This window comes from Microbacterium phoenicis (assembly GCF_047302325.1).
GTDB lineage: Bacteria > Actinomycetota > Actinomycetes > Actinomycetales > Microbacteriaceae > Microbacterium.
The window spans coordinates 395,325-450,470 of the sequence record NZ_CP154849.1 but is presented as its reverse complement, the minus strand read 5'-3'; the positions used below and the strand labels follow the sequence as shown (position 1 = coordinate 450,470).

Below are 55,146 nucleotides of genomic sequence, written 5' to 3'. Positions count from 1 at the left end.
GAGACCAGCCCGGCGCCCTCAGGCCGCGACCGGCAGGCGGACCGTGAATCGTGCGCCGCCCAGCGGCGAATCGCCGACCGAGACGGTGCCGCCCGACGCCCGCACCACGCCCGCGACGATCGCGAGCCCCAGGCCGCTGCCCCCGGCATCCCTCGCCCGTCCTTCGTCGAGACGAACGAAGCGTTCGAACACCCGCTCGCGCTCCGAGGCCGGGATGCCGCTGCCGTCGTCGTCGACCGTCAGCACCGCGTCAGCGCCGTCGCGGGCGACTCCCACGGCGATCCGGGATGCCGCGTGCCGGGCCGCGTTGTCGGCCAGGTTCCGGGCGATGCGGCCGAGCAGGCGTTCGTCACCCGTGACCTGCACCGCCGTGATCGCGGAGCCGTCGACCGTGACTCCGGCGGCGCGCAGACGCGCCACCTCGGCGAGGGCGAGGTCATCGAGGTCGACGGTCCCTCGGCGGTGCGGCGCCTGCTCGTCGAGCCGCGTGAGGACCAGCAGGCCCTCCACGAGGTCCTGCATCCGCGCGCCCTCCTCGGTCACCACCTCGGCGAGGTCGTCGAGGGTCGTCGCCTCGGGGTGGGCACGGGCGAGCTCGGCATGCTGGCGCATGGTCGCGAGCGGGGAGCGCAGCTCGTGCGAGGCATCCGACACGAACCGCCGCTGCGCCGTCGCGGACGCGTCGAGTCGGTCGAGCATGCGGTTCATGGTGACGGCCAGCGCCGCGATCTCGTCGCCCGAGGACGGTTCGGGGACGCGGCGATCGAGTCGATCGGCGGTGATGTCGTCGACCTCGCGACGGATGCGGCCGACCGGACGCAGGGCGCGCCCGACGACCCACCAGGTGACGGCCGCGACGACGAGGACGACGAGAAGAGTGGATGCGGCCAGCAGCCACCCCGCCGTGGCGAGCGTCGCCTCGTCGCCGTCGACGGGGACGGCGAGGACGACGCGGGCATCATCGTCCGCCTCCTCGACCACGATGAGGACGGGGTCGCCGTCGTAGGTCACGACCTCGCCGTCGCGATCCGCGGGCAGGGTGCCGTCCTCCGCGTCCTCGGATGCCGCGACCACACGACCCGACTCGTCGACCACCTGCACGATGTCGTCGTCGAGGTCGGCTATGCCGGCCGTGCCCGACTCTTCGATGCGGGTCGCGAGCTCGGTGGCGCGCGTCTCGGCCGCGCGCGTGGACGCGTCCCGTACCTCCGAGCTCAGCACGGCGCTGAAGCCGATCGACGCCAGCACCATGACGATCGCGACGATGATCGTCGCGGCGGCGGTGATGCGCGCCCGCAGCGTGCGGAGCACCGGCATCCGTCCCTTCGTGGAGCCCCGCTCAGCCACCGTCGGCCGCCAGTCGGTAGCCGGCACCGCGCACCGTCTCGATCGCGTTCCGGTCGAACGGGCGGTCCACCTTGCGGCGCAGGTGCCCGACGTACACCTCGACGATGTTCGGGTCGCCGTCGAAGTCGTCGTCCCAGACGCCGGCGATGAGGTCGCGCTTGGAGACGACCTGCCCCTTGTGGCGGATGAGGTGCAGGAGCACGGCGAACTCGCGCGAGGTCAGGTCGATCGCGGTGGTGCCGCGGCGGACGCGCCGCGCGGCCGGGTCGACGTGCAGGTCGCCGGCCTCGAGGGCGACGGGGCGCTCGACGCCGCCGCGGCGGATGAGTGCCCGCAGCCGCGCGACCAGCACGGGGTACGAGAAGGGCTTCGTGACGTAGTCGTCGGCGCCCGCGTCGAGCGCGTCGACTTGATCCCACTCGCCGTCCTTGGCGGTGAGCATCAGGACCGGGGTCCAGTTCTCCTCGGCCCGCAGCGCTTCGCAGACCTTCCATCCGCTCATGCCCGGCATCATGAGGTCGAGCACGATCGCGTCGTACCGCGTTTCGCGGGCGCGCCACAGGCCGTCGATGCCGTTGTGCGCGACGTCGACGGCGAACCCCTCGGCCTCGAGCCCGCGCCGCACGCCGTCGGCCAGGCGCACCTCGTCGTCGACCACCAGAACACGCATGCGCCCAGTGTGGCGTGCGAACGCTGAAGCAGGGCTGAAGCGGGCCGATCAGCCGCGTCCGGGAGGGCCTGCCGAGCCGCGCCAGACGACACGGCTGACGGGGCGAGAGTCGACCTCCGCGTGCTCGCCGCGGATGGTCGCGATCAGCCCGGTCATCGCGTTCCGGCCGATCCGCTCGAGGTCGACCTCCACCGACGTGAGCGGGGGGACGAGGAAGGGGGCGAGGGCGGTGTCGTCCCAGCCGGTGACGCTGATGTCTTCGGGGATACGCCATCCGCGGCGGCTGGCGGCGCTGATGACGCCGGCCGCCACCAGGTCGTTGGCGGCGATGACGGCGAGCGGCGGCGCGTCGTCGGGAAGAGCCTCGACGGCCGCGACCCCGGACTCACCGGACCAATCGCCGTCGTGGACGCCGACGGAGTCCAGTCCCAGACGCTCGATCGTCTCGAGGTAGGCCTCTCGCCGCGACCGGGCGGACGCGAAGTTCTGCGCGCCGGCAACGTGCAGGAATCGGCGGTGACCGAGCTCGGCGAGCCGTTCGATGATCGTGACGATGGCCGAGCCGTCGGCGAGTTCGCCGATGCCGCGCATCTGGTCGTCGAGCTCGGCGGCGACGGTGACGGCGGTGCCGGGAGGAAGTCTCCCGACCACGTCGGCGTCGACGGGCGCGAACGACAGCACACCCTCGACCTGCCCCCACTCGACCAGGTCCAGCAGTCGGTCGGCCCGCGACGCGGCCCCGCCGTCGTAGCTCATGACGTCGACCGAGAAGCCCGCGTCGTGCGCGACCTCCGTCGCGCCCGACAGCATGCGGGCCGGATTGAACGCGACGGTGGGCAGGAGGACGGCGAGGCGCCCGGTCCGCCGCGTCCGCATCGACCGGGCGACGAGGTTGGGGCGGTACCCGAGCTCGTCGATCGCGGCGCTGACGCGCTCGCGGGTGGCGGGCTTCAGTCCCTCGCCGTGGAACCGCAGGAACCGAGACACCGTCTGATGCGACACCCCGGCGACCCGCGCGACCTCGAGGATCGTGGGGCGCTTCGTGCCGCTCGCGGCGTCGTCGGTCATGGGTCGATGTTGACAGAGAAGATGAACGTTCACTAACTTCGAGGACGAAAGGTGAACGTTCACCTTCATCTCGAGGAGGAGAGCGGATGTCTCAGCACGACACCCGATCGCGGGTCGCCATCATCGGCACCGGCGCCATCGCGCACGCGCATGCCGAGGCTCTCGGCCAGCTCGCCGACTCCGTGGAGATCGTCGCCGTCGCCGACGTCGACGCGCAGAAGGCGCGCGAGTTCGCCGCGAGGTTCGGCGCGACCCGGTTCTATACGGATGCCGCCGAGCTCCTCGACACCGAGACCCTGGACCTCGTCCACATCTGCACGCCGCCCCAGTCGCACGTCCCGCTCGCCCTCCTCGCGCAGCGAGCCGGAGTGCCATCCCTGGTCGAGAAGCCGATCGCGCTCAGCCTGGAGGAGGTCGATCGCCTCGTGGCCTCCGAAGAGGCCACCGGCGTGCCGGTCCTCACGGTGTTCCAGCATCGCTATGGAGCGGCCGCGCAGCGGCTGCGGCGCCTCGCCGACTCGGGCGCCCTGGGCCGCCCGCAGGTGGCGACCTGCGAGACCCTCTGGTACCGGCCGGACGAGTACTTCGATGTGCCGTGGCGAGGGCGGTGGGAGGTGGAAGGCGGCGGCCCGACGATGGGCCACGGCATCCATCAGTTCGACCTGCTCCTGTCCGTGCTCGGGCCCTGGTCCCGCGTGAGCGCCTTCGCGGCACGCCAGTCCCGTCCCACCGACACCGAGGACGTCTCGATCGCGGTCGCCGAGTTCGAGGGCGGCGCGCTGGCGACGATCGTCAACTCGGTCGTCTCGCCGCGCGAAACCTCCCGGCTCCGGTTCGACTACGAGTTCGCGACCGTCGAGGTCGAGCACCTCTACGGCTACACCGACCGCGATTGGACCTTCACCCCGGCGGCGGGTCACGAGGAGCTCGCGGAACTGTGGAACGCCGACTCCGACGTCGTCAGCGGGCATCGCCTGCAGATCGAGGCCGTTCTGGCGGCTCTCGCGGCCGGAGAGCGACCGGGCGTCGGCATCCATGACTCGCGACGCACCCTCGAATTCGCCGCGGCCGTCTACGCATCCGCCTTCCGGGGCGTGCCCGTCCGGTCCGGCGAGATCGATTCCGACGATGCGTTCGCCCGCAGCATGGACGGCGGCCTGGTGCCGTGGGCCCGAGTGAAGGAGGCCATCCGATGACCGAGTCCGCCCTGACCCTCGTCGAAGAGGACGGCGTCGTCAGCATCCTCGACGGCGACGTCGAGCTGCTGCGGTACACCTTCGTGCCCACCACGCCGCAGCTCGAGTCGCCGAAGCCCTTCGTCAGCCCGCTGCGCACCCGCGCCGGCCGCGTCGTCAGTCTGTTCCGCCCTCACGACCACGTCTGGCACAAGGGCATCGCGTGGTCGCTGCCCGTGGTCGACGACGAGAACTTCTGGGGCGGTCCGACGTTCGTCCCCGGCCGCTTCTACGTCCAGCTGCCGAACGACGGGTCGCAGGAGCACCGCGAGAACGTGGCCGCCGAGGTCGAGGACGGCGCAGCGGTCTTCGCCCACCGACTCGACTGGATCACCGAGGGCGGCACGCGCATGTTCGACGAGCGCCGCGAGCTGACGGCCCGCGTCGTGACCGACGACGCCTGGGTGCTGACCTTCGAGACCGCGATGACCAACGTCACCGAGGCGACGATCTCGATCGGCTCGCCGACGACCCGGGGCCGGGAGAACGCGGGGTACGGCGGCCTGTTCTGGCGCGGTCCCCGGTCGTTCACCGGCGGCGTGGCCATCAGCCCCGAGGGTTCCGGCTCGGGAGGCGACATGCGCGGTCAGCGTCATGAGTGGATGGCCTACGCCGGTGCGCACGACGAGATCGACGCGTCGTCGGTGCTCGCCTTCGTCGACGATCGCGACAACCCCCGGCACCCGCCCCAGTGGTTCGTCCGCACCGAGGAGTTCGCCTGCATCAACCCCGCCCCGTTCTTCAGCGAGGAGCTGGCGGTCGAACCGGGCGCGACGGTACGTTTCCGCTACGCGGTCACGATCGCGGATGCCGGGGCCCCCGACGCGGCGCACCTCGCCGACCTCGCACGTGAGGTCCTGACCGCATCTCGAGCAACGAGGTCGGCGTGACCGCGACGACCTTCCCCGGCGGGACGTCGGTCACGTTCCTCGACGTGTACGACGATGCGGCTCCCGACGGCATCCCCGGCGGGAGTCCGCACCTGCACCTCGCGTCGACGGAGTGCTACGTCGTGCTCGACGGGTCGGGCGAGCTGCACACGCTCGGTCTCGCCGGCCCGCGCGAGATCCCGCTGCAGGCCGGGTCCGTCGTCTGGTTCACCCCGGGGACGATCCACCGCGCCGTCAACCGCGGCGGCCTCCGTGTCCTCGTGATCATGAGCAACGCGGGGCTCCCCGAGGCGGGCGATGCCGTGATGACCTTCCCCGCCGACGTCGTCGCCGATCCGGCGCGGTACCGCGCGGCCGCCGCGCTCCCGGACGGGTCGGCCGCGGAGCGCGCCGACGCCGCTGCTCACCGGCGCGATCTCGCGGTCACCGGCTACCTGGAACTGCGCCGCGCTTTCGAGCAGGGGGATGCCGGGCCGCTGCGTGCGTTCCACGCCGCCGCCGCCGCGATCGTCCGCCCGCACGCATCGTCGTGGCACGACATCGTGGCCGCCGGCCCCGCCGCGCTGGCGGACCTCTCCCTTGTGCACGTCGCCGCGCTCGCGGGCGGGGCCGCGGATCATCTCGCCGACGCGACGGTGCGGCAGGTGACGCTCGACGACGAGCGCGGGTTCGGCATGTGCGGCCGGCTCCGCGCGCTCGACCCGCGCTCCTGAGCCCGGCCTTGTCTCGAACGCACGGCGAATCGCGGCATCCGTTGTCGACCTCATGCAGAACCGGCCATGCGTCGGGGGTTAGCGTGGGAGGGTGACCCCCTCGTTCGAGGCTCCGGCCGAAGCATCCGACGTCGTCCGCGTCCTCGCCGCCGACGGTTCGTACGCGCCCAGTGAGGCGGCCGAGCGCTACCTCCCCCTCATCGACGCGCTGACCGACGCAGAGCTCGAGACGTTCTACCGCGACATGGTCGTGGTGCGCGCCTTCGACCGGCAGGCGACGAACCTGCAGCGCCAGGGGCAGCTCGCCCTGTGGCCGCCGTCCTTCGGGCAGGAGGCTGCGCAGGTCGGCTCGGTGCGCGCGGCCCGCGCGCACGACCACGTCTTCCCGTCGTACCGCGAGCATGTCGTCGTCACGACGCGCGGCGTCGATCCGATCGACATCATCCGACTGATGCGCGGCCTCACGCACGGCGGCTGGAATCCGGCCGAGCACCAGAACACTCACATCTACACGCTCGTCCTCGGAGCGCAGACCCTGCACGCGACGGGCCTCGGCATGGGCCTCGTCTTCGACGGCCGCACCGGCACGGGCGACCCGGAGAAGGACGAGGCGGTCATCGTCTACTACGGCGACGGCGCTTCCAGCCAGGGCGACGTCCACGAGGCGATGGTCTTCGCCGCCAGCTATCAGACCCCGCAGGTCTTCTTCCTGCAGAACAACCACTGGGCGATCTCCGTGCCCGTGTCGACTCAGTCGCGCGTGCCCCTCGCTCGCCGCGGCGAGGGCTACGGCATCCCATCGGTGCGGGTCGACGGCAACGACGTCCTCGCCAGCTACGCCGTCAGCAAGCTCGCCCTCGACGAGGCGCGCGCCGGCGGCGGCCCCCGCGCGATCGAGGCGCTCACGTACCGGATGGGCGCGCACACGACGAGCGACGACCCGACCAAGTACCGCACGAGCGACGAAGAGCAGTCGTGGGCGCAGCGCGACCCGATCGCGCGCATGCAGGCCTTCCTGCAGAACCGGGGCGCCTCGGCATCCTTCTTCGACGAGGTGGATGCCGCAGCATCCGCCTACGCCGACGACGTGCGCGTGCGCACCAACGCCCTCGGCGACATCCCCACGGGCGTCATGTTCGACCACGTCTACGGCGACGTCCACCCGCTCGTGCAGGAGCAGCAGCGCTGGCTCGCCGAGTACGAGGCATCCTTCGAGGAGGGGAACGCGTGAGCGACATCCAGACCCTGCCCTTCGCGAAGGCGCTGAACGCGGGCCTTCGTGCGGCGATGACCGCGGACGACCACGTTCTGCTGATGGGCGAGGACATCGGACCGCTCGGCGGCGTGTTCCGCGTGACCGAGGGCCTGCACGCCGAGTTCGGCTCGCAGCGCGTCCTCGACACCCCGCTGGCGGAATCGGGCATCGTCGGCACCGCGATCGGCTTGACGATGGCCGGGTTCCGGCCCGTGATCGAGATCCAGTTCGACGGGTTCGTCTTCCCCGCGTTCGACCAGATCACGACGCAGCTCGCCAAGCTCACGAACCGGCACGAGGGGAACGCGAACTTCCCCGTCGTCATCCGCATCCCCTACGGCGGGCACATCGGCGCCGTCGAGCACCACCAGGAGAGCCCCGAGGCGTACTTCGCGCACACCCCTGGCCTGCGGGTGGTCTCGCCGTCGACGCCGAACGACGCGTACTGGATGATCCAGGACGCGATCGCCTCGCCCGACCCGGTGATCTTCCTCGAGCCCAAGGCGAAGTACTGGATGAAGGGCGAGGTCGATGTCGCCGAGCGGGCCCTGCCGCTGCACGCGTCGCGGGTCGTCCGCAAGGGCACCGATGTGACCCTCGTCGGTCACGGCGCCATGGTCACGACCCTGCTGCAGGCGGCCGCGCTCGCGGAGGGTGAGGGAACCTCGTGCGAGGTCATCGACATCCGCTCGCTCGCGCCGATCGACTACGAGCCGATCCTCGAGTCCGTCCGCCGCACCGGCCGCATGGTCTACGCGCAGGAGGCGCCCGGCAACGTGTCGGTCGGTTCCGAGGTCGCCGCGACCGTCATGGAGCGCGCGTTCTACGCCCTCGAGGCGCCGGTCCTTCGTGTGTCGGGCTTCGACGTCCCGTTCCCGCCCGCGAAGCTCGAGGGCCAGTACCTCCCCGACGCGGACCGCATCCTCGAGGCCGTCGACCGCGCCCTCGCCTACTGACCGCCGCTATGGCCCCCTACCCGCGACCCCCGCACGTCCGCGAGACTGCACGTGTGCGACGAGACTGCGGCGTCAGCCGGCTGTCTCGGCGCGCGGCTGCAGTCTCGCGGGGATGGAGATGACATGAGCACGCAGACCTTCCACCTGCCGGACGTCGGCGAAGGACTGACCGAGGCCGAGATCGTGCAGTGGCGTGTGGCGCCCGGCGACACCGTCGACGTCAACGACGTCCTCGTCGAGATCGAGACGGCCAAGTCGCTCGTCGAGCTGCCGTCGCCGTTCAGCGGCACGGTCGGCGACATCCTCGCCACCGAGGGCACGACCGTCGAGGTCGGCGCGGCCATCATCACGATCGCGGGTGGTGAGGGGCAGCCGGATGCCGACATCGGCCGCTCCGAGCACGGTGAGAAGCCCGCCGAGGAGCCCGGTGGCTCGGTGCTCGTCGGCTACGGCACCGGCGGCGAGGTCACGTCGCGTCGCCGTAAGCCGGCCGAGAAGCCCGTGACCCGTGCCGTGGGTGTCGTCGCGAAGCCCCCGATCCGCAAGCTCGCCCGCGACCTCGGCGTCGATCTGGCCGACGTGTCGCCGAGCGGCACCGCCGGCGAGGTGACCCGCGAGGACGTCGTCCGTCACGCCGACCAGGCGTCGGTCTTCCGCAACATCGCGACCCCGGCGATCCCCGAGGAGCGCGAGCTCTCGATCCCGGTCGCGGCACCGGCGGCATCCGTGCCCGCTCCGGCCGTGCCGTCGGCGGACGCGCGCGAAGAGGCGATCACCGTCAAGGGCGTCCGCAAGGCGACCGCCAACGCGATGACCTCGAGCGCGTACACCGCGCCGCACGTGTCGGTCTGGACCGACGTCGACGCGACCCGCACAATGGAGCTGGTCAAGCGGCTGAAGGCCTCGCCGGACTTCGCCGACGTCAAGATCTCGCCGCTGCTGATCTTCTCGCGGGCCGTCATCTGGGCGCTCCGCCGCACGCCGATGATCAACGCCGCGTGGGTCGAGACCGAGAACGGCGCCGAGATCCGCGTGCGCCACTACGTGAACCTCGGCATCGCTGCAGCGACCCCCCGCGGCCTGCTCGTCCCGAACATCAAGGACGCGCAGGACCTCAACATGCGCGGCCTCGCGCGTGCGCTCGAGAAGCTGACCACCACGGCGCGCGACGGCAAGACGACTCCGGCCGATCAGCAGGGCGGCACGTTCACGATCACGAACATCGGCGTCTTCGGGATGGATGCCGGGACCCCGATCATCAATCCGGGTGAGTCCGGCATCATCGCGATGGGCACGATCCGGCAGAAGCCGTGGGTCGTCGACGGCGAGGTGCGCCCGCGCTTCGTGACGACCGTGTCGGGGTCGTTCGACCACCGCGTCATCGACGGCGACGGCATCAGCCGGTTCATCGCCGACGTCGCGTCGGTGCTCGAGGAGCCGGCGCTCCTGCTCGACTGAGGGTTCAGGCGCGGTCGGTGCCGGCCTTCTCGTGGAACCAGTCGCCGAGCGCGTCAGCCGATTCGCGCGTCGACTCGTCGTCGCTCGCCGTCTGGATCGCAGCCACGGCCTCGCCGGATCCGTCTCCGGGAGTCGTCGGCTCGTAGCCCATGGACCACGTCGAGTACTTGCGTTCGGACGCCTGCTCGTCGAGCAGGACGCGGACGTCCGTGTGACGGGGATCGCGGCCGATGCGCTCCAGGAGCGCTCGGACGGCGGCATCCGGTCCTTCGAGGATCTGGATGAATTCGGGGTCGGTGTAGACGAGCATCCCCGTGATGCCGTCCCGCGAATTGTTCGCCCGGCTCTCGGTGAGGAGCTCGACCAGTCGCGCGTGGTCGAAGGGCTCGGTCGCGCGGCTCGCGTAGGCGATGAAGGTCAACTGCTCGGTCATCCTCGTAATCCCCTCGGGCGTGCCGGGAGGAGGTGCCGCCCGGTTTCGATGACAGTAACACCGGGTGAGAAGCCCATCCGCCTCTTGCGCAACCCCTTGGAAGATGTCGGCGAGGCCGGGCACATTCGGCAAATGGATGCCGACGAGCAGCAGCAGGTCACGAAGGACTTCGACGGTGCGGTCAACATGACGGCCGCTCAGATCGAGAAATGGCTCGACACGGACGAGTCGAAGGCGGTGGGCCAGAAGTCCGGGGGAGGAGAGTCCACCGGGCATGCCTCCGGGCGCCGGATCGTGAAGATCCTCCGCAAGAAGAAGGACGAGCTGACGGACGCGGACTACGCGCACATGAAGAAGGTCCACGGTTACGTCGCCCGGCACTCGACGCAGCGTCCGAAAGGCGATGTGACGGACACGGATTGGCGCTACTCGCTGATGAACTGGGGCCACGACCCGAAGAAGTGATGGTGATGAGTCCGCTGAGGATTCCACGCTTGAGTTTGAGAACCGTTATCAACAGCACGTAGACTCGCGGTCATGACCTCTCGTGTGCCCGCACTCGTCGCTCTCGCGGCCGGATCCGTCCTCGTTCTCGCCGGCTGCGCCACCGCGACCCCCGGCGCCTCTGCCAGCGACAGCGCGACCCTGAAGATCGTCGCGTCCACGAACGTCTACGGGTCACTCGCGGCGGCGATCGGCGGCGACGACGTCGAGGTCACGTCGATCATCGACTCCCTCTCGCAGGACCCGCACTCGTACGAGGCGTCCGCGCGAGACCAGCTCACGGTCTCGCAAGCCGACCTCGTGATCGAGAACGGCGCCGGGTACGACGCGTTCCTCGACGGACTCATCGAGGCGAGCGGTACGAAAGCTCCGGTCATCACGGCCGTCGAGTACTCGCACGACTACCCCGGCAATGAGGGACACTCCGACGGCGAGCACGCCGAGGGCGACGGACACGACCATGCCGAAGAGGGTGATCACGCGGGTCATGATCACATCGAGGGGTTCAACGAGCACGTCTGGTACGACCCGCACACCGTTGAGCACGTCGTCGAGGACATCGCCCACGAACTCGGTGAACTGGATGCCGCCAAGGCCGACACCTTCGAGGCCAACGCCAAGAAGCTCATCGACGGCATCGCAGGGCTCGAGACCTCCCTCGAGAAGATCTCGGCCGCTCACGCGGGCGAGAAGATCTTCGTGACCGAGCCCGTACCGCTGTACCTCACGGCTGCGGCCGGGCTCGAGAACGCAACGCCCGAGGCGTTCAGCGAAGCGGTGGAAGAGGGTCAGGACGTGCCGCCCGCCACTCTGCTCGAAGCGACGAAGATCCTCGACTCCGGCGAGGTCCGAACCGTCATCGTCAATGCCCAGACCGGCGGCGCCGAGACCACCGAGGTGACGAAGCTGGCCGAGAAGAACGACATCCCCGTGCTGAAGTTCACCGAGATCCTCCCGGAGGGTCTGACCTACGTCGAATGGATGCAGAAGAACATCGACGACCTGGCGGGTACGCTGACCCGGTGACCCCGGACGCACCAGCCCCCCTCGAGATCCGGGGTGCCGCACTGCGGCGCGGCGGTCGCGAACTGTGGAGCGGTCTCGATCTGACGGTCGAGCCGGGCGAGCTCATCGCGGTCCTCGGACCCAGCGGTTCCGGCAAGACCACGCTGCTGCGTGCGATCCTCGGACTCGAGGACCTCAGCGAAGGGTCCGTCGAGGTCGACGGAAAGCGCGTCCGCCGCGCGGGCAACCGGGGGATCGGCTACCTGCCGCAGACCCGCCCGCTCCCACGGGACACCGCTCTTCGGGGGCGCGATCTCGTCGCGCTCGGGGTCAACGGCCACCGGTTCGGGCCCCCGATCCCTCGCCGGAAGGACCGTCAGCGGGTCGACGAGCTCATCACCCAGATCGGCGCCACGGAGTTCGCCGATCGCCCCGTCGGCATCCTCTCCGGTGGCGAGCAGCAGCGACTGCGCGTGGGGCAGGCCCTCGCCGACGACCCGCGACTGCTGCTGTGCGACGAGCCGCTGACGAGCCTCGACCTCGCCAACCAGCAGGCGGTCGTCGGACTCATCGATAAGCATCGGCGCAGCGGAGCCGCGGTCCTGCTCGTCACCCACGACATCAACCCGCTGCTCGGCAAGGTCGACCGGATCCTCTACATCGCGAACGGCCGCTTCACCCTCGGCAAGCCGAAGGACGTGCTGACCTCTCCCGTCCTCACCGACCTCTACGGCGCTCCGGTCTTCGTGCTGCGAGCCGGCGACCGATTGGTCGTGGTCGGGGCGCCCGACGCCGAGGCATCCCACCACCATCACGAGGACCACGCATGAACTGGGACGACATCGCGAACGCCATGTTCGGCGGTGTGCCGGTCTACGGTCAGATCCTCGCGCTTGTGCAGAACTCGGTGTGGGCAGGGGCGATCCTCGGCCTCGTCGGCGGGCTCATCGGGGTGTTCGTGCTGCAGCGCGACATGGCGTTCGCGGTGCACGGCATCAGCGAGCTGTCGTTCGCCGGCGCCGCCGCGGCGCTGCTGATCGGGGCCGACGTCGTCACCGGATCGATCGTCGGGTCGATGATCGCCGCGGCGCTCATCGGATGGTTCGGCTCGCGGGCGCGGGACCGCAACTCGATCATCGGCGTGCTCATGCCCTTCGGGCTGGGCCTCGGCATCCTCTTCCTCGCCCTCTACGACGGACGGAGCGCCAACCGCTTCAGCCTGCTGACGGGGCAGATCGTGTCGGTGCAGTCGGACCAGCTCACATGGCTCATCGCCATCTCCGCCGTCGTACTGGTGGCGCTGCTGCTCATCTGGCGTCCCCTGCGATTCGACTCGCTCGATCCGCAGTCCGCGGCGGCGCGCGGCGTCCCGACCGGGCTGATCTCGCTCGCCTTCATGCTGCTGCTGGGGCTGGCGGTCGCCGTGGCCGTGCACATCATCGGCGCACTTCTCGTCCTCGCCCTTCTCGTGACTCCGGCCGCCGCCGCGGCGCGTATCGCGCACGGGCCCGTCGCGGTCCCGCTGCTCGCGGCCCTCTTCGGCGTCGTCTCCGCAGTCGGCGGCATCCTGCTCGCCGTCGCCGGCACCCTGCCGGTGAGCCCCTACATCACGACGATCTCGTTCGTCATCTACCTCGTCTGCCGCGTCGTCGGCGACCGCCGGGGGCGGGTGCAACGGACGGATGCCTCCCGAGGCACCCAGCCCGTCGCTAGGGCGCGAGCGTAGAATCCGCGCATGGCCCAGCGCAACACCTGGCAGCGCGAGCGCGTCCGCTCGGCGCTGTCCGACGCCCCGGGATTCGTGAGCGCCCAGGATCTGCATGCCGCACTCCGCGACGAGAACACGGGGATCGGCCTCGCGACCGTCTACCGTGCTCTCGCGACCCTCGCCGCCAGCGGTGAGGCGGACCAGCTGCAGTCTCCCGAGGGCGAGGCGATCTACCGCGCGTGCGCCAGTACCGGACATCACCATCACCTGATCTGCCGGGTGTGCGGCAAGGCCGTCGAGATCGAGGCCACCGAGGTCGAGACCTGGGCGAAGCGCACGGCGGCGGCGAACGGCTTCACCGACGCCGAGCACGTCGTCGACATCTTCGGTACGTGCGCCGAGTGCAGCGCACGGATCGCGCGGGGCGACGACCGGCCCGAGGCTCGTGCGGACTGAGGTCCGCCCCGCGGCATCCCGAACGTCGTCGACCCCCGCACCGGGGTCGGCTGCGCGCGGAGCGCTCTGGCTGGGGCTCGGGTTCATCGGCGTCCTGGCGCTCATCGGCGTGGCGCTGTGGAGCCCATCACCCGAGCTCCCCACTCGCGCGCAGGACGGCCTGACGCTCGCCCTCAGCGTGCTCATCGAGTCGCTGCCGTTCGTGATGCTCGGCGTGATCCTCTCGATCGTCGTGCAGGTGTGGGTGCCGCCGGGGGTCATCGAACGCTGGATGCCGCGGAACCCCTGGGGGCGGCGGGCCGTCCTGTCGCTGCTGGGCATGCTGATCCCGGTGTGCGAGTGCGGCAACGTCCCCTTCGCCCGCGGGCTCATGATGCGGGGGTTCTCGGTCGCCGAGACGCTGACCTTCCTGGTCGCGGCGCCCATCGTGAACCCGATCGTCATCATCACGACCCACCAGGCCTTCGGGTTCGACGACGGCATCCTCGTCGCCCGCCTGCTCGGCGGGTACCTCATCGCCAACGTCATCGGGTGGCTGTACAGCCGGCATCCCGATCAGGACTCCCTCATCACCGATCGCTTCCGCGACGCGTGCCTTGCGGAGCAGGGTGTCACGGGCGATCGCGGCCGCCGCAGCCTCGCCCAGTTCGTCGTCGAGCTGCGTGCGGTCATGCCCGCCCTCATCATCGGCTCCGCCGTCGCGGGTGCGGTGCAGGTCATCGTGCCGCGCGATGTGCTGCTGTCGATCGGGTCGAACCCTGCCCTCTCGATCGCCGCGATGATGATGCTCGCGATGATCGTGTCGATCTGCTCCAACGTCGACTCGTTCTTCGCGCTCTCGTTCGCCTCGACGTTCACCCCGGGCGCCATCGTCGCATTCCTCCTCGTGGGTCCCCTCGTCGACGTGAAGATGCTCGCGCTCCTGCGCACCACCTTCCGCACCCGGGTCCTCGGCGTCCTGGTCGCCGCGGTCGTCCTCGCGGCGGCCGCGATCGGAGGGGCGGTGAACCTCCTTGCGTGACACCGTGTGGTTCCGGATGCTGGGTGTCGGCGCGGTCGCATTGATCTCCGCCCTGACGATCGCCCTCGCGGTGACCGGCCGTCTCGGGCTCTACATCAACCCCGAGTCGTCGTGGTTCGCGGTCTCGATGGCTGCCCTCGCGCTCGTCGGGTGCGCGATCAGCTTCGTGCTGCCGCTCGGCGCGGCGGAGGACCACGGGCACGACCACGGCGACGCGCCCGCCGCCGACCACGACCCCCACGATCACCACGATCACGCGCCGCGAACGCCCCGCCAGGTCGTCGGCACCGCGGTGACGGTTGCGGGAGGGGCGCTCGCGCTCGGCCTCGCGGGAACGATGCTGGTCGTCCCGCCGGCCACGCTGTCGGCGGAGCTCGCGGCATCCCGCACCACCGGCTCGGCACCGCTGTTCCAAGGCGCCGACACGGTCGCACTCGCCATCACGGGCGACACCGCCTCGTTCGGCATCGGCGACTGGGCGAGCGTGTTCGCGACGGCGACCGACCCCGAGGTGTTCGACGGCACCGAGATCTCGCTGACCGGCTTCGTCGCTCCCGGCCAGCAGGGCTTCGCCCTGACCCGGCTCATCATCACCCACTGCGTCATCGACGCGCAGCCGGCGAGCCTGCCGGTCGCCACCGACGACATCCCCCGCAAGGGCCAGTGGGTGACCGTGACGGGGACCATCCGCGACGTCGACGGTCAGCTGCAGGTGACGGCGGCCTCCGTCGAGCAGATCGACGAGCCCAAGGACCCGTATGAGTTCTGACAGCCGGCGCGCTCAGCGCCAGCGTCGGCAGGCCCGCGGGTTCTCGGTGCGTGTGATCGCGGTCGTCGCGGTCCTCGCGCTCGTGGCGCTCGCCGCGGGTGTCATCACGACCCTGCAGGGTCCTCGGGTGACCTCGGTCCAGGCCGACGCGACCGCCGCAGTGGGTTCCCCCGGTTCCCGCGTGATCTTCGAGACGACGCAGTCGCTGCAGAAGGTGGATGCCGCACAGGTCACCATCACGCCGACGGCGCCGTTCAGCGTCGACACCTCGGGGCGGAGCGTCGGCATCCGCTTCACGGATCCGCTCTGGGACGAGACGACGTACACGATCCGCATCGACCGGCTGGCGGGTCTCGGGGGCGGCCCGGCCTCGACCGTCGAGGAGTCGTTCGCCACGCCGAAGCTGCACTCGTACGTCCTGCAGCGCAGCGAGGGCGGCGACAAGATCTACCGCGTAGACCTCGACGGCAACACGGAGCCCGTGTTCGAGCACGAGCACATCGAGGACTTCCGCGCGACGGCCGCGCACCTCGTCGTATCCACCCTCGAAGACGGGGTGTCGCACCTCATCGTCACGCGCACCGACGGCTCCCACCCGCAGGAGCTCGCCCTGCCTGGCGAGGGCGTCGTGACGAACCTGCAGAGCGCAGAACGCGGCAACACGATCGGTTACACCTTCACGGATGCCGACATCTCGGCATCCGGGGGACGCGAGAGCCTGCTCTTCACGGGCTCGACCGCGGACCCGGGCGCGGGGCCCGCCGAGATCTCGGTGACCGGGGCCGACAAGCGGGTCGAGGATTGGCGGTTCGTCCCCGGGACCGACACGATCCTCATGCTCACCTTCGACGGTGCGCTCAGCCTCGTGTCGTCGGCGGGGGCGCCTCCCGTGGAGCTCGGCAATGCGATCGGGATCGACGACATCGCCGGGACGACGGCCTACATCGAGCGCGTCGACGGACCGGCAATCGTCGACCTCGCCTCGGCGAAGGAGAACCCGCTCCCCCCGACGGCGGGTGAGCTCGGTCAGACCGGCTCCGTCCTGGCGATGTCCGACGGGTCGACCCTCCGCGCCCTCACCCCGTTCGACGGGCTGAACCCGCTCGGCACGAACATCATGCGGGTGGATGCCGACGGCAAGACGAGCGTGGTCGCGAAGGTCGATCCCGCCGACGGGCTCCTCCAGACGTGCGTGTCGCCGAGCGGCCGTTACGCCGCCCTCGTCATCGCACCGAACGTGGTCGACAACCCGTACGACGGCTACACGCTGCCGCTGCCGACCACGCTCGAGACGCGCATCTACGCCCTCGACGGGACGCAGGTCACCGTCATGGAGGGGTTCGACGTCGCCTGGTGCCGGAAGGCCCCCTCGCTGTGACCGCTCTCGTCGCCGCGACGCGCGAAGCCCTGGCGGGACTCCCGGCCGACGTCGCGCCGACCCTGCTCGACGGTGAGCTGCACGTGACGACCGCGACCGGCTTCGTCGCTCTGCGGATCACGGAGGTGGAGGCGTACCACGGCCGCGGGACCGGACCGCAGGCCGACCCCGGTTCGCACGCCCGAATGGGGCCGACCGCCCGCAACGCGACGATGTGGGGCGAACCCGGCCATCTGTACGTGTACCTGAGTCACGGCATCCATTCGTGCGTCAATGTCGTGTGCGGGCCCGAGGGGGTCGCGGGCGGAATCCTGCTGCGCGGCGGAGAGGTCGTCGACGGAGCGGATGCCGCGCACGCCCGCCGGCCCGCGGCGCGCACCGCGCGCGACCTGGCCCGCGGACCCGGGCGACTCGGCGATGCGGTGGGGCTGCGGCATCCCGTGCACGACGGCATCGACGCGGTCACGGGGGAGGAGCAGGCCGGCGCGAGCGCGCGGCTGTTCCTGCGCGCCGAGCCGCTGGCCGAGATCGCGACGGGACCGCGCGTCGGTGTCGCAGGGATCGCCGGGACCGACGCGTTCCCGTGGCGCTTCTGGATCCCGGGTGACCCGACGGTGTCGGCGTTCCGCTGGGGTCGCGGTGCGAGCGAGGCCGCGGTGCGGCTTCGCGAGGAGATGCCGCCTGTCGAGGAGTGATCGGCGCCGAATGCTCCTCGCGACGCGTCATCTCCTCGGGAACCGACGCCCGGGAACACCTGCCCACCTCGGCGTGTTCCAGTGAGGGTGGGATGCCGCATCCCCCTCGACCCCGTGAGGTGACCCATGACCGAGACCACCGCTGCAGACCGGCTCGAGGCCGCCCTCGCGTCGCTCGACCCGTCCGCGCGCGTGCAGGCCGCGATGACGGCGGGCACCCACCCGCGCTCGGAGTACATCCCGGTGCTCGTGGCGCAGTGCCGCATCGAGCCGCAGTTCCTCGTGCGCGAGATGCTGACCTGGGCGTTGACCCGACACGACGCCGATGAGGTCATCGACCGGCTCCTCGTCGAACTCGGCTCGCGCGGGGCGCAGATCCGGGCGCAGGCGCTGCACACGATGTCGAAGATCGGCGGTCCGCGCGTGTGGCCGGCGATCACCGCAGACCTGTTGAAGGATGCCGACGACGCGGTCGCTCGCGTGGCCTGGCGCACGGCAGCACGGCACGTGCCGGCAGCCGAGGCATCCGCTCTCGCGACGACCCTGGCGACGCAGTTCGCCCGCGGCGAGGACGACACCCGGCGCAGTCTGAGCGAGGCCTTCGCGACGCTGGGCGAGCCGGCGCGTCCGCAGGTCGACTGGGCACTCGCGACGGGTGGCCCGTACACGCGCGCCCACGCCGCCGTGACCGCGCGACTGATGGACGACCCGGAGGCGACGTACGACGAGGCCGTGGCTGCGGCATCCGCCTGAGTCAAGTCGACACGCCCGGCCGTGCTAGACTGACTCCTCGTCTGCGCGCACTCCAGCACGCAGTTCGCATCCCACCCTCAGAAGACGGCCCTACAGCCGTGTCCGGGAGCGGGGTGCAGACAAGGGATCTTGGGTGGCACCGTCCGGTGTCACGGTACTAAGGAGAATCACTATGGCAGCAGTGTGCCAGGTGACTGGAGCTGTTCCCGGCTTCGGTCACAACATCTCGCACTCGCACCGCCGGACGAAGCGCCGCTTCGACCCGAACGTGCAGAAGAAGACCTATTTCGTTCCTTCGCTTGGTCGCAAGATCACGCTGAACGTCTCGGCTAAGGGCATCAAGGTCATCGACGCCCGCGGCATCGAGTCGGTCGTGAAGGACCTCCTCGCGAAGGGTGTGAAGCTCTAATGGCGAAGAAGGCTCAGGACGTCCGTCCGATCATCAAGCTGCGTTCGACCGCCGGCACGGGGTACACCTACGTGACGCGCAAGAACCGCCGCAACAACCCCGACCGCATCGTGCTCAAGAAGTACGACCCGGTGATCCGCAAGCACGTCGAATTCCGAGAGGAGCGCTGATCGCATGGCGAAGAAGAGCAAGATCGCGCGCAACAACCAGCGCGAGGTCATCGTCGCCCGCTACGCCGAGAAGCGTGCCGAGCTGAAAAAGACCCTCGTGGACCCGAACGCGACCGACGAGGCCCGCGAGGCCGCCCGCGTCGGCCTGCAGAAGCTTCCCCGCAACGCGTCGCCGGTCCGCTTGCGCAACCGCGACGCCATCGACGGACGCCCCCGCGGCCACCTGTCGAAGTTCGGCATCTCGCGTGTCCGCTTCCGTGAGATGGCGCACCGTGGCGAGCTGCCCGGCGTGACCAAGTCGAGCTGGTAAGCACCACTTCCGCACGAAGCCCCCGTCTCCGGACGGGGGCTTCGTCGTTTCCGGGGGCGTTCCGGCCACGGACGCGGTCAGTATCGCAGGAGCCAGTGTCGCGCTCGCGGTGATTCTCCCGGAGTCGGCTCCGTTGCCTACACGGAGCCTGCCCAGATCGTCGATCAAGGCTATTTGTGGCTCGGAGCGAAGCTGGGGGAGGGCGCTGAGAACTTGTCGTTGTACCTCGTCGCGGACGGCGACGAGTTCGCCGGGGCCGATGAATCCCTCTCCGCCAGAGCTCGAGTCTTCATTGCCCCTGCACCCGAAGAGGCCCGCACCGACGCCGACGAACCCTGAGCCTCGGCCGCGGATGGTCGTCGATGCATGTAACAACCCCTCAGTGGCACACGGCTCGCGAGTAGGGTCACCGCATGCGCCGACCGTTCATGAATACTCCTGAACAGCTCGAGTCTCCCGACGGAGGGCAGTACCTCGTGCTCCGCCCAGCTTCCGGTGTGGCGGACCGATTCGTGTCGGAGCAGAACGCCGCCCTGGCTCTGGTGGGGCTGCCGCATCCGTACACCGGCCACGTGACGCTCCGAGGCTTCTACGAGCCGACACGTCGCGAGGAGCTGACCGCCCTGATACGCAGCTGGGCTTCAGCGCAACGGCCGATCGAGATCATCGGCGAGGCAGTCGATGCGTTCCCAGAGATTTGGGCGGTCGATCAGTCGGCGCGGCAGGCAACGATTCGACGACGTCATCCGACCACCGGGGAATGGAGCGGTATCGTCGCGCCATGCGGACCGTTCGACCCTGGTTCACCGGGATATGCACCATCGGAGTCGTCGCGTTCACGGGGTGCCAGGCAGTGCACCCGTCTGCCATCCGCGTGAACTTCGACGGGTCGATCGACTACGTCACATGCGTAGCCGAGGCGAACGACTGGGTGGCCGTTTCGACGGGCGAGGACAACGAAGACAGTGACCTCAGACCCCTCGATGAGCTCGAGGCCGCGTCCGCGGGTTCCGTTGTGAACTTTCATCGCCCGGAAGGAGCGTGGTCGTCGATCCATATCGGAGCATCGTTCCACTCGAGCATCCAGGTCGAGTCGGATGACGTCTCACTTGGCGTGTGGCGATGGAACACGGACGGGGATTGGTCGATCGACGACGACACGGCTCGCTGCTCGATAGATGAGTGATGAGGTTTCCTCTGCCCGCCACCCTCAACGTTCTCGCGACCTGACCCATCTGTCCAGGCGGACCAGGAACTGGCGAGGGACGTCGAGCGTTGAGGCTGGCAGTAAGTAGCTGGTTCCCACCGCAACCGCGCTTATGGTCGCGGTTCTCGTTCTTCTACCTGGAATCGACCACTCGAGCCTCGCCGTGCGCGGATCCTGGTCGACCTCCGTTATCTGTTCCCGGGGGATCCGCAACGCACGGAAGAGATTGCGCAACTGGACTTCAGCGTCGTCGACGATCACGCGGACGCGAAAGACACGCACCAACCACACGAAGCCGAGGACGATGACCCCCGAAGCGAGGGCGGCGACCGGCACGTCTCCCTCTGCCACAGACCATGCCAGTGCGCTGCCGCCGAAGAACAGAAATGTCGATGCGCCGGCAGAGTTGGCGAAACGCCAGGCGAGCGTGGGGCGATAGACGAACACGCTCCGACCCTAAGCTCAGCACGTCGTCCGCCTGATCACCCACTTCGTCGAATGCGACCGTTTCGGCGGGCATCCTCGATCGTTCTCAGGGAGCGGCCTTCCTCATCGAGGCGACCGCACCAGAACGCGTGCCAGAGCCGAGATCCCGTAGGCGACTTTGAGGCGGAGCGCATCTGCATCGGCGGTCGTTCACGCGCGGGTGGGGCTGCGGGTGGGCCCGCTCAAGCGTCGTCCGCTTCTCGGTAGCCCGTCTCGCCCCTCCTGCAACAGACGTCCTTAACTATACAAACATGATAGTATAGTTACGAACGGAAGGTTTCGCATGGGAAAGATGAGCCCGACGCGTCGATGGACGCTTCTGGTGACGGTTGGCGCAGGCCTGCTGCTGATCACACTGGACAACTCGATTCTGTACACGGCTCTGCCGACGCTGACGGAGGAGCTCGGCGCAACCGGATCGGCGTCGTTGTGGATCATCAACGCGTACCCAGTGGTGATGGCGGGTCTGCTCCTCGGTGCGGGGACGCTCGGCGATCGCGTCGGGCATCGTCGGATGTTCCTCATCGGCCTCGCGATCTTCGGTGGCGCTTCGGTGTGGGCGGCGTTCTCGCCCACACCGGAATCGTTGATCGCTGCACGTGCAGTGCTTGCGGTGGGTGCGGCTTCGATGATGCCCGCCACGCTGGCCCTCATCCGCTTGTCGTTCGACGACGCTCGTGAGCGCAACCTCGCCATCGCGATCTGGGGCAGCCTGTCGGTTGTCGGCGCAGCGCTCGGGCCGATCGTCGGTGGCAGCTTGCTCGAGCGATTCTGGTGGGGATCGGTGTTCCTCATCAACGTGCCTGTCGTGATCGCAGCATTCATCGCGACGCTCATCATCAGCCCGCACAACGATCCCGACCGCAGCAAGAAGTGGGACCTCTTGTCCTCGCTGCTGGCGATGATCGGGCTGGTCGGTACAGTCCTGTTCATCAAAGAGCTCGCGCATGTCCCCCAGAACTGGGTCCTCATCGCGGTCGCTGCCCTCGCTGCCGTGGTCGGGTTCACGCTCTTCGTGCGTCGACAGCACCGCTTGGACGAGCCCCTGCTGGAGTTCTCGATCTTCCGCAACAAGGCCTTCACCGGGGGAGTGCTCGCTGCAGCGTTCGCGATGTTCACCATCGCCGGCGCGCAATTGATCACAACGCAACGCTTCCAGCTGATCGAGGGCTTCACCCCGTTGCAGGCCGGATTGCTCGTCGCAGCGATCGCGGTCGGTTCCCTCCCGTCCGCGCTCCTCGGTGGTGCGTTCCTGCACGTGCTCGGGCTTCGAGGGCTCATCTCCGGTGGCCTGGCGCTCGGTGCCGTCGGGGTGGGGGTGTCGATCGCCGCGATCACCGCGGACACGTTCCTGCTTCTCGTGGTCGGATTCATCGTCACCGGTCTGGGTCTCGGGGCCGCGTTCTCCGTCGCGTCGGCAGCGATCATGGGCAACGCGGAACCCCGGAAGGCGGGAATGGCCGCCTCGGTCGAGGAAGTGTCGTACGAGTTCGGTTCTCTCTCAGCGGTGGCGCTGCTGGGAAGCCTCCTGACCTTCGTCTACGCCGCCGTCGTGAACCTTCCCGCGGGCGCACCCGGCTTGGCGAGGGAGAGCCTGTCCGACGCGCTCGGCGTCGCCGGCGGTGACCAGGCCATCATCGACGCGGCTGCGACCGCGTTCGATCAGGCGTACCTCGTAACGTTGATCGTGCTCGGCGTGGCGCTGGCCCTCGGCGCCATCATCACGAATGTGCTGCTTCGCGCGTACGGTCGCGGGACCGAAGCCATGCAGTACGCCGAGAATCACTGACTCAGAACGGAGACGACGTTGAGGCCGAGCAATAGAACGTCGATCCTCGACGCCGCTGTCGCGGTCATCGAATCGGACGGCATCACCGCTGTCACCTTCGATTCGGTGGCGGCGGCAGCCGATCTCACCCGCGGCGGGATCATCTATCACTTCCGGTCGCGCGACGAGCTGATCGCTGCCCTGCACGAGCACCTCGCTTCTACATGGGAACGACAGCTCGTCGAGACATGCGGCAAACCCGCCTCCGACGCCACACCCCGGGAGCGCTTGATCGCATACGTCCGAGTGACCGCGAACGCCGCAAGTCGCGCGGAACTTCAGATGCTCATCAACAGCCACGGCACGGATCACTTCGCGCCCTGGGGTGCCGTGCTCTCAAGGTGGACGCCCCAGCGCGACACCCTCGGCACCACCCCAGAGGCAGACGCCGAGTGGATGGCGCTCCTCGCCGCAGACGGCCTATGGATCAGCGACGCCGTCAACGAACAGGCGCTCACCCCGGACCAGCGCGCGCGTGTGGCGGAGGTCATCGTCAGGCGACTGGAAACGTCCCGAGGCATCGAGGTCGCATAGGCCACCATGACCGTCGTTCCCGAAGAGCAACCGGCGACTCCGCCCGACACCGTTCAGGTCGCGTCGGCACGGCTCGCGGCGATGCTCCGCGATGATCCACACCGCCTCCGCCGCCGCAGCGTTTCCCTCGGGGTGCCGGTCGACGACGCCGACGACGCCGCCCAGACCGTCGCGTTACGCGCCTGGCGCTCGCTGCCGGCACTGCATTCCACGGATGCCGGACCGATGTGTGCGTGGCTTGACGTCATCGCTCGCACCACCGCGATCGATATGCACCGCACCCGCAAGGAAACGCTCGGCGAGGTGATGTGCGAACAGCTCGAAGCCTCAGACGACGTGGAGAGCGCCGTTGAAACCAGCGAACGTCTCGCGGCGGCGCTGCGCGCGATCGAACGGCTCCCCGATGAGCTGCGCCGGCCACTGTTGCTGAGCGCAGTCGACGGTCTCGCCGCAACCGACATCGCCCAGCAGCTCGGGATCAGTCCCGCGGCCGCGCGCCAGCGCATATCCCGCGCCCGAAAGGCCCTCGACGCCGGTCGAACCTCGCCCGAGTGAGCGCCCTGTCACATCCTCGACGATCCATCGTCCTTCTCCATAGGCCGGGAAACGCCCGACCCCTACAGAAGGAGGACTCTCATGTCCACGTCCCAGGTCCACTCCCTCGACCAGCTGAACACCGCTTTCGCGGAACGCTTCAACGCACGCGACATCGACGGACTCATGGCACTCAACGTGCCCGACGCCGTGTTCGTGCCCGCACCCGGCCGGCCCGTCACCGGCCCCGAGGACGTCCGCAGCGCGCTCGAGCAGTTCCTCTCGCTCAACCTGCCCATCACCATGACCGTTCACCGCGTCTTCCAGTCCGGAAACACCGGGCTCGCGATCGCCGCGTGGACCATCGAGGGCACCGGCCCCGACGGGTCCAGCGTCAACCTCACCGGGACGACTGCCGACGTCGCCACCTACGACGAGAACCACGGATGGCGGTACGTCATCGACAACCCCTTCGGCACCGCCTGAACCACCTCCCGGCGGGCCGGCCGTCACCCGAGCCGGCCCGCCACCCTCCCCGCCGCGCACGATCGATCTCGACAGAGAGGCGACCGCGCTGACACGGGCTCGCCACAACGGTCTCCCGAAAGCTACTGTCGGCGGGCGTCAGAGGGGCCGTTCTCGTCTCGATCTTGCCGGTCGCGTTTCCGCAATTCGGCGAGCATGATGATCGTCGCGGCGCCCACACTCACAGGGCACGTCGAAGCCACCCAGCCGGACGGGGTCGGGTCGTCCCCGATGCCGTCACCCGCCTCGACCGGGGGCTACGCTCGAGAGATCGGAGGGAGCACCATGCCGCTGGATCCGTTCTTCCGCGAGCGCCTGCGCACGCACCGCCGGTACCTCGCGAAGAAGGCGTGGACCGACCTGACGGCGCGGTTCCGGACGCCGGCACAAGCAGCGCCGGCATCCGCTTCGGCCAAGAAGACGGTGCCGCTCACGCCGCGCGAGCGGCACCGTCGCGCCGCGCTCAACTGGGACCGCATGGAGCTGCGCACGGCTGGCACCCCCGGCCCCGACATGGAGACCACCGACGTCACCGTGCCGGTCGAGGGGTACCCGGACGTCCGCATCCGCGTCTACCGCCCCTCCTCTGCCCCGACCCCGGCGCCCGCCTGCCTCGTGATCGGCGGCGGGGCGTTCCGCATCGGCGGCATCGACTATCCGACAGCGGATGCCTCGTGTCGCCGTCGCGCCGACCGGTCCGGTGTCGTGCTCATCACCGTCGGGTACTCACTCGCGCCCGAGCAGCGCTACCCAACGCAGATCGAGCAGGTGCACGCCGCGTGGACGTGGCTGCACGCGCACGCTGAGGAGCTCGGGATCGACCCGGCCCGGATCGGCCTGAACGGTGCCTCGGCGGGCGGATGCCTCGCGGCATCCCTCACCCTCCTCAACCGCGACCGCGGCACACCTCAAGCGACGCTTCAGATCCTCGAGGTGCCGGTCACCGACCTGACCGGCCGGTGGATCGACCTGCGTGCGACGTACGCGCTGTGGGTCCCCGCGTTCATCGCACTGCGCGAATTGCGCTCCGTCGCGAGCACCTACCTCGGCGACCGGTCACGGGCACGCGAGCAGTACGCGTCGCCCATGCGCGCCGCCTCGCACGCCGGGCTTCCGCCCGCGGTGGTGCTGACGGCCGAGTACGACCCGCTCCGCCGCGACGGCGCGACCTATGCGGCGAAGCTTCGCGACGCCGGCGTCGATGCGAGCGCGACCCGCTACCTCGGCGTGACGCACGACACTCCCCTTTATGTGGGCGCGCTTCCGGCTGCCCGCCGCTGGGAGGACGACGTCGTCGCCGCGCTGCGTCGCATCTGAGGCGGATGCCGCGGCACCGACCGCGGAGATCCATCCCCCGTCCGGTCCGTGAGCCGAATGAGAGCCCGCATCGCGCCGGATCTCCGCGGTTATGGCCGCCCCACCCGCGAGCCGCGCCCCTGGTAGCGTGCGCGACGTGCATCCTCCGATCGAACCCCACGCCTCCGGAATGCTGGACCGCGCGGACGGTGCCCGCCTGCGCTGGGAGGTCTCGGGCTCCGACACCGGCCGCGGCGCGTTGTACCTGCACGGCGGTCCGGGGGGCGGCCTCGGCAAGGGCGGCTACCGGCGCGTGTTCGACCCGGAGCGCTACCGCATCGTCGGTCTCGACCAGCGCGGATGCGGCGCGAGCACACCCTGGGCTATCGACGACCTCGCGCACCTCGACGACAACACGACCCCCGCGCTCATCGCCGACATCGAGGCGCTCCGCGAACATCTCGGCGTCGAGCAGTGGCTCGTATACGGCGTCTCGTGGGGGTCGACCCTCGCCCTGGCGTACGCGCAGGCGCACCCCGAGCGGGTGAGCGAGATCATCCTTCTCGCCGTCACCGCCGGGGCCCGCGACGAGATCGAGTGGATCACCGACGGGGTCGGACGTATCTTCCCCGAGGCTCGTGCCCGCCTCGGCGACCTCGTGCCCGAGGGCGAGCGCGTCGTCGACGCCTACGCCCGCATGCTGCGCGACCCCGACCCAGGCGTCCGCACCCGAGCGGCGGACGCGTGGGACGCGTGGGAATCCGCCCACATCGCCCTCTCACCGTGGGCCGAGCCCGGGCCGCTGCACGAGGACCCGCGGATGCGCGAGAACTTCGCCACCCTCGTGACGCACTACTGGTCGCAGGACTGCTTCCTCGACGTGCCGGTCCTCGAGCGCATGGACCGACTGGCCGGCATCCCGGGCGTCCTCATCCACGGCCGGCGCGACGTCAGCGGACCGGTGGTCACGCCGTGGCGGCTGCACGAGGCGTGGCCCGGGAGCCGGCTGCAGATCGTCGAAGAGGAGGGGCACGGCGGCCCGGCATCCGCGCAGCTCGCTTGCGACGCCGCCGACGAATTCGCCCGCGGGCGACGCTGAGCGCACATCGGTCCCGAAAAGCAACCCCCTCCGCGGAATTCCGCGGAATCCGGCCGAAACGGCCACATTCGCCTCAAAAGTCACACCTGCCACGCGACACGCCGGCCAATTGAGCCGCAGATGACTCAAAATCCGCGGAATTCCGCGGTCCGTGGGTATATTCGGGACCGGTCGCAACGACCAGCCGGCGGTCACCCCGTCGGTCCGAGTAACTGAAGACGGCGATCCGCCGTCTGGAGGAGCACCATGGCCATCACCAAGACCGAACTCGTCGCCAGCATCGCCAGCGCCACCGGCGAGAGCCAGGCCACCGTCTCGCGCGTCGTCGACGGCCTGTTCGCGTCCGTGTCCGAGGCTGTCGCCAAGGGCGAGAAGGTCTCGATCCCGGGCTGGATCGCGTTCGAGCAGGTCGAGACGTCCGCTCGCACCGGCCGCAACCCGCAGACGGGTGCCGAGATCAACATCCCCGCCGGCAAGCGCGTCAAGGTCAGCGCCGGCTCGAAGCTGAAGGCTGCCGTCAAGTAAGACGCTGCAGTCGTACGAAGGGGGATGCCGAGAGGCATCCCCCTTCGGCGTTCCCCCACCTGCCCGCGCGTAGGCTTGCAGGGTGAATCCGCGCGCTCTCCGCTTCGCCGGGCCGGCGATCCTCGCGGGCGCAGGTCTTATCGCGCTCCTGCTGGGGCTGGCCTACGGCGGCGGCGCTGCGCCCCTCGTGATCGGCGACCCCGGCCCCGTCGTCCGCTGGCTGCTCCCGGTCGCCGAGCTGACGGTCAACCTGTCGGCGGCGCTCCTCGTGGGGTCCCTCGTCCTGGCGCTCTTCTCGCTCGTCGCGGGGTCGAAGGAGTTCGACTTCGCCCTGGATGCCGCTTCTGCCGGCGCGGCGATCCTCACCGTCGCGAGCGCTCTCACCGGATATCTGACGTTCCTGAAGGTCCTCGGCGCCACCCCGAGTGCCGATGCAGCGTTCGGCGAGCAGCTCGGCCGCTTCCTCGTCGACACCGACCCGGGGCGGGCCTGGCTGATGACGACGGTCGCCGGCGCCGTGCTCACCGTCCTGGCGTTCGCCGTCCGCGGCTGGCTGGCGACCCTGCTCGTGGCCCTGCTCGCGATCGCGTCCATGGTGCCGATGGCCACGGCCGGCCACACCGGCAGCGAAGCGAATCACAACATCGCGGTGACCTCGCTCGCCCTGCACATCATCGCCGCCGCGGCCTGGCTCGGCGGTCTGATGATGCTCCTGCTCCTGCGTCCGCTCTTCTCGAGCGACCGCCTCGCCACAGTCCTGCAGCGCTATTCGAGCATCGCCCTCGCCGCCTTCGTCGTCGTGACCCTGTCGGGCATCGCCCGGGCGACCGTCGGCATCCTGTCGTTCGAGAACCTCTTCTCGGCGTACGGCGCCCTCTTGATGGTGAAGGTCATCGCCCTCCTGGCGATGGGGGTGCTGGGGGCGTTCTACCGCCGCCGGTTGATCGCCGGCATCCGCGATACGGCCGTCGCCGCGCGCTTCTGGACGCTCGTCGTCCTCGAGATCGTCTTCATGGGCATCGCCTCCGGCGCCGCCGTCGCCCTCTCGCTCACGCCCCCGCCCGTCGACACCACGCTGCCGCTCGACCAGACCCCGGCCGAAGTGCTGACGGGTTCGCCCCTGCCACCGGAGCTCACCGTCGGTCGGTTCTTCACGACGTGGGACGTCGACCTCGTCTGGGCCTTCGCCGCCGGGTTCGGTCTGTTCTTCTACCTCGCGGGTGTGCGTCGTCTCCGTCGCCGTGGCGACACCTGGCCACTGGGACGCACGGTCCTCTGGGTCGCGGGTCTGCTGCTTCTGGTCTACGTCACGTGCGGTCCGGTGAACGCCTACCAGGACTACCTGTTCAGCATGCACATGACGGCGCACATGCTGCTGTCGATGGCGATCCCGATGTGCCTGGTGTTCGGTGCGCCCGTCACGCTGGCGTCGCGCGCCATCCGCAAGCGCGACGACGGGACGCGCGGCGGCCGCGAGTGGATCCTCTGGGCGGTCCACAGCCCGTACGCCAAGGTCATCACGCACCCGCTCGTGGCCGCGGCGCTGTTCATCGTGTCGCTGTGGGCCTTCTACTACACGGACCTGTTCCGGTGGACGCTGTACGAGCACCTCGGGCACGAGTGGATGGTCGTGCACTTCCTGACGGTCGGGTACCTCTTCGTGCTGTCGCTCGCGGGCATAGACCCGGTTCCCTACCGCCTGCCCCACGCCGGCCGTCTGCTCACACTCATCGGCATCATGGCGATGCACGCCTTCTTCGGCATCGCGATCATGATGGCGTCGGGACTCTTCGTCGCGGAATGGTTCGGGTCCATGGGGCGCACCTGGGGCCTCGACCCGCTCGCGGACCAGTACACGGGCGGCGGCATCGCCTGGTCGATCGGCGAGATCCCGACCCTCATCCTGGCGATCGTCGTCGCGGTGCAGTGGAGCCGGTCCGACGAGCGGCGCCAGCGCAGCACCGACCGCCACGCCGACCGGTCCGGGGATGCCGAGCTCGAGGCCTACAACGCCCGCCTCGCGGCGATCGCCGAGCGCGACGAACGGGATGCCCGGCGGGAAGCGGCGCGCTGAGCCCGGTCAGTCCGCGGCTGAGACCGCGATCGACGCCGTCCCGTCGGGGAGGATCGTGATCTTGCCGGTGAGGAAGAACGGGACGAGCTCCTCCACGTCGTAGACGGAACCGTCAAAGATCGACCGGATCTGCACGTCGATCTTCGCGACCGCCTGGGTGCGCGTGATCGCCCAGCCGGCGCCGTCGGGCTCGAGCGTCACGACGGGGTTCTCTTCGATCTTCCACGTCGGCGGCTCGACGATGCGGTTGCGCACGTAGTACCCGAAGGGGCACCCGGTCGGCTGCAGGACCTTCTGTGTCGCGCACTGCGCGAGGAAGTCGTCCACCTCCTGCTGCACGACCCCGAGGAACTTGTCGGTCGGTTCGGCCTGAAACGACACGGGGATCTCGGCGAGAGGGGTGTCGGAGAGGACCGCGACCCCGGGACTCGACGTCGCCGCGGTGTCGACCGTGATCGAGTACAGCCCGGGTGAGAAGGCGAGCAGCGGAATCGGTTCCAGCGGGTCGGCGTCGGCGCCGTCGGGTGAGACCTGGCGCTTGTCGATCGAGAAGCCGTTCACGTCGAACTGCATCGAGCCGCGCACCTCGAGCTCGATGACGGCGAGGGGACTCTCCGCGAAGCGCCAGCGGGGGAGGAGCGCGCCGTCGTCGTCGCGTTCCACGTCGAAGGACGTCGTGCCGGAGTGGCCGCCGACGCGGTAGGTGACGGTGACGGTGGTCGTGCCGTCGGCATCCGTCGTCTCCGAGACCGGCTCGATGTCCGTCAGACGGGTGAGGGCGCTGCCGCGCAGGAGTGCGCCGCTCGCGTCTGCGGGGAGCTTCGCCGCGGCGAGCTGGCTCGACGACGCCGAGACGCCCGGGAGCAGGAGAGCATCGGTCGCGCGACCGTCGGCGAGCAGGTGCAGGTAGTCGAGGACGAACGCGGTGGGGCTGTAGAGCTGCCGGTAGAGCACGGCGCCGGTCGCGCCGATGGCGCCGATCAGAAGGATGCCGATGACTCCGAGTGCGGTCAGGTCGACCGCGAGCCGGCGTCGCCGGCGCGGGCCGGCGACCGTCTCGGTCCGAGTGGGGGCAGCGGGAACGTCGGACTCGGCGGCATCCGCCGTCACATCGCCCCCATCGTGTTCCACGTGCTCAGTCTAGGAAAGGCCGGCTGGTAGCTAGCATGGTTCCGGTGAGCCTGCCGCCCCTGTCTCCCGAACAGGACGCGCTCTTCCGTCTCATCGAGGACACCCGCGAGCACGTGTTCGTGACCGGTCGCGCCGGAACCGGCAAGTCGACGCTCCTCCAGCACCTGTCGTGGAACACGAACAAGCAGATCGCCGTCTGCGCGCCGACGGGCGTGGCCGCCCTCAACGTCGAGGGACAGACGATCCATTCGCTGTTCAAGCTGCCGATCGGTCTCATCGCCGACAGCGAGATCGAGCAGACCGATGCGACCCGCAAGATCCTGAACGCCGTCGACACCCTCATCATCGATGAGGTCTCGATGGTCAATGCCGATGTCATGGACGCCATCGACCGCTCGCTCCGGCAGGCGCGGCGAAAGCGCGCCGAAGCCTTCGGCGGCGTGCAGGTCGTCATGTTCGGCGACCCGTACCAGCTCTCCCCGGTCCCGCCCCGGGGCGACGAGCTGCGCTACATCCAGGACCACTACCGCTCGTTCTGGTTCTTCGACGCGCAGGTGTGGGCTGGCCCTCGAGCGGATGCCGGTGCCATCCGCTCCGACGGACTGCTCGACCTCGGGCGAGTGGGCGCTCCGCTGCACATCGCCGAGCTCCGCAGCATCCACCGGCAGTCCGACGACGCCTTCAAGGCGATGCTGAACGCCGTGCGCCACGGGATCGTGACGGCCGACATCGCGGGCGCCCTCAACGCGGCCGGCGCTCGCAAACCGCCGGAGCCGGCGGCGGGCGAGGTGCCGATCATCACCCTGGCGACCCGCAACGACATCGTCTCGCGCATCAACCAGCGGCATCTGGACGCTTTACCCGGGCCGGCGCAGACGGCGCGCGCGGAGATCAGCGGCGACTTCGGTCGCGGCGACGCCTATCCCGCCGACCAGGAGCTGCAGCTGAAAGTGGGCGCACAGGTCATGTTCCTGCGCAACGACATCGGCGGCTTCGGCGGCGACGGCCCCCGGTGGGTGAACGGGTCGATCGGCACCGTCACGCGCATCGCGGGCGGCACCGTCCGCGTCGAGCTCGACGGCGAGGAGCACGACGTCGAGCCGACGGTGTGGGAGAAGTTCCGCTACGCCTACGACCCGGGCACCCGCAAGCTGACCCGCGAGATCGTCGCGGAGTACACGCAGTTCCCGCTGCGGCTGGCGTGGGCCGTCACGATCCACAAATCGCAGGGGAAGACCTACGACAGGGCGATCATCGACCTCGGAAACGGCGCGTTCGCCCCGGGCCAGACCTACGTCGCGCTGTCGCGACTGACGTCGCTCGACGGGCTCTACCTCTCGCGTCCCCTCCGCCCCGCCGACATCCTCGTCGACCGCGACGTGCGGCGCTTCATGGCCGGGGTCCGGGCGGCACAGAACGCCGGGTGAGACCCGGCATCCGTCATCACGCGAGGCGCGACCGGACAGGCGCGACGGGTGTGCTGTAATCGTTGAGACGAATCCCGGGGGTGATCTGCGCGTGGCAGGACGTGTGTCGAGGCGAGTGGTCGCTGCAGTGACGGCACTCGGCCTCGCGATCGGTCTCGGCGCGTGCGCTCCCCAGCCGGAGCGCATCGACATCGGGGTCGACCAGGTCGACGGCGCCCTGCCCGCCGATCTCACAGAGCAGATGCAGTCGCTCACCGAGACGGCGATGACCTCGATCGGTGCCAGCGGGGCGATCGTCTCGGTCTCGGTGCCGTGGTCGGGCGAATGGGTCGCGGGCCTCGGCACGTCGGGCCCCGACGGGCCCAAGGTCGACCCGTCCATGACGTTCAAGAGCGCCAACGTCACGCGCGCCATGACCTGCGATCTGCTGTACGCCCTCGTGAAGAAGGGCACCGTCGGCCTCGACGACACGGTCGGCGACTGGCTCGATGCCTACCCCGGGCAGGCAGGGATCACCCTGGGCGACCTGTGCGACAGCAGGAGCGGCCTGGCAGGCTACCTCGGCCGGATCTTCCCCCGAGTCATCGCGGCACCCGAGCGCGTGTGGAACCCGCGCGAGCTCGTGGCCTACGGGATCGCGCAGCGCACGACAGCCGCGCCGGGAGCGGAGTTCCGTGACTCCGACACCGGGTACGTGCTCCTCGGACTCGTGCTCGAGCGTGCCGGCGGCGAGTCGCTCTCCGACCTGTACAACGAGTACGTGTTCGAGCCCCTCGGGATGTCCTCCAGCTCTTACCCCACGGGAGCGGGCGGCGGAGATCGCCTCAAGGGTGCGTACATTGCCAACGGCAAGGACCGGAAGCCGGACTGCAGCGCCCCGATCGATGTGACCGAGGTCACCTCGAGCGTCGGTGCCGCCTCGGGCGGTGTCGTGTCGACCGTGGGCGATCTGGCGACGTACGTGCGCGCTCTCGCCGTCGGCGCCCGGCCGTACGACGCCGACACGCGCTACGCCGACCCCCGTCCCGCGAACTCCGAGCAGCCGGCATGGTTCACGGCGGACGGCGGCACCTACCAGGCCGGCAGCCTCGTCGGGCAGTTCGGCTCGCTTCCGGGCTACATGGTGGCGGCGTTCGCCGACCGGACGACGGGCATGTCCGTCGTGGTCGTCCTCAACGAATCTCGTGCCTCGTCGAACGCCGTGCGCGTGCTCGCCTGGCAGCTCGCGGCACTGGCCTCGAAGGCCCCCGCCGCCGACGGGCGAACGGCGCCCGAGATGGGCCTGCCGTGGACCGCGGAGAGCCTCGCGCCTGAGCTCGCCCGCTACGCCACCTGCGGAGGGTGACCGCGCGCAGCACGTCGACGACCGCCGTCACGCTGGTCGTCGTGGGGTTGTGCTGCCAGGAGGTCGGCGCCTCGCTCGCGGTGCTGCTGTTCCCCGAGGTGGGGCCGCTCGGCATGGTGATGCTGCGCCTCGTGTTCTCCGCGCTCATCCTGGGGCTGATCGCCCGACCCTCCTGGCGCGGTCACAGCCGCGCGTCATGGCTCGCCGTCGTCCAGCTGGGTGTGGCGCTGGCGGTCATGAACGGGTTCTTCTACCTCGCTCTCGAACGGCTCGCGCTCGGGGTGACGGTGACGATCGAGGTGCTCGGTCCGCTCGCCCTGTCGATCATCGCCAGTCGGCGGGCTTCGGCCTGGATCTGGGCGGGGCTCGCCCTGGTGGGCGTCGTCGCGCTCGGAGGCGGGGGGTTCGACCGGCTCGATCCGCTCGGCGTCGTCTTCGCCCTCGGCGCGGCCGTGAGCTGGGCGTTCTACATCCTGTCTTCGGCGAAAGTCGGCGCCGCGTTCCCTCGGCTCGACGGGTTGGCCCTCGCGATGGCGGTGGGCGCGGTCCTCTCGCTGCCGTTCGGCATCGCGAACGCGGGCAGCGCGCTTCTGCGGCTCGACCTCGTCGCCCTGGGTGCTGCCGTCGCGCTCCTGTCCTCGACCATCCCGTACGCCCTCGAACTGATCGCGCTCCGACGCCTGCCGGCGGCGGCGTTCGCGATCCTCATGGCCCTCGCTCCCGCGACCGCGTCGCTGGCGGGTTTCGTGCTGCTCGGACAGCATCTGACGGCGATCGAGCTCATCGGCATCGCGCTCGTCATCGCTGCCTCGATCGGCGCCGTCCGTGCGGCGGGGCGCCGCGCCGACGACGTCGTCGAGCCGGTCGGCTGAGCCGCGTCAGGCGGCGGCCGTCGCTCGCGCGAAGGCAGCGGCGGCCAGGTAGCGCTCGACGACCACGGTCGCGACCGCGGCGTCGGGGGCCAGCGGGGCGGTCACCGCATCGGCGCCGGCGCGGGCGATGACGTCGGCGAAAAACCCCGGCGCGAGGACGTAGCTGGCCGCGACGACCCGCGTCGCACCGGCATCCCGAGCCGCGGCGACGGCGTCGGCGATTCTCGTGCCGGCGCCCGCGGCGAAGCCGACCGAGACGGGGGCGTCGATCCGCTCCCGCAGCAGGTCCGCCATCTCCGCGACGTCGACGGATGCCGCGGGGTCGCTCGATCCCGCCGCGGCCAGCACCACCGCATCGCCGGCGGCGAGGCCGGCATCGCGCAGCCGCTCCGCGAGCAGGTCGGCCAGGAGCGGATGCGGGCCGAGGGCGGCGGTCGCGACGGCGCGGGAACCGGCATCCGTCACCGCCCGGGCGATGTCGACCTTCGTGTGGAACCCGGTCGACAGCAGGAGGGGCACGACCACGGCCGGGCGGGGGGAGGTGGCCTGGACGACATCGTCGATCTCGGGCTGTTGGACGTCGACGAAAGCCTCCTCCACCGCGACGCGGGGCAGCAGCAGACGCACCTGCTCGACGACGGCCGAGATGGCGGCGCGGCCCTCGAGCGAGCTGGTCCCGTGCGAGCAGGCGATGAGGACGGGGGTCATGGTGTCTCTCCCGGGGTGAGGACGTCGAGGCGGTAGCCGCGTTTGACGACGGTGCGGATGAGGGTCGGGATGCCGAGGGCTTCGCGCGTGCGCGCGATCGCGACGTCGACCGCGTGAGTGCTGTCGCCGGCGCCCGAGCGGGGCAGGGCTTCGGCGAGTTCGGCTCGGCTGACGACACCGCCCCCGGCGGCGAAGAGGAGGGCGAGGATCGCGGCGGACGTGGGCGACAGGGGCAGGAGCGCGCCGTCCAGGACGGCGGCGCCGCTGCGGAGCTCCAGGCGCCCGGCAGCGGTTTCGAGGGCGGGGGCGCCGCCGCCGCCGAAGTGCGTGACGACGGCTCGCACGAGGGATCCGAGCCGGCCGCGCTCGGCGACGAGCGGTGCCGCTCCGGCCTCGACGAGCGGACCTGCCGTGATCGGCCCGACAGCGGCGAGGAGGAGCATGCCGTCGACCGACCGGCGCACGATTGCGTCGAGGGCGCCCTCCCGTCGCGCGGTCGCGAGCCACTCGGCGGCGCCGGGCGCCGAAGTGAAGAGGACGGCGTCGACGTCGCCCTGTGCCGTCTGGGCGACCGACCGTGCGACGGCGGCGGCATCGGGAGGAGGCCCCCAGCGGTAGACGGTGAGGCTCACGACATCGGCACCCGCGGCGGAGAACAGCTCGTCGAGCCCGTCCGCTCCCGACCCGTGGTGCTGGACCGCGACGCGACGGCCGGCGACGCCCTCGGCCAGCAGGAACGCGCCGAGCTCCTCGGAGGTCTCGGACTCGGCGACCCAGTCGGCGGTCAGGCCGGCCTGCTGGATCGCTCCGCGCGCCTTCGGCCCGCGCGCCACGATCTGCGCACCCGCGAGCGCGGCGTGGAGCGCACACTGCAGTCCCGCTTCGTCGGCGGCTTCCATCCACCCGCGAAAACCGACTCCCGTGGTGGCGACCACGATGTCGGGCGGGTCGTCGATCAGCGCACGCGTCGCTCCGATGAGCGCGTCGTCGTCGATGTGCGACTCGATCGTCAGGGCGGGGGCGTGGCGCACCGTCGCCCCGTGCCGCTCCAGCGCCGAGGCGAGCTCGGCGGAGCGACGATCGACGGCGATGACGATCGTGCAGCCGCCGAGCGCGGCGGAGAGGGCGGGGCGGGCGATGGTCACCGGGGCGGATTCCCCGTTCCCGCGGCCACGGGCTCCGGCAGCAGGAGGCCGGCGGCGGCGACGTCGCCCACCACGATGACGGCGGGATTGCTCACACCTGCGGCCGCGGCATCCGTCACCGCTTCGGCGAGGGTCGTGCGGGTGGTCCGCTGCGTGGGCGTGTGGCCGCGCTCGACGATCGCGACGGGGCGATCCTCGGGGGCGCCGGCCGCGAGCGCGGCGGCGACGAGCTTTGGGAGCGCGGCGACACCCATGAGCACCACGGTGGTGATCGTCGCGTCGGCGAGGGCGGCTCGGGTGGCGGGTGTGACGGGTCCCTGGCCGATCGTGACGTGAAGGCCGGCGGCGGTGCCGCGGTGGGTGACCGGGATGCCGGCGGCCTGGGGGACCGAGACGACGCTCGTCAGCCCCGGCACGACCTCGACGGGAACGCCGGCGGCCAGGCACGCGGTGACCTCTTCGCCGCCGCGTCCGAAGACGAACGGATCGCCGCCCTTCAGGCGCACGACGCGCTTGCCTGCCTTTGCGTGGGCGACGAGGAGAGCGTTGATCTCCTCCTGCGGCACCGGGTGGTTGCCGGGGGCCTTGCCGACGTCGATCACCTCGACGTCGGGGTCGAGCTCGCTCAGCACGTCCGTCGGGCCGAGACGATCGGCGACGACGACGTCGGCCTCGGCGAGCAGCCGGCGACCGCGGACGGTCATGAGGTCGGCGGGGCCGGGACCGCCGCCGACGAGGTCCACCCGCCCGGCGGCCTTCCGCTGGCGACGAAGGGGCAGCGTCCCCTCGCGGAGGGCTGACCCGATCGCGTCGCGCAGCCGGGCGGACCGGCGGGGATCGACGCCGGCGTCGGACGCGACGCCGACGATGACGTCCCCCGATCGCGTCTCGGCGGTGAGCCGTGCCGTGCCGTGGGCGCCGTCCGAGGCGTTCACGCAGAACACGCGGGCCGACTCGCACCAGGCCGCGACGGTCGCGTCGACGGATGCCTGGGCCGTCGCCGCGTGCACGAACCAGGCATCCGCCACATCGGCCTCGCGGGCCTCGCGGGCGGTCCACGTGACCCGTCCCGCGTCGACGAGCTCGCGCATCGCGTCACCCAGCGCGGGTGCGACGACGGTCACGAGCGCGCCCTCGTCGAGGAAGCGTCCCACTCGCCGGCCGGCGACGGTCCCCCCGCCGACGAAGACGACGCGTCGACCGGTGAGGAACAGCCCGATCATGGCGGTCATCGCTGCTCCTCCCGGAGGTAGACGATCCCGTCGGCGACGGCGGCGGGCCAGACGCGCAGGGCCAGCGGCTCCTTGCCGTTCGTCTCGAGGCACACCCCGGTGCGCAGGTCGAAGACCTGCTTGTACATGGGCGATGCGACCGTCGGCACGTCGCCGCGGGTGCCGACGATGCCGCGCGAGATGACGTGGGCTCCGCTGTACGGGTCGAGATTCTGCACCGCGTGGACGCGTCCGGCATGGGTGAGGAACAGCGCGACCTGCGTGCCGCCGAGGAGCGCGGCACGGCCGCGCTCGGTCTCGAGGTCGGTCACCGCGCACACCGCCGTCCAGCCGGCGGGTGCAGCCGCGGCATCCGTCTCGTGCGTCACCATCGTCATCGCCGCACCTCCAGCGTCGTGCCGGCGATGAGCACGCCGGCGTCACGGTCCTCGGCGGTCGCCGGGCGGGCCTGCCCGCGCTCCGCCGTGTAGGCGAGGGAGGGGTCGGGTGTCGTCGGCGCGTTGACGAACGAGGCGAACCGGCGGAGCTTCTCGGGATCGTCGAGGGTCGCCTTCCACTCATCCTCGTAGTTCTCGACGTGGCGCGCCATCGCGGCATCCAGGTCGGCGCAGATCCCGAGCGAGTCGTCGAAGATCACGCGGCGCAACTCGTCGATGCCGCCGTCGAGGTCCTCGAACCACGGGGCCGTGCGCTGCAGCCGGTCGGCGGTGAAGACGTAGTACATGAGGAAGCGGTCGATCGCCCGCAGGAGCCCTGTGTCGTCGAGACCCTCGGCGAGGAGCACCGCGTGGCGCGGCGTGAAGCCGCCGTTGCCGCCGACGTACATGTTCCAGCCGGCCTCGGTCGCGATGACGCCGACGTCCTTGCCTCGGGCCTCGGCGCACTCGCGGGCGCACCCCGAGACGCCGAGCTTGATCTTGTGCGGCGATCGCAGGCCCCGGTAGCGGAGCTCCAGCTGCACGGCCATGCCGACCGCGTCCTGCACACCGTAGCGGCACCAGGTCGAGCCGACGCACGACTTCACGGTGCGCAGGGACTTGCCGTACGCGTGGCCCGACTCGAAGCCCGCGTCGACGAGGCGCTTCCAGATCTCGGGCAGCTGCTCGAGGCGGGCGCCGAACATGTCGATGCGCTGGCCGCCGGTGATCTTCGTGTACAGCCCGAAGTCCTGCGCCACCTGACCGATCACGACGAGGCCCTCGGGGGTGATCTCACCGCCGGCGATGCGGGGGACGACCGAGTAGCTGCCGTCCTTCTGCATGTTCGCCATGACGTGGTCGTTCGTGTCCTGCAGCGTCGCGTTCTCGCCGTCGAGAACGTGGCGACCGGTGAGGGTCGACAGGATGCTGGCGAGCACCGGCTTGCAGATGTCGCAGCCGCGTCCGGTGCCGAAGCGGTCGATGACCGCGCTGAAGGTCGACAGCCCCGAGACGCGCACGGCGTCGAAGAGCTGCCGGCGCGACATCGCGAAGTGCTCGCAGAGCGACGTGCTGAGGGCGGCGCCCGTCTTCGCGAGCTCGCTGCCGAGGAGCTTCGTGATCATGCCGACGCACGATCCGCAGGCGGCTCCCGCCTTCGTGCAGGCCTTGATGCCCTTCACGTCGGTGCAGCCCTCGTCATGGACGGCCGAGCGGATGCCGCCGGCCGTGACGCTGTTGCAGGAGCACACGAGCGCCTCGTCCGGCAGCTCGCCCGTCGGGGCGGCGACGCCGTCCTGCGGCATGAGGTACGCGACCGGGTCGCCTCCCAGCGCGCCGCCGACGAGGGGGCGGAGCGAGCCGTAGGCCGACGCGTCGCCGACGAGGATGCCGCCGAGCAGGGTCTTCGCGTCGTCCGAGACGACGAGCTTCTTGTAGACGCCCGCCACCGGGTCTGCGTAAACGACGTCAAGGGCGCCGGGCGTCTCGGCGAACGCGTCGCCGAAGCTCGCGACGTCGACGCCCGAGAGCTTGAGCTTGGTCGACACGTCGAAGCCCGCGAAGGATGCCTCGAGTCCGAGCAGCCGCGCGGCGGCTACCTCCGCCATCGCGTAGCCGGGGGCGACGAGACCGACGCACTGCCCGCCGAAGCTCGCGACCTCGCCGATCGCGAGGATGCGCGGGTCGGAGGTGTCGCAGGCGGCGTCGATGACGACCCCGCCACGCGGGTCGACGGTCAGGCCCGCCGTCCGCGCGAGCTCGTCGCGGGGACGGACACCCACGGTGAAGACGACCACGTCGGTGCGCTCCCACGAGCCGTCGCGGAACTCGAGCCCCACGACCTGGCCGGTGCGGTCGGCGTCGAGTCGCGTCGTGAGTGCGGAGGTCCGCACGCCGATCCCACGCTGCTCGATGAGTCGTCGCAGGGCGTCGCCGGCGGGCAGGTCGAGCTGCGCCGACATGAGCCGGTCCGAGGACTGCACGACGGTGCAGTCGACGTCGAGTCCCTGCAGGGCGCCGGCCGCCTCGAGCCCGAGGAGTCCGCCGCCGATGACGGTTCCGGTGAGTCGGCGTCCGAGCTCGGCGGACCGGCGCTCGACGAAGCGCTCCAGCGCCTCGACGTCGTCGAGGGTGCGGTAGACGAAGCATCCGTCGTGGTCGTAGCCGTCCACGGCCAGTCGTGCGGCGTACGAGCCGGTCGCGAGGACCAGTCGGTCGTAGCCGATGCGCTCGCCACGGTCGGTGACGACCTCGGCCTGCGCGCGGTCGATCCGCGCGACCGTCGTACCGCGGAGGAAGCGCACGCGCTCGTCCGCCAGGGGAGCTGCGTCGAGCTCGAGGTCTTCGGCGGACGCACCGGCGAAGAAGGAGGTGAGGCCGACCCGGTCGTATGGGTGCCGCTCCTCCTCGCCGATCACGGTGACCCGCCACGCGTCGTCGGTGCGGCTGAGCAGGCTCTCGACGAACCGGTGAGCGACCATCCCGGCACCCACCACGACCACGTGGGGCGGGGTGGGGCCGGTGGAGCTCATGTCGTGACCGTATGCGGGCGACGTTGCAGCCGGGGTCCCGTCGTGTTGCGGGCTCTTTACGGGGCGGGTCACGGTGATCACCGAGCGGCGACGGGAGCGTCCGCCGCGGCGGCGCGGGCGGCGGTCTCGCGGCGCGAAGGCCGCACGCGACGTGGGGCCGAGGGGCGCCCGTAAGTGAAGTACAGCGGAAGTCCCACGAACAGCAGTCCGCCGACGAGGTTGCCGAGCACCGTCGGGATCTCGTTCCAGATCAGGTAGTCGCCGATCGTGAAATCGCCGCCGAGGAGCAGGCCCGAGGGGAACAGGAACATGTTGACGATCGAGTGCTCGAAGCCCATGAAGAAGAAGAGCATGATCGGCATCCACATCGCGACGATCTTGCCGATGACGTCCTTCGAGACCATCGCGAGGACGACCCCGGTGGCGACCATCGCGTTGCAGAGGACGGCGCGGACGAAGAGCGTCAGCATGCCGTTCGCCCCGTGCTCGGCGTAGCCGACGGTGCGGCCTTCGCCGATGTGCCCGATCGCTTGACCGACCTCGTTCGGCGGGGTGGAGAACCCGTTGGTGAAGACGATCGCCATGAGCACCGCGATCGCGAACGCGCCGATGAAGTTGCCGAGGAACACGAGTCCCCAGTTGCGGAGGATGCCGCCGAGCGTGACGCCCGGGCGCTTGTCGAGCCACGCCAGCGGGGCCAGCACGAAGACGCCCGTCAGCAGGTCGTAGCCCAGCAGGTAGAGCATGACGAAGCCGATGGGGAACAGCACGGCGCCGAGGAGCGGACTGCCGGTGGTGACGCTGATCGTGACGGCGAAGGCAGCAGCCAGAGTGAGGATCGCGCCGCCCATGATCGAGCGGATGAGGGTGTCACGGGTCGAGAGCATGACCTTCGACGCGCCGGCGTCGATCACGGTCTGGACGAGTTCGGTGGGCTTGACGTACGTCATCGCAGTGCCTTTCAGTCGTGGAGCCGGGTGTGAGGCTCGACGCTAAAGGGCGGGTGTTTCCCCCGACCGCACGGGGATCGACCGCTTTGGTTACCTCTTCCTCTCAACCGAAGAGGGCGCGATGTGAGAACGGATGCCGGGGGTCACTCCTCGTGGCCGACGGAGCGGGCTTCGAGGTATGCGCAGAGCTCTGCGGCGACGGCGAGTTCGGCGGCCATGCCGTGGAGCTGGTGACTGTTGAGGATCGTCGTGTCGGGCTGCGGCTCGAACGTCACTCGCCACGAAGCCTCGCCGATCTTCACGGGCTCCATGGAGATCGCGACGGTCGCATTCTCGAGGGGGACGATGACGAGCCCCGTGTCGGATCCGTCGGATCCGTCCTGAACGATCACCTTGATGCGGTCGCCCGCACCTCGGGCGTCGTGGAACTCGGACACCCATGTCTCGAGGGTTTCTTTACTGCGGAACGGCATCGGGACTCCTCCCCCGGGTCGCGAGGAGGGTAGCGGATCGGCGGACACGTGGCCACAGGCATCCCAACACCCTCTCTCATCACCTATTCTCGACGAGATCGCCGTGAACGGCGTCATTACCGGGGAGTGAATGTGGCGGACGTCGACGCGCAGACCAGCGAGGAGCCGCCAGCGACGGCCGGGTACTGGTACGACGAGTCGCCCGGCCAGCGCGAACGTGCCCGCCGCGTCCTCGAGGCCCTCCGCACGTACCGTGCTGCCGAGTCCGCGATGCGTCGTCGCACGCGGGACTCGATGTCCATGGGCGAGAACGAGCTGCTCGCCCTGCGCTTCCTGCTCCGCCAGCCCGACCACTCCGCTCGTCCTGCCGAGCTCGTGAAGTACCTCGGCGTCACGTCGGCCTCGATCACGACCATGCTCGACCGGCTCGAGAAGACCGGCCGTATCGAACGGCTGGCGAATCCGGCTGATCGCCGCAGCATCTTCGTGAAGGCGACGACGCACGCGAACGAGGAAGTGCGCGAAACTCTCGGCCGCATGCACGGCCTCATGTACGACGTGGCGGTGGGGATGAGTCCTGAGGCGCAGGAGCACGTCGTCGACTTCCTGCGTCGGATGTCGGACGCCGTGGACGGCGTCGACCCTGTCGTCCCCGAGTCCTGACCCGCACTCGCTGTACCCGCCTCGGGCGCCGAAAGCAACTGGTCGGTCGAAACCGGGCTCGCCACCCATAGTGGTCACATGAGATGCATCACCTACGCCGGCGAGACCGTGGTCACGACCGATGACGTGGCGGAGGCTCTCGTCATTCTGACCGCCGCCGTTGCCGAGGTGGGACGCGCCGATGCGGTCACGATCCCCATCGTCTTCGAGAAGAACGGCGAGATCGGCGAGGCATCCCTCGTCATCGGCGTCGGCAACGACGTTCTGTCGGTCGCGACCGACTGGGAGCGTGAGGAGCCGGACTTCTCCTTCGCCGCCGCGCAACTGCGGCGCCACCCGCACTATCCGCGCGACGATTCCGGCTCCGCCGAACCTGTGTACGACGAGGGCCCGGAAGCGTACTGGGACCCCGACCTCGACGGTTTCGGTCGCAACTGACCGGAGGTCAGTCCTCGACGCCCGCGGGCGGGGCACCCAGTGCCTCGACCGCGTCGTAGAACTCCGCGGGGATCTCGGCCTCGATCAGGGGCGCGAGAGCGTCGAGACGGGCCGTCGAGGTGATCCCCACGACCGTCGCGTCGACCAGCGGGCTGCGCATCGAGAAGTGCAGGGCCGCCGCGGCGAGATCGACGCCGTGCTCGCCGGCGAGATCCCGGACGCGGCCGAGGTGCGCGGCGAAATCGTCGGGCATCGGTCGGTACCCGAATGTGTCGTCGCCGTTCGCGAGCGTCCCGCCGCCGAACGGCGCGGCGTTGAGGACGGTCATGCCGTGCTCGCGCGCGGCGCGGAAGACGGGCTCGGCCGTCCGGCTGACGAGCGTGTACCGGTTGTGCGAGAGGACGACGTCGAAGACGCCGGTGTCGACGTATTCGCGCACCTGCGACAGCGTGCCCGAGGCGATGCCGATCGCTCCGATGACGCCCTGCTCCCTGAGTTCGAGCAGAGCGGGCACGGCCCCGCCGGGTGCCATGGCCTCGGCGAAGGAGATCGTGTACGGGTCGTGCAGCTGGTAGAGCGGCAGCCGGTCGAGTCCGAGGCGCGTCAGTGACTCGTCGAGCGATCGCTTGACGCGCTCGCCGTCGAAGGCGCCGGATGCCGGGTCGCTGTCGGCCTTCGAGTACACGGCGGTGTGCGACGGAAGACCGCCCGCGCGTCGGATCGCATCGCCGAGCAGCTGCTCGCTCTTCCCGCCCGTGTAGTTGTTGCTCGTGTCGACGTAGCCGAGAGAGGAGCGGATGAGCGCATCCGCCAACGCCTCCGGGTTGGGGCGATCGCCGAGGCGGGACGCGCCCAGGATGACGGGGGTGGGCGAGAGTGTCGACATGAGAGCCTCCGGGCTTCTGTGCGCGGTCCACTCCGACGATACTCATCAGCGAGCGCGCGTAGCGTTTCGCGTGGGGGATGCCCCGACCCGAGGCATCCGTCCATCGATCTGCAAGGAGACCCCATGCCTACTGTCGCCGCTTACGCTGCGCCGTCCGCGACCGAACCGCTCGTGCGCACGACGATCGAACGCCGTGAGACCGGATCCCGCGACGTCCTCATCGCGATTCGCTACGCCGGGATCTGCCACTCCGACATCCACCTCGTCCGCGGCGACTGGGGTCCGGTGACCTATCCGCAGGTCGTCGGTCATGAGATCGCCGGCGAGGTCGTCGAGGTCGGCTCCGAGGTCACCGGTTTCGCCGTCGGCGACCGGGTCGGCGTCGGGTGCATGGTCAACTCGTGCCGCGAATGCGAGAACTGCCTCGCCGGCATGGAGAACTACTGCCTGAACGGCAACACGCAGACCTACGGATCCGTCGACCGCGACGGCACGATCACCCAGGGCGGCTATTCGACGCACGTCGTCGTCGACCAGGACTTCGTCCTGCGCATCCCCGAGGCGCTTCCGTACGAGTCCGTCGCGCCGCTGCTGTGCGCAGGCATCACGACGTACTCGCCGCTCGCGCACTGGAAGGTCGGCCCCGGCTCGAAGGTCGCCGTCGTCGGCATGGGCGGGCTCGGACACCTCGCCGTCAAGATCGCCGTCGCCATGGGCGCCGAGGTCACGGTGCTGTCGCAGAGCCTGTCGAAGCAGGAGGACGGCAAGCGGTTCGGCGCGACGCACTACTACGCCACGAGCGACGCCTCGACGTTCACGGCCCTCGCCAACACGTTCGACCTCATCATCAACACGGTCAGCGCCCCGCTGAAGCTCGAGTCCTACCTGCGTCTGCTGCGCCTTGACGGCACGATGGTCAACGTCGGCGCCCCCTCCGAACCGCTGTCGCTGCGGGTGTTCGCCCTCTTCGGCAACCGCCGCTCGTTCGCCGGCTCGAACATCGGGTCGATCGCCGAGACGCAGGAGATGCTCGACTTCTGCGCCGAGCACGGCATCGCCCCCGAGACCGAATTGATCGCCGCGGACGAGATCAACGAGGCCTACGAGCGCGTGCTGCGCTCCGACGTCCGCTACCGCTTCGTCATCGACATCGAAACGCTGCGGGACTGAGTGCAGAAACCGGCGGGACGGTGTCATCCGGGGGTGTTACCCTCGCGACAGAGCGCGACATCGTTCCGCCGGGTCGTCCGGCCGGTCGCGCGCAGAGAAGACGTAGACATGCCGTACCGCAGTCGTGCCACCTTGCAGCTCTGGCTGGATGAGTTCACTGCCGCGCGTGGAGACGGCGACCTCATCAAGGTCGTCATCCAGGACGACTCCTGGGGGGATGACGGCGGGCTCGTCGTGGTGCCGCTGCGGAATGCATCGACGACCGTCTACGTCCGGCCTCCGATGGGAGGCGACGCGCGCTGGCGCGTCGTGTTCGAACCGCAGCTCGACGAGGTCGCCCTCTCGGCGGAGGAGACTGCGGCGCTCGTCGCGGAGCTCGGAACCGCCGCCGAGTTGTGCGGGTACCTCGAGGTGCGCTCGGTCGCCCACATCGAGGCAGCGCCCACGGCCTAACGGCTGCGAGCGCTGCTCGGCGGACGACGTCCGCGGTGGCGATGGGGCGTCAGTGGGCGGAGTAGCCGCCGTCGACCAGGTGGTAGCTGCCTGAGATGAATGAGGCGTCGTCGCTCAGGAGGAACAGCGTGAGCGCTGCGACCTCGGCATCCGTTCCGAGCCGTCCCGCCGCATGCTCCTTCTCGAGAGCCGACAGTGCATCGCTCGAGAGACTCGCGCGCACGAGCGGGGTGTCGATGAAGCCGGGACCGACCGCGTTCGTGCGAACGCCCTGGGCGGTGTATTCAAGGGCGGCCACCTTCGTGAGGCCGACGAGGGCGTGCTTGCTCGCAACGTACGCCGCGTTCTGCGCGATGCCCACCGAGCCGAGCACGGAGGCCATGTTTACGACCGCACCGCCGCCGGCGGCCACCATCGCGGGCAGCTGGAACCGCAGCCCGTAGAAGACGCCGTCGAGGTCGACGGCGCGCACCCGGTCCCACGCCTCGATGTCGTAGTCGCCGATGTTCTGCGGCGCGGCGCCGATCCCGGCGTTGTTGACCGCGAGGTGCAGGGCGCCGTAGGTGTCCTGCGCGTGGCGGACGGCCGCCTCGGAGTCCTGCCATTTCGCCGTGTTCTGAGCGAACGCGGATGCGGTGCCCCCGGCATCCGTGATCTGCGTCACGACGGACTCGGCCGCCTCCAGCTTGATGTCGGTGACGACCACCGATGCGCCCTCGGCGGCGAGCTTGCGGGCGATCTCCGCCCCGATGCCGCTGCCGCCGCCGGTGACCAGAGCCGCCTTGCCGTCGAACCGTGCCATTGCATTTCCCTCTTCTCGCAGGGCCTGGCGCCGTGACTCTCGCGGCCGATGCCATGCACCTGAATACAACGGATGCCGCCGTGTGGCATTCCTGCCCGACGCGCAAATGTGGCGTCAGAGGTACTGGTCCCGCGCGGCCCGCCGGATCGAGTGGTCGCGGATGTCATCCCAGTCGAGGACCACGACTCCGTGCTGGCCGACGGGGTCTTCGCAACGGTCGAGCAGGCGCTCCGTCAGCGCCGGGACGTCCCCGCACTCGCTGACGTCCAGGAACGTGATCTCGACGTCCCGAGCGTTGTCCCGTTCCAGCTCCGCGTGGACACGCGCGCCGAGCGCGGAGGCGACCCGGTCGAACGCCAGCGCATGTCGCGGGGCAAGGGTGACCGCGAACACGACGTGTCGCACGCCGACATGCCGCTTCGTCTCGGCAGCGGCGAGGGTAGCGAGTCCGCGGAGGCGATCCTTTCCCGTCGCGCGGGAGCAGTCGCGCAGATCGGCGAAGGCGACGACTGCGCGCGGGCGTCCCGCATCCTCGCTGTCGAGGGGATGGCGAGCGCTCTGGTGGGCGGAGATCCCGCGGGCGACGGCGGTGTCGGTGTCGCCGAGGGTCAATACGGGGTGTTCCATCACTGGCTTTCGTCGAAGGGACCGGTTGAGTGACCGCTGCCGACCAGGCTTCCCTGCTCACCATTCTCGTGCGCAGGCGACGTTACCTCTCGTGCGGCGATGTGGGCGCAGGCGCGTCCTTATAGATGTCGGGCGTGCGGTCGGCATCCTTGCGACGCCGTCCCCGGCCGACGCGGCGCGAAGCCCTCCTGCACTTTTGTTCGGCGTGCTTGCAAAATCAGCCAGGGCCCGGTCACCCGTCGACGAAGGTTCTGCACAGTTGTGCATTCCGGGCCGCCCTTCATAGGAATCTCCATAGATTGGCGGTCGCGTGTCGGGGATGAGCCCGCCGCTGATGTCGGGCCCGACGTGGGGCCCGCGTGTGAAGGAGCACCTTTTCGATGAGGCCACGGATCTTCCGCCGCAACAGCTTCTGGCTGGCCATCTCCCTCGTGCTGATGCTGGTCTCCAGCATCGGTGCCTCGCTCGTGCAAACCGTCGGCGGCAGTGTCGCCGTCGAGGACATGCGCTGGGAGGCGGCCTCGGGTCGCCAGATGAGCGCCCTGCTGTTCAAGCCGGCCGCGGTCTCGGCGGAGGATCCGCGCCCGGCGATCGTCGTCAGCCACGGCTGGTGGAACAACCGTGAGATGCAGGACGCCAACTACGTCGAGCTCGCCCGTCGCGGCTACGTCGTGATGTCGATCGACATGTACGGGCACGGCAACTCCGACCCGCTGCCCGCCGGCCAGGAGGCCGTCGGTGGCACCGGCATGTACGACGCCGTGAAACTGATCGCCGCTCTGCCCTACGTCGACCCGAGCCGGATCGGCGTGACCGGGCACTCGAACGGCGCGCGTGCGGCGAACTTCTCGGTCGCCCTCGACAACGAAGCAGAGACGCCGCTCATCGCCTCGGTCCTGCTCGTCGACAACGACCCCGTCTACGTCGACGACGCGGGCGCGTTCACGAACATCTACGGCGGTCGCGACACCGGTGTGATCCAGGCGCAGTACGACGAGTTCTTCTTCCGCAGCTACGACGCCGAGGGCAACGCGCTGACCCCGCCGCGTGAGTACCTCTCCACCCCTAACGCTCAGTCGTTCCTCCATTTCGGGCAGGACCCGTCCGAGGCGACGGACGTGCGTGAGGCCGGGCAGGTCTACACCCAGGACGTCGACGGCGCCCAAGCGATGCGCGTCGTCTGGTCGCTGCCGCAGACGCACCCGTGGTCGACGATCTCGAGCACGGCTGTCGGGCACCTGGTCGACTTCTTCGACGAGTCGCTCGGCGCACCGAACCCGCTGCCGGCAGGAGACCAGACCTGGCAGCTCAAGGAAGTCCTGACGACGTTCGGTCTGATCGGCTTCGGCATCTTCCTCGTCGCCTTCACGCGCGCTCTGCTGACGACCCGAGCCTTCGCCGGCCTGCGCGTCTCGGAGCCGGTCGCGGCGGTGGCGAACACACGCCGTGGGCTGGTCTGGTTCTGGGGCGGGCTCGTGGTCACGGCCGTCTTCTCGATCGTCAGCTACGTGCTGCTCAGCCAGGCCGAGTGGGCCGGTGCGATCGCGTTCGGTTCGGTGAACCTGATCGCCCCCGGTGTGCCGTGGTTCATCGGCATCTGGGCCGCGATCAACGGTGTCGCCGGCCTGGTCATCATGGTCGTCTCGTACCTGTTGTTCGGGCGCCGCAGCGGCCAGGACCTCCGGGCCGTCGGCGTCCTCCCGGGCTGGCGGCGTTTCGGCCTCGGCGTGGCGCTGGCGCTGACGACGACCGTCGCGGCCTTCGGCGTCGTGTTCGTCTTGGACTACTTCTTCAAGACCGACTTCCGGTTCTGGGTGCTCGCCGTCAAGGCCTTCAACCCCGAAATGATCGGGTACTCCCTGATCGTCCTGCCGCTGTTCCTCGTCTACTTCGTCGCGAATTCGGTGGCGATCAACTCGTTCAACCGCTTCACCCTGCGCGGACGCGAATGGGTGAACACCGCCCTCCTGGCGCTGTTCAACTCGCTCGGACCGATCGTGCTGGTCGTCGCGCAGTACACGACGTTCTTCATCACCGGTGAGACGATCGACGGCTTCGGCGGCATCTTCAGCATCTGGCTGTTCCCGGTGGTCGTCATCCTGGCCGTCGCCGCGGTCATCAGCCGCAAGATCTACCGCGAGACGAACAACCCGTACATCGCCGGGTTCCTCAATGCGGCGGTCGTGACCGTCATCAGCGTCACCAACTCGCTCGTGATGAGTTGACGAACCGGTGCTCGGGACGGCTTGGCTGTCCCGAGCACCGATTCGGGGTGGTGGAGCGGACAATGGAGCGATGCTTCCCCGGACCTTCGACGCCCACTTCCACATCGTCGACCCCGCGCATCCGCTCATAGCCAACGACGGATTCCTGCCCTCGGCCTTCACGGCCGACGATTACCGATCCGTGGTCTCAGATCTCCCCATCCAGGGCGGCGCCGTCGTCTCGGGGTCGTTCCAGGCGTTCGACCAGGGCTACCTGATCGACGCCCTCACTCAGCTCGGGCCGGGCTTCGTCGGCGTGACGCAGATCCCTGCCGACACCCCCGACGAGCGAATCCGCGAGTTGGATGCCGCGGGTGTCCGCGCCGTCCGCTTCAATGTCCGGCGCGGGGGATCAGCGGGGCTGCAGGAACTCGAGGCCCTAGCGACCCGGGTGCACGAGGTCGCAGGCTGGCATACCGAGCTGTACATCGATGCACGCGAACTGCCGGCAGTTCGCCGGACGGTGGAAATTCTGCCCGCCGTTGTCATCGACCACCTCGGGCTGCACGAGGACGGGTTGCCGGTCCTCCTCGACCTGGTGGCGCAGGGTGCGAAGGTGAAGGCGACCGGGTTCGGCCGCGTCGACCTCGACCCGGTCGCCGCGATGCGCGCGATCATGGATGTCGACCCTGCCGCTCTCATGGTGGGCACGGACCTTCCGTCGACCCGCGCGCGGCGCCCGTTCACCGTCGAAGATTTCGACCTTATCGCCGGGACGGTCGGCGCCGAGCAGGCCGAGGCTGTGTTCTGGGGCAACGCTGCGTCGTTATACCTGAAGCGGCCCCGGCGCGTGTGACGGGCGTGAGCTTCGTCGATGAGCGCGAGACGTTCGCGCGGATGGCCAGGATCACAGGAAGGGTGACGCCCGACGACACCCGCCGACTGGTTGGTGAGGGGTACGAGGGCATCGTGCTCGACCATGAGTCCGTGGACGCGGCATCCTCTCTGCGGTGGATCGCGGACGTGCCCGCGCTCCGCTTCGTCGAATTGCGCGGCAGGATCGCTGCCCCGTCGCTGGCGGCCCTCGAGGAGACGAGCGTTCGATCGTTGATCGTCAGGACGAATCAGGCACGTCCGGTACCGACCGAGGACCTCCGCTGGGCGACCCGCATCCATTCGGAGTCCTCCGACTTCGCCGCGGATGGGTGGGTCAGCCTCTCCCGGCTGGAAAGCCTCGTCCTCGGCCGTGTCAGCGGAGATGTCATCACTGCCGGGGACGGGTGCTCAGCCCTCACGCATCTGAAGCTGCAGGGTAAGCGGCAGACCGCCGCCTTCCGATGGCGGACCCCGTCGAAGAGGCTGGAGTCGATGCTGCTCCTGGCACTGCGGTGCCGAGATGTCGCTGCGCTGTCCGGATGCCGGGCGCTGCGCAGCATCCACATCGAGAACTCCGCCCTCCTCGTCGGCGGGGACATCGTTGACGTCTCGCCGTTGGCCGACCTCCCCGTGCTGGACAGCGTGGGGATCGCCGAGAACCTTCCGATGGCGGGAGTGCCGAGTCTGCTCGGGGGTGAGGCGCCGTTCGGCTGGCTTCCGGTGGCGAAGGGGCATCATGACGGTGATCCGGCGGACCCGCGCCTGCGGGAATTCGTCTTCCGCACCACGTCGTGACGGTGCGGTCCGCGGCCCTGCTGCCTCGGCGGGTGGTGTCGCTGCGGCGTCACCGATAGCTTCGACTCCCATGGGAGCGTCGGGGGGTGTGGGGGTGATCCTGACTGCGGTCGGCGTGACTCTTCTCGTCGGATGCGCACCCGCCGCCGCGGAGAGATCCCTCGGGATCGCAGCGAACGACGTCGCCTACGTCGAGTACTACGAGTACCCGTGGGCGGACGTGCCGGATCCGATCGAGCGGTTGACGATCGATGATCCCGACATCCTCAGCGAATGGGTGCGCGCGTATGCCGGCATGCCGGTGACCGAAGTCTCCCGGTCCGACCTGGACGACCTGGCCGGTGGGCAGACTCAATCCACCCGGTTCGTGTTGACGGACGGGCGGAGGATCGAGATCAGCACCGTCTGGCTCGGGCCGAAGGACGTCATCGTGCTGTGGGCGGATGGAACCGCGTCGAAGACCGCGTGGGGGTCTCCCGACTTGTTCGCCGCCTATGAGGATGCGGGCGTCGTCGATGAGGTGGACGCTGCGGAACGCCCTGCGGCCCGCGTCATCGCACCGGCGACGGTCTCCCGCTGACCGCAGATACGGAGGATGCCGAGTTGCTCAAACGCCTGATTCGCGCCCTCCAGGGTGTGACAGAGAGGAATGCCAATGGCGAATGACTCAGTCTCCGACGACGATCGCTGGCTCATCATCAACGGTCGCCGGTGGCGGCGCACCGATCCGTCTTTGCCCGCGGACCTCGTGTCGGCGTTGACCTCTCATCTCGGGCGCGGCCGGTCGGGTGTGCGCCGCGCGAAAGGTGATCCGGACGCCACCTCCGAGGCTCGCCGGCGGGTCGACCTCGCCAAGCACGGTCTCGGCGAGCGGGGTCCGTACTGGTGGGACGAGCCTGAGGTCGAGCGCCTGCGCCGTGCGAGGCAGGCGCTCCGAGAGCTGGAGGAACTCGAGGGCTGAGGGGGGCTACCGCCGCGCGACCGTCGACCCTCGGATCACCAACCGCACCGGCAGGTTCCGGATGCCGGACTCTCGCGTGGAGCCGTCGATCGCCTCGAAGACGTGCTGTGCTGCGCGCCTCCCGAGTTGCTGCAGGTTGGCGTCGATGCTGGTGAGCTCGGGGCGGGAGTTGGTGGCCAGGAGCTCCCAGTTGTCGTAGCCGATGACGGCGAGGTCGTCGGGGACTGTTCTGCCGAAGTCGCGCGCCGTATCGAGCACACCACGCGCGATCTGATCGGATGCGGCGAAGATGGCGTCGATGTCGGGGTGTCGAGTGAGAAGGGTGCTCGCGGCATCCCTTCCCCAGTGCTCGGACCAATCGCCGGAGAGGGGATCGCCGACGAAATCGAGTCCCGCGTCCGCGAGAGCGGTGCGTGCGCCTTCGAGCCGCTCGCGAGCGGCTGCGTAGGTGGGGTCGCCGGAGACGTGCGCGATCCGTGTGCGCCCGCACGCGAGCAGGTGCTCGATCGCCAAGCGGCCGCCGGCACGGTTGTCGGGGGTGAGGGACAGGTCGCGATCGTCGTCGGAGGGCGCATATGCGTAGACGACCGGGACGGGGATCTCTTGACCGAGCGAGGGGCGCGGGTCGGTCTGACGGCCGACCACGATGATCCCGTCGACTCGTCTGCTCAGGAGGGCGCGAAGGTGATGCTGCTCGCGGATGGCATCTCCGCGGGCATCGCACAGGAAGACATTCACCTGCCCAGCCCCGAAGGCGTCCTCGGCGCCCATGAGGATCGGGAGCATGAAGCGTCCGTCGAGGTCGCTCGTCAGCAGCCCCACGGTGCCGGTTCGGCCCGCGAAGAGCCCCTTGGCCATCGGATTCGGTGTGAAGGCGAGCTCGTCCGCCGCCTTGAGTACCCGCCGTCGCGTGCTCGCCGCCACGTCACTGCGGTTGTTGATCGCCTTCGACGCGGTGGCGAGCGACACTCCCGCGGCGCGAGCGACATCGCCCAGAGTGGCCATGCGAGGGCCGGCTTCGTCGAGCGACACGGACCAACCTTTCGAAAAGATTTCGGGATTCATTATTGACCCTACCGAACAACCGGCGCTAGTGTCCCGAAATGGGTTTCGATAGTTTCGACATCCGCAGCACCAGGGCCGTGTGATCACCCACACGCTCACTCGACGGAGAGTAAGAGGACTCGCAATGACCACCATCCCTCGCCGGTCCCGACGGCGGACTTTCACTGCATTGATCACTGCCGGCCTCCTGGCCGGCTCGCTGGCCGCCTGCGCAGGTGGCGGGAACACGACGGGGGCGGCGCCTGCCGACATCCCCGCCGAAGGCGTGGACGACGGCTCCACTCTCACCCTGTGGACGCGCGCACCGCTCGAGAAGCAGGCGAAGCTCCTCGTCGAGGCCTACAACGACACGCATGAGAACCAGGTCGAGCTGACGGTCGTGCCCAACGACGACTACGTCGCCAAGGTGGGGGCCGCTGCCGGTTCGAACGGGCTCCCGGACCTCTTCGCTGCCGACATCGTCTACGTTCCGAACTGGGTCGAGCAGGGTCTGTTCCAAGACATCAGCGCACAGATCGACGGCCTCGACTTCAAGGATGAGATCAACAAGGGGCACCTGAGTGCCGGCACGGTCGACGACAAGGAGCACGTGCTCCCGTTCGTCCTCGACCTCTCCATGCTGTTCTGGAACAAGGAACTGTTCGAGGAGGCCGGACTCGACCCGGAGAAGGCGCCGGCGAACCTCGAAGAGTTCGCCGAGGCGGCCAAGGCGATCCAGGCCCTCGACAAGCCCGACGTCTACGGCACGGCTACCGGACTGAACTGCGGCGGATGCCTCGTCTTCACGTGGTTCCCCACGGTCTGGGCCGATGGCGAGGAGGTGCTGAGTGACGATGGCATGGAGTCGTTGCTCGCCAGCGACACCGCCAAGGAGGTGTACTCGACCTGGAAGGACCTGTGGGACTCGGGCGCCGTTCTGCCGAGTTCGCAGGATGAGGCCGGGCCGACCTGGACGGCGGGATTCACCGAAGGCAAGGTCGGGCTCATGTACTACCCCGCCACGCTTCTGTCCTCCACACCCTTCGACGCGGGTGTGGCGGGTATCGCCGGTCCCGACGGCGGCGCCTCGACCTTCGTCGGCGGTGACGGCATCGGCATCTCGAAGGACTCGAAGCAGTCGCCCCAGGCGTGGAACTTCCTCAACTGGCTGATGTCCGAGGACGCTCAGGTCGGTGTCCTCGCCAAGAACAAGGACGTCGTCTCGCGAGCGGACTTCGCATCGAACGAGTACTCCGAGGCGGACCCGCGACTGGTGACCATCAACGAGGTCGCGGGTCAGGGCGACACCCCCGTCGCGCTGAACTTCCAGCAGGCCTTCAATGCCCCGGGCAGCCCGTGGCTGACCCTCGTCCGCAACGCCGTCCTCGGCGATGGGGACACGGTCGACGCCGACAACGAAGAGATCACCGCCATCCTGCAGCAGTGATCCTCGGCGGGGGCCGCGCCGACCGCGCGGCCCCCGCCGGCATCCCCTTCACGAAAGGTCGACATGGTCGTCACCGCACCTCCCGCTCCCGCCCGCCGGCGGGCGCGTCGCCCCCTCGGCGGGCCGGCACAGGGCTGGGGCTTCGCTGCTCCCACGGCGCTGTTCGTCGTCTTCCTGTTCGTCATCCCGCTGTTGCTCGTCCTTCAGATGTCGGGTTCGGATTGGCCGCTCCTGGGTGGCAACCGCGGGCTGAACCTCCCCGAGAACTACGTCGATGCCGTCGATCACCGGTTGTTCTGGGATTCGATCCGGTTCACGCTGCTCTACACCGTCATCACGACGGTCCTGCTGATCGGTCTCGGTCTCGGACTCGCCCTGCTCGTGCAGGAGAGCACGCGCTGGAAGGGGCTGCTCCGCACGGCCTTCCTCGTCCCTTCCGCCCTGGGCCTCGCGTCCGCGTCGCTGCTCTTCTACGTCCTGTACTCGCCTCTCGCTGGGCCCTTCGCCGATCTGATGGATGCCTGGGGCATCACGTTCCTGGGTACGCCCGAGGGTGCGCTCTGGTCGACGGTCTTCCTCATCGTGTGGCGGTACGCGGGCTTCTACATGCTGCTCATGCTGGTGGGCCTGCAGGGAATCCCCGACGAGGTGTACGAGGCCGCGCGGATCGACGGTGCCTCGCGCTGGCAGACCTTCCGCGACATCACCGTGCCGCTTCTGCGGCCGACCTTCGCGCTCACCACCGTCATGTGCGTGACCGGTTCCCTGCTCGCGTTCGAGCAGTTCTACATCCTGACCAAGGGCGGGCCCGACAACAGCACGGTCACGATCGTGCAGCTCATCTACAGCGTCGCGTTCCAAGGGCAGAACAACCTCGGAGTGGCCGGAGCGCTCTCAGTGCTCGTGCTGCTCGCTCTGATCGTCATCAACTTCTTCCAGCTGCGTGCCTTCCGCCGCCCCGACGAGAGCTGATCTCCGATGACCATGACCGCAACGCGCACCCTCGTAGCCCCGGGGTCGACCCCCGACTCGCCGCGACGGCGTCGCTCCCGCGCACAGCGCCTCGTCCTCGGCATCCCCTATGCCGTCTTCACGACAGCCCTCGCCATCATCTTCTTGTACCCGCTCATCTGGACGGCGGTGTCATCGGTGGGCCCCCGCGCGGGTACGAGCCAGACGGAGGGCTGGGGCTTCGGCAACTATCTCGCACTCGCCGACTATCAGGCGGGGATCTGG

At 69.6% G+C, this 55,146-nt stretch carries 61 protein-coding genes (2 of these 61 running past the window's edge); 44 read left to right on the top strand and 17 right to left on the bottom strand.

The window, feature by feature from the left end; genetic code table 11:
• Window positions 1-2, top strand: partial view of an ASCH domain-containing protein gene (locus ABCU91_RS02195; RefSeq protein WP_413354617.1) — a 2-nt sliver only. It extends 511 nt beyond the left edge of the window; only 2 of the gene's 513 nt are visible here; the start codon falls outside the window, past its left edge; its stop codon straddles the left edge of the window (only 2 of its three bases are visible, at window positions 1-2).
• 16 nt (window positions 3-18) lie between these two features.
• Here the strand turns inward: ABCU91_RS02195 and ABCU91_RS02190 are convergent, their stop codons facing one another.
• Genes ABCU91_RS02190 through ABCU91_RS02180 form a run of 3 tightly spaced genes read right to left on the bottom strand, consistent with a single transcriptional unit; the run spans window position 19 to window position 3,085 of the window.
• Window positions 19-1,347 carry a sensor histidine kinase gene (locus tag ABCU91_RS02190; RefSeq protein WP_413354616.1) on the bottom strand — a complete coding sequence of 443 codons (1,329 nt, stop codon included), beginning with the start codon at window positions 1,345-1,347 and terminating at the stop codon, window positions 19-21.
• A complete protein-coding gene (locus ABCU91_RS02185; RefSeq protein WP_307463559.1) occupies window positions 1,340-2,017 on the bottom strand; it encodes a response regulator transcription factor in 678 nt (225 codons plus the stop codon). Before ABCU91_RS02185 ends, ABCU91_RS02190 begins: the two co-directional genes overlap by 8 nt.
• A 48-nt stretch (window positions 2,018-2,065) precedes the next feature.
• Window positions 2,066-3,085 carry a LacI family DNA-binding transcriptional regulator gene (locus ABCU91_RS02180; RefSeq protein WP_413354615.1) on the bottom strand — a complete coding sequence of 340 codons (1,020 nt, stop codon included), beginning with the start codon at window positions 3,083-3,085 and terminating at the stop codon, window positions 2,066-2,068.
• An 86-nt stretch (window positions 3,086-3,171) separates the two neighbouring features.
• On the opposite strand from ABCU91_RS02180, the gene ABCU91_RS02175 reads away from it, so the two are divergent.
• The 6 genes from ABCU91_RS02175 to ABCU91_RS02150 all read left to right on the top strand — a co-directional run bounded on the left by ABCU91_RS02175 (window position 3,172) and on the right by ABCU91_RS02150 (window position 9,592).
• On the top strand, window positions 3,172-4,281 hold the full coding sequence (locus ABCU91_RS02175; RefSeq protein ID WP_413354614.1) for a Gfo/Idh/MocA family protein: 1,110 nt from the start codon (window positions 3,172-3,174) through the stop codon (window positions 4,279-4,281).
• Complete coding sequence (locus ABCU91_RS02170; protein WP_413354613.1) at window positions 4,278-5,210, top strand: PmoA family protein; 933 nt, start codon at window positions 4,278-4,280, stop codon at window positions 5,208-5,210. Before ABCU91_RS02175 ends, ABCU91_RS02170 begins: the two co-directional genes overlap by 4 nt.
• Complete coding sequence (locus ABCU91_RS02165; protein WP_413354612.1) at window positions 5,207-5,923, top strand: cupin domain-containing protein; 717 nt, start codon at window positions 5,207-5,209, stop codon at window positions 5,921-5,923. The genes ABCU91_RS02170 and ABCU91_RS02165 overlap by 4 nt, the downstream gene beginning before the upstream one ends.
• Window positions 5,924-6,014: 91 nt before the next feature.
• Window positions 6,015-7,154: a thiamine pyrophosphate-dependent dehydrogenase E1 component subunit alpha gene (locus ABCU91_RS02160; RefSeq protein ID WP_413354611.1), complete on the top strand. Its 1,140-nt coding sequence runs from the start codon at window positions 6,015-6,017 to the stop codon at window positions 7,152-7,154.
• A 56-nt stretch (window positions 7,155-7,210) separates the two neighbouring features.
• Window positions 7,211-8,134 (top strand): alpha-ketoacid dehydrogenase subunit beta, encoded by a 924-nt coding sequence (locus ABCU91_RS02155; RefSeq protein WP_413355360.1) that lies wholly within the window; start codon window positions 7,211-7,213, stop codon window positions 8,132-8,134.
• A gap of 123 nt (window positions 8,135-8,257) precedes the next feature.
• Window positions 8,258-9,592: a dihydrolipoamide acetyltransferase family protein gene (locus tag ABCU91_RS02150; RefSeq protein ID WP_413354610.1), complete on the top strand. Its 1,335-nt coding sequence runs from the start codon at window positions 8,258-8,260 to the stop codon at window positions 9,590-9,592.
• A gap of 4 nt (window positions 9,593-9,596) precedes the next feature.
• Here the strand turns inward: ABCU91_RS02150 and ABCU91_RS02145 are convergent, their stop codons facing one another.
• The gene (locus ABCU91_RS02145) at window positions 9,597-10,025 is read right to left on the bottom strand and encodes a BLUF domain-containing protein (protein ID WP_413354609.1); all 429 of its coding nucleotides are present in this window, start codon (window positions 10,023-10,025) and stop codon (window positions 9,597-9,599) included.
• A 132-nt stretch (window positions 10,026-10,157) separates the two neighbouring features.
• On the opposite strand from ABCU91_RS02145, the gene ABCU91_RS02140 reads away from it, so the two are divergent.
• The 14 genes from ABCU91_RS02140 (at window position 10,158) to ABCU91_RS02075 (ending at window position 20,081) form a co-directional block, all read left to right on the top strand.
• On the top strand, window positions 10,158-10,490 hold the full coding sequence (locus ABCU91_RS02140) for a DUF3140 domain-containing protein (RefSeq protein WP_413354608.1): 333 nt from the start codon (window positions 10,158-10,160) through the stop codon (window positions 10,488-10,490).
• A gap of 72 nt (window positions 10,491-10,562) precedes the next feature.
• Complete coding sequence (locus ABCU91_RS02135) at window positions 10,563-11,555, top strand: metal ABC transporter solute-binding protein, Zn/Mn family (RefSeq protein WP_413354607.1); 993 nt, start codon at window positions 10,563-10,565, stop codon at window positions 11,553-11,555.
• Entirely contained in the window at window positions 11,507-12,364 is an 858-nt protein-coding gene (locus ABCU91_RS02130; RefSeq protein WP_373457699.1) for a metal ABC transporter ATP-binding protein, read from the top strand. The genes ABCU91_RS02135 and ABCU91_RS02130 overlap by 49 nt, the downstream gene beginning before the upstream one ends.
• A complete protein-coding gene (locus ABCU91_RS02125) occupies window positions 12,361-13,260 on the top strand; it encodes a metal ABC transporter permease (protein WP_413354606.1) in 900 nt (299 codons plus the stop codon). Before ABCU91_RS02130 ends, ABCU91_RS02125 begins: the two co-directional genes overlap by 4 nt.
• Before the next feature lie 9 nt (window positions 13,261-13,269).
• Window positions 13,270-13,698, top strand: a complete 429-nt coding sequence (locus tag ABCU91_RS02120; RefSeq protein WP_091357646.1) for a Fur family transcriptional regulator — start codon at window positions 13,270-13,272, stop codon at window positions 13,696-13,698.
• On the top strand, window positions 13,688-14,719 hold the full coding sequence (locus ABCU91_RS02115; protein ID WP_413354605.1) for a permease: 1,032 nt from the start codon (window positions 13,688-13,690) through the stop codon (window positions 14,717-14,719). The genes ABCU91_RS02120 and ABCU91_RS02115 overlap by 11 nt, the downstream gene beginning before the upstream one ends.
• Before the next feature lie 4 nt (window positions 14,720-14,723).
• Complete coding sequence (locus tag ABCU91_RS02110) at window positions 14,724-15,488, top strand: TIGR03943 family putative permease subunit (protein WP_413355359.1); 765 nt, start codon at window positions 14,724-14,726, stop codon at window positions 15,486-15,488.
• Window positions 15,478-16,866 (top strand): hypothetical protein, encoded by a 1,389-nt coding sequence (locus tag ABCU91_RS02105; RefSeq protein WP_413354604.1) that lies wholly within the window; start codon window positions 15,478-15,480, stop codon window positions 16,864-16,866. The genes ABCU91_RS02110 and ABCU91_RS02105 overlap by 11 nt, the downstream gene beginning before the upstream one ends.
• Window positions 16,863-17,561 carry a DNA-3-methyladenine glycosylase gene (locus tag ABCU91_RS02100; protein ID WP_413354603.1) on the top strand — a complete coding sequence of 233 codons (699 nt, stop codon included), beginning with the start codon at window positions 16,863-16,865 and terminating at the stop codon, window positions 17,559-17,561. The genes ABCU91_RS02105 and ABCU91_RS02100 overlap by 4 nt, the downstream gene beginning before the upstream one ends.
• A gap of 126 nt (window positions 17,562-17,687) precedes the next feature.
• Window positions 17,688-18,314, top strand: coding sequence for a HEAT repeat domain-containing protein (locus ABCU91_RS02095; protein WP_413354602.1), 627 nt, complete (start codon window positions 17,688-17,690; stop codon window positions 18,312-18,314).
• Window positions 18,315-18,486: 172 nt separating this feature from the next.
• Window positions 18,487-18,723, top strand: coding sequence for a 50S ribosomal protein L28 (rpmB, locus tag ABCU91_RS02090; protein ID WP_018187658.1), 237 nt, complete (start codon window positions 18,487-18,489; stop codon window positions 18,721-18,723).
• Complete coding sequence (gene rpmG / locus ABCU91_RS02085; protein ID WP_005051772.1) at window positions 18,723-18,893, top strand: 50S ribosomal protein L33; 171 nt, start codon at window positions 18,723-18,725, stop codon at window positions 18,891-18,893. Before rpmB ends, rpmG begins: the two co-directional genes overlap by 1 nt.
• A gap of 4 nt (window positions 18,894-18,897) precedes the next feature.
• The gene (gene rpsN / locus ABCU91_RS02080; protein WP_018187657.1) at window positions 18,898-19,203 is read left to right on the top strand and encodes a 30S ribosomal protein S14; all 306 of its coding nucleotides are present in this window, start codon (window positions 18,898-18,900) and stop codon (window positions 19,201-19,203) included.
• Between the two features lie 413 nt (window positions 19,204-19,616).
• On the top strand, window positions 19,617-20,081 hold the full coding sequence (locus ABCU91_RS02075; protein ID WP_413354601.1) for a hypothetical protein: 465 nt from the start codon (window positions 19,617-19,619) through the stop codon (window positions 20,079-20,081).
• A gap of 332 nt (window positions 20,082-20,413) precedes the next feature.
• Here ABCU91_RS02075 and ABCU91_RS02070 read toward each other — a convergent pair whose 3' ends face one another.
• Window positions 20,414-20,857 carry a PH domain-containing protein gene (locus ABCU91_RS02070; protein ID WP_413354600.1) on the bottom strand — a complete coding sequence of 148 codons (444 nt, stop codon included), beginning with the start codon at window positions 20,855-20,857 and terminating at the stop codon, window positions 20,414-20,416.
• Between the two features lie 322 nt (window positions 20,858-21,179).
• On the opposite strand from ABCU91_RS02070, the gene ABCU91_RS02065 reads away from it, so the two are divergent.
• From ABCU91_RS02065 to ABCU91_RS02030, 8 genes are all read left to right on the top strand, one after another.
• Window positions 21,180-22,685 (top strand): MFS transporter, encoded by a 1,506-nt coding sequence (locus tag ABCU91_RS02065; protein WP_413354599.1) that lies wholly within the window; start codon window positions 21,180-21,182, stop codon window positions 22,683-22,685.
• 18 nt (window positions 22,686-22,703) lie between these two features.
• A complete protein-coding gene (locus tag ABCU91_RS02060; RefSeq protein ID WP_413354598.1) occupies window positions 22,704-23,258 on the top strand; it encodes a TetR/AcrR family transcriptional regulator in 555 nt (184 codons plus the stop codon).
• Between the two features lie 6 nt (window positions 23,259-23,264).
• Window positions 23,265-23,813 carry an RNA polymerase sigma factor gene (locus ABCU91_RS02055; protein ID WP_413354597.1) on the top strand — a complete coding sequence of 183 codons (549 nt, stop codon included), beginning with the start codon at window positions 23,265-23,267 and terminating at the stop codon, window positions 23,811-23,813.
• Window positions 23,814-23,894: 81 nt separating this feature from the next.
• Entirely contained in the window at window positions 23,895-24,278 is a 384-nt protein-coding gene (locus ABCU91_RS02050; protein WP_413354596.1) for a YybH family protein, read from the top strand.
• 324 nt (window positions 24,279-24,602) lie between these two features.
• Window positions 24,603-25,634 (top strand): alpha/beta hydrolase, encoded by a 1,032-nt coding sequence (locus tag ABCU91_RS02045; RefSeq protein WP_413354595.1) that lies wholly within the window; start codon window positions 24,603-24,605, stop codon window positions 25,632-25,634.
• Between the two features lie 127 nt (window positions 25,635-25,761).
• Window positions 25,762-26,712, top strand: a complete 951-nt coding sequence (pip, locus tag ABCU91_RS02040) for a prolyl aminopeptidase (RefSeq protein ID WP_413354594.1) — start codon at window positions 25,762-25,764, stop codon at window positions 26,710-26,712.
• Window positions 26,713-26,958: 246 nt separating this feature from the next.
• Window positions 26,959-27,237, top strand: a complete 279-nt coding sequence (locus ABCU91_RS02035) for an HU family DNA-binding protein (protein ID WP_018187642.1) — start codon at window positions 26,959-26,961, stop codon at window positions 27,235-27,237.
• 82 nt (window positions 27,238-27,319) lie between these two features.
• Complete coding sequence (locus ABCU91_RS02030) at window positions 27,320-29,311, top strand: cytochrome c oxidase assembly protein (RefSeq protein WP_413354593.1); 1,992 nt, start codon at window positions 27,320-27,322, stop codon at window positions 29,309-29,311.
• A gap of 6 nt (window positions 29,312-29,317) precedes the next feature.
• On the opposite strand, the gene ABCU91_RS02025 is transcribed toward ABCU91_RS02030, so the two are convergent.
• Entirely contained in the window at window positions 29,318-30,442 is a 1,125-nt protein-coding gene (locus ABCU91_RS02025) for a hypothetical protein (RefSeq protein ID WP_413354592.1), read from the bottom strand.
• Window positions 30,443-30,477: 35 nt separating this feature from the next.
• On the opposite strand from ABCU91_RS02025, the gene ABCU91_RS02020 reads away from it, so the two are divergent.
• From ABCU91_RS02020 to ABCU91_RS02010, 3 genes are all read left to right on the top strand, one after another.
• Complete coding sequence (locus ABCU91_RS02020; protein WP_413354591.1) at window positions 30,478-31,869, top strand: ATP-dependent DNA helicase; 1,392 nt, start codon at window positions 30,478-30,480, stop codon at window positions 31,867-31,869.
• A gap of 91 nt (window positions 31,870-31,960) precedes the next feature.
• Window positions 31,961-33,214 (top strand): serine hydrolase domain-containing protein, encoded by a 1,254-nt coding sequence (locus ABCU91_RS02015; RefSeq protein ID WP_413354590.1) that lies wholly within the window; start codon window positions 31,961-31,963, stop codon window positions 33,212-33,214.
• Window positions 33,211-34,086 carry an EamA family transporter gene (locus tag ABCU91_RS02010; RefSeq protein ID WP_413354589.1) on the top strand — a complete coding sequence of 292 codons (876 nt, stop codon included), beginning with the start codon at window positions 33,211-33,213 and terminating at the stop codon, window positions 34,084-34,086. Before ABCU91_RS02015 ends, ABCU91_RS02010 begins: the two co-directional genes overlap by 4 nt.
• A 6-nt stretch (window positions 34,087-34,092) precedes the next feature.
• Here ABCU91_RS02010 and ABCU91_RS02005 read toward each other — a convergent pair whose 3' ends face one another.
• The 7 genes from ABCU91_RS02005 to ABCU91_RS01975 form a co-directional block, all read right to left on the bottom strand.
• On the bottom strand, window positions 34,093-34,794 hold the full coding sequence (locus ABCU91_RS02005) for a sirohydrochlorin chelatase (RefSeq protein WP_413354588.1): 702 nt from the start codon (window positions 34,792-34,794) through the stop codon (window positions 34,093-34,095).
• On the bottom strand, window positions 34,791-35,939 hold the full coding sequence (locus tag ABCU91_RS02000; protein WP_413354587.1) for a uroporphyrinogen-III synthase: 1,149 nt from the start codon (window positions 35,937-35,939) through the stop codon (window positions 34,791-34,793). The genes ABCU91_RS02005 and ABCU91_RS02000 overlap by 4 nt, the downstream gene beginning before the upstream one ends.
• Window positions 35,936-37,171, bottom strand: a complete 1,236-nt coding sequence (gene cobA, locus ABCU91_RS01995) for a uroporphyrinogen-III C-methyltransferase (RefSeq protein WP_413354586.1) — start codon at window positions 37,169-37,171, stop codon at window positions 35,936-35,938. Before cobA ends, ABCU91_RS02000 begins: the two co-directional genes overlap by 4 nt.
• Window positions 37,168-37,548 (bottom strand): nitrite reductase small subunit NirD, encoded by a 381-nt coding sequence (nirD, locus tag ABCU91_RS01990; protein WP_413354585.1) that lies wholly within the window; start codon window positions 37,546-37,548, stop codon window positions 37,168-37,170. Before nirD ends, cobA begins: the two co-directional genes overlap by 4 nt.
• Complete coding sequence (nirB, locus tag ABCU91_RS01985; protein ID WP_413354584.1) at window positions 37,545-40,121, bottom strand: nitrite reductase large subunit NirB; 2,577 nt, start codon at window positions 40,119-40,121, stop codon at window positions 37,545-37,547. Before nirB ends, nirD begins: the two co-directional genes overlap by 4 nt.
• 77 nt (window positions 40,122-40,198) lie before the next feature.
• Complete coding sequence (locus tag ABCU91_RS01980) at window positions 40,199-41,071, bottom strand: formate/nitrite transporter family protein (RefSeq protein ID WP_406923185.1); 873 nt, start codon at window positions 41,069-41,071, stop codon at window positions 40,199-40,201.
• A 143-nt stretch (window positions 41,072-41,214) separates the two neighbouring features.
• Window positions 41,215-41,544, bottom strand: coding sequence for a hypothetical protein (locus tag ABCU91_RS01975; RefSeq protein WP_413354583.1), 330 nt, complete (start codon window positions 41,542-41,544; stop codon window positions 41,215-41,217).
• Window positions 41,545-41,676: 132 nt separating this feature from the next.
• Between ABCU91_RS01975 and ABCU91_RS01970 the strand changes: the two genes are divergently transcribed.
• Together ABCU91_RS01970 and ABCU91_RS01965 are read left to right on the top strand one after the other, a co-directional pair.
• Window positions 41,677-42,207: a MarR family winged helix-turn-helix transcriptional regulator gene (locus tag ABCU91_RS01970; protein ID WP_413354582.1), complete on the top strand. Its 531-nt coding sequence runs from the start codon at window positions 41,677-41,679 to the stop codon at window positions 42,205-42,207.
• Between the two features lie 78 nt (window positions 42,208-42,285).
• Window positions 42,286-42,645, top strand: a complete 360-nt coding sequence (locus ABCU91_RS01965; protein ID WP_413354581.1) for a hypothetical protein — start codon at window positions 42,286-42,288, stop codon at window positions 42,643-42,645.
• A 7-nt stretch (window positions 42,646-42,652) separates the two neighbouring features.
• On the opposite strand, the gene ABCU91_RS01960 is transcribed toward ABCU91_RS01965, so the two are convergent.
• Window positions 42,653-43,531, bottom strand: coding sequence for an aldo/keto reductase (locus ABCU91_RS01960; RefSeq protein WP_413354580.1), 879 nt, complete (start codon window positions 43,529-43,531; stop codon window positions 42,653-42,655).
• 123 nt (window positions 43,532-43,654) lie between these two features.
• Here ABCU91_RS01960 and ABCU91_RS01955 point away from each other — a divergent pair, with 123 nt between their 5' ends.
• Window positions 43,655-44,701 (top strand): NAD(P)-dependent alcohol dehydrogenase, encoded by a 1,047-nt coding sequence (locus ABCU91_RS01955; RefSeq protein ID WP_413354579.1) that lies wholly within the window; start codon window positions 43,655-43,657, stop codon window positions 44,699-44,701.
• A gap of 108 nt (window positions 44,702-44,809) precedes the next feature.
• Window positions 44,810-45,154 (top strand): hypothetical protein, encoded by a 345-nt coding sequence (locus ABCU91_RS01950; RefSeq protein ID WP_413354578.1) that lies wholly within the window; start codon window positions 44,810-44,812, stop codon window positions 45,152-45,154.
• Between the two features lie 49 nt (window positions 45,155-45,203).
• Here ABCU91_RS01950 and ABCU91_RS01945 read toward each other — a convergent pair whose 3' ends face one another.
• Window positions 45,204-45,956, bottom strand: a complete 753-nt coding sequence (locus ABCU91_RS01945) for an SDR family NAD(P)-dependent oxidoreductase (RefSeq protein WP_413354577.1) — start codon at window positions 45,954-45,956, stop codon at window positions 45,204-45,206.
• A gap of 114 nt (window positions 45,957-46,070) precedes the next feature.
• Window positions 46,071-46,583, bottom strand: coding sequence for a hypothetical protein (locus ABCU91_RS01940; protein WP_413354576.1), 513 nt, complete (start codon window positions 46,581-46,583; stop codon window positions 46,071-46,073).
• A 380-nt stretch (window positions 46,584-46,963) separates the two neighbouring features.
• Between ABCU91_RS01940 and ABCU91_RS01935 the strand changes: the two genes are divergently transcribed.
• The 5 genes from ABCU91_RS01935 to ABCU91_RS01915 all read left to right on the top strand — a co-directional run bounded on the left by ABCU91_RS01935 (window position 46,964) and on the right by ABCU91_RS01915 (window position 51,419).
• Window positions 46,964-48,808: an alpha/beta hydrolase family protein gene (locus ABCU91_RS01935; protein ID WP_413354575.1), complete on the top strand. Its 1,845-nt coding sequence runs from the start codon at window positions 46,964-46,966 to the stop codon at window positions 48,806-48,808.
• Between the two features lie 70 nt (window positions 48,809-48,878).
• The gene (locus tag ABCU91_RS01930) at window positions 48,879-49,643 is read left to right on the top strand and encodes an amidohydrolase family protein (protein ID WP_413354574.1); all 765 of its coding nucleotides are present in this window, start codon (window positions 48,879-48,881) and stop codon (window positions 49,641-49,643) included.
• Window positions 49,644-49,705: 62 nt separating this feature from the next.
• Complete coding sequence (locus tag ABCU91_RS01925; protein ID WP_413354573.1) at window positions 49,706-50,458, top strand: hypothetical protein; 753 nt, start codon at window positions 49,706-49,708, stop codon at window positions 50,456-50,458.
• Window positions 50,459-50,552: 94 nt separating this feature from the next.
• A complete protein-coding gene (locus tag ABCU91_RS01920; protein WP_406923199.1) occupies window positions 50,553-51,038 on the top strand; it encodes a hypothetical protein in 486 nt (161 codons plus the stop codon).
• Between the two features lie 75 nt (window positions 51,039-51,113).
• Window positions 51,114-51,419 carry a biopolymer transporter Tol gene (locus ABCU91_RS01915; RefSeq protein ID WP_406923200.1) on the top strand — a complete coding sequence of 102 codons (306 nt, stop codon included), beginning with the start codon at window positions 51,114-51,116 and terminating at the stop codon, window positions 51,417-51,419.
• A gap of 6 nt (window positions 51,420-51,425) precedes the next feature.
• Here the strand turns inward: ABCU91_RS01915 and ABCU91_RS01910 are convergent, their stop codons facing one another.
• Window positions 51,426-52,424, bottom strand: coding sequence for a LacI family DNA-binding transcriptional regulator (locus ABCU91_RS01910; protein ID WP_406923426.1), 999 nt, complete (start codon window positions 52,422-52,424; stop codon window positions 51,426-51,428).
• A gap of 184 nt (window positions 52,425-52,608) precedes the next feature.
• On the opposite strand from ABCU91_RS01910, the gene ABCU91_RS01905 reads away from it, so the two are divergent.
• The 3 genes from ABCU91_RS01905 to ABCU91_RS01895 all read left to right on the top strand — a co-directional run.
• Window positions 52,609-53,910 carry an ABC transporter substrate-binding protein gene (locus tag ABCU91_RS01905; RefSeq protein WP_406923201.1) on the top strand — a complete coding sequence of 434 codons (1,302 nt, stop codon included), beginning with the start codon at window positions 52,609-52,611 and terminating at the stop codon, window positions 53,908-53,910.
• Between the two features lie 63 nt (window positions 53,911-53,973).
• Window positions 53,974-54,882 (top strand): carbohydrate ABC transporter permease, encoded by a 909-nt coding sequence (locus ABCU91_RS01900; RefSeq protein ID WP_091357484.1) that lies wholly within the window; start codon window positions 53,974-53,976, stop codon window positions 54,880-54,882.
• Between the two features lie 6 nt (window positions 54,883-54,888).
• On the top strand, window positions 54,889-55,146 hold the 5' portion of the coding sequence (locus ABCU91_RS01895; RefSeq protein ID WP_091357480.1) for a carbohydrate ABC transporter permease. 636 nt of this gene lie beyond the right edge of the window; the window shows 258 of its 894 coding nt (coding positions 1-258); its start codon is at window positions 54,889-54,891; its stop codon lies beyond the right edge, outside the window.

Coding starts and splice junctions, on each gene's coding strand:
- ABCU91_RS01930 (WP_413354574.1), top strand. CDS start 48,879: ATGCTTCCCCGGACCTTCGACGCCCACTTCCACATCGTCGACCCCGCG.
- ABCU91_RS01910 (WP_406923426.1), bottom strand. CDS start 52,424: ATGGCCACTCTGGGCGATGTCGCTCGCGCCGCGGGAGTGTCGCTCGCC.
- ABCU91_RS02065 (WP_413354599.1), top strand. CDS start 21,180: ATGGGAAAGATGAGCCCGACGCGTCGATGGACGCTTCTGGTGACGGTT.
- rpsN (WP_018187657.1), top strand. CDS start 18,898: ATGGCGAAGAAGAGCAAGATCGCGCGCAACAACCAGCGCGAGGTCATC.
- ABCU91_RS02150 (WP_413354610.1), top strand. CDS start 8,258: ATGAGCACGCAGACCTTCCACCTGCCGGACGTCGGCGAAGGACTGACC.
- ABCU91_RS02180 (WP_413354615.1), bottom strand. CDS start 3,085: ATGACCGACGACGCCGCGAGCGGCACGAAGCGCCCCACGATCCTCGAG.
- ABCU91_RS02130 (WP_373457699.1), top strand. CDS start 11,507: ATGGATGCAGAAGAACATCGACGACCTGGCGGGTACGCTGACCCGGTG.
- cobA (WP_413354586.1), bottom strand. CDS start 37,171: ATGACCGCCATGATCGGGCTGTTCCTCACCGGTCGACGCGTCGTCTTC.
- ABCU91_RS02145 (WP_413354609.1), bottom strand. CDS start 10,025: ATGACCGAGCAGTTGACCTTCATCGCCTACGCGAGCCGCGCGACCGAG.
- ABCU91_RS01905 (WP_406923201.1), top strand. CDS start 52,609: ATGACCACCATCCCTCGCCGGTCCCGACGGCGGACTTTCACTGCATTG.
- ABCU91_RS02050 (WP_413354596.1), top strand. CDS start 23,895: ATGTCCACGTCCCAGGTCCACTCCCTCGACCAGCTGAACACCGCTTTC.
- nirB (WP_413354584.1), bottom strand. CDS start 40,121: ATGAGCTCCACCGGCCCCACCCCGCCCCACGTGGTCGTGGTGGGTGCC.
- nirD (WP_413354585.1), bottom strand. CDS start 37,548: ATGACGATGGTGACGCACGAGACGGATGCCGCGGCTGCACCCGCCGGC.
- ABCU91_RS02105 (WP_413354604.1), top strand. CDS start 15,478: ATGAGTTCTGACAGCCGGCGCGCTCAGCGCCAGCGTCGGCAGGCCCGC.
- ABCU91_RS02005 (WP_413354588.1), bottom strand. CDS start 34,794: ATGACCCCCGTCCTCATCGCCTGCTCGCACGGGACCAGCTCGCTCGAG.
- ABCU91_RS01975 (WP_413354583.1), bottom strand. CDS start 41,544: ATGCCGTTCCGCAGTAAAGAAACCCTCGAGACATGGGTGTCCGAGTTC.
- ABCU91_RS02170 (WP_413354613.1), top strand. CDS start 4,278: ATGACCGAGTCCGCCCTGACCCTCGTCGAAGAGGACGGCGTCGTCAGC.
- ABCU91_RS02055 (WP_413354597.1), top strand. CDS start 23,265: ATGACCGTCGTTCCCGAAGAGCAACCGGCGACTCCGCCCGACACCGTT.
- ABCU91_RS02155 (WP_413355360.1), top strand. CDS start 7,211: ATGACCGCGGACGACCACGTTCTGCTGATGGGCGAGGACATCGGACCG.
- ABCU91_RS01980 (WP_406923185.1), bottom strand. CDS start 41,071: ATGACGTACGTCAAGCCCACCGAACTCGTCCAGACCGTGATCGACGCC.
- ABCU91_RS02175 (WP_413354614.1), top strand. CDS start 3,172: ATGTCTCAGCACGACACCCGATCGCGGGTCGCCATCATCGGCACCGGC.
- ABCU91_RS01965 (WP_413354581.1), top strand. CDS start 42,286: ATGAGATGCATCACCTACGCCGGCGAGACCGTGGTCACGACCGATGAC.
- ABCU91_RS01960 (WP_413354580.1), bottom strand. CDS start 43,531: ATGTCGACACTCTCGCCCACCCCCGTCATCCTGGGCGCGTCCCGCCTC.
- ABCU91_RS01940 (WP_413354576.1), bottom strand. CDS start 46,583: ATGGAACACCCCGTATTGACCCTCGGCGACACCGACACCGCCGTCGCC.
- ABCU91_RS01955 (WP_413354579.1), top strand. CDS start 43,655: ATGCCTACTGTCGCCGCTTACGCTGCGCCGTCCGCGACCGAACCGCTC.
- ABCU91_RS02095 (WP_413354602.1), top strand. CDS start 17,688: ATGACCGAGACCACCGCTGCAGACCGGCTCGAGGCCGCCCTCGCGTCG.
- ABCU91_RS02140 (WP_413354608.1), top strand. CDS start 10,158: ATGGATGCCGACGAGCAGCAGCAGGTCACGAAGGACTTCGACGGTGCG.
- ABCU91_RS01900 (WP_091357484.1), top strand. CDS start 53,974: ATGGTCGTCACCGCACCTCCCGCTCCCGCCCGCCGGCGGGCGCGTCGC.
- ABCU91_RS02185 (WP_307463559.1), bottom strand. CDS start 2,017: ATGCGTGTTCTGGTGGTCGACGACGAGGTGCGCCTGGCCGACGGCGTG.
- ABCU91_RS01950 (WP_413354578.1), top strand. CDS start 44,810: ATGCCGTACCGCAGTCGTGCCACCTTGCAGCTCTGGCTGGATGAGTTC.
- rpmG (WP_005051772.1), top strand. CDS start 18,723: ATGGCGAAGAAGGCTCAGGACGTCCGTCCGATCATCAAGCTGCGTTCG.
- ABCU91_RS02135 (WP_413354607.1), top strand. CDS start 10,563: ATGACCTCTCGTGTGCCCGCACTCGTCGCTCTCGCGGCCGGATCCGTC.
- ABCU91_RS01945 (WP_413354577.1), bottom strand. CDS start 45,956: ATGGCACGGTTCGACGGCAAGGCGGCTCTGGTCACCGGCGGCGGCAGC.
- ABCU91_RS02125 (WP_413354606.1), top strand. CDS start 12,361: ATGAACTGGGACGACATCGCGAACGCCATGTTCGGCGGTGTGCCGGTC.
- ABCU91_RS01935 (WP_413354575.1), top strand. CDS start 46,964: ATGAGGCCACGGATCTTCCGCCGCAACAGCTTCTGGCTGGCCATCTCC.
- ABCU91_RS01915 (WP_406923200.1), top strand. CDS start 51,114: ATGGCGAATGACTCAGTCTCCGACGACGATCGCTGGCTCATCATCAAC.
- ABCU91_RS02075 (WP_413354601.1), top strand. CDS start 19,617: ATGCGCCGACCGTTCATGAATACTCCTGAACAGCTCGAGTCTCCCGAC.
- ABCU91_RS02020 (WP_413354591.1), top strand. CDS start 30,478: ATGGTTCCGGTGAGCCTGCCGCCCCTGTCTCCCGAACAGGACGCGCTC.
- rpmB (WP_018187658.1), top strand. CDS start 18,487: ATGGCAGCAGTGTGCCAGGTGACTGGAGCTGTTCCCGGCTTCGGTCAC.
- ABCU91_RS02035 (WP_018187642.1), top strand. CDS start 26,959: ATGGCCATCACCAAGACCGAACTCGTCGCCAGCATCGCCAGCGCCACC.
- ABCU91_RS02120 (WP_091357646.1), top strand. CDS start 13,270: ATGGCCCAGCGCAACACCTGGCAGCGCGAGCGCGTCCGCTCGGCGCTG.
- ABCU91_RS02045 (WP_413354595.1), top strand. CDS start 24,603: ATGCCGCTGGATCCGTTCTTCCGCGAGCGCCTGCGCACGCACCGCCGG.